Consider the following 54,268-nt stretch of genomic DNA (forward strand, 5'->3'; position numbering starts at 1 on the left):
TCGATGACCAGGCGCAGGTGCCAGTCGTGGCCGTCGAGGGCGGCAGCCAGCCGCTCGCAGAGCGGGCGCAGCGTGCCCGCGTTGCGGTACACGGGCACCACCACCGCGACCCGCACCCCGGCGCTCACGTCTCGGCGCGCCACGTGCGGGCCAGGCCCTCGGCGAGGCCGACCGCGGGCGCCCAGCCGAGCAGGCGCCGGGCCGCGCCGGGGTCGCTGACCCAGTCGGCGCTGTCCCACTCGCGGCCCGGGTGGGCGCCGGGCGCGGTCGCGATCCGCCGTCCGGTGACCCGCTCGGCGGTGGCCACCAGCTCCTCGGTGCTGGTCTGCACGCCGGTGCCGACGTTGAGCACCGCGCCGGCCGGCAGGTCGTCGGTCAGCGCGGCGCGCACGCACGCGTCGACGACGTCGCCGACCCACACCCAGTCGCGCCGGCTGACGCGTGCCGGGAGCGGCACGACCGCGCCCGTGCGGGCGGCGGCGAGCACGACCGGGACCAGCCGGGTGCGGTGGTCGTGCGGGCCGTAGACCTGGAAGGCGCGCAGCACGGCGGCGCGCACCCCGCGCTCGGCCGCGGCGGCCTGCAGCAGCAGGGACCCGGCCGCCTTGCTCGCCCCGAAGAAGCCCCGCGGGCGCAGCGCCGCCGACTCGTCCAGCGGCGCCGGCCCGGCGGCGTACTCGGTCGAGGAGCCGAGCCGGACCACCGCGCGGCACCGGTCGGGCAGCGCGTCGACCAGCCACGGGCTGGTGTTGACCGCGACGGTGGCCGCCCGCTCGGCGGGGGTCGCCTTCGCCCGCGCGGCGGCGAGGGAGAAGACGACGTCGGGGTCCGCGGCGCGCACCGCGGCCGCGCCGGCCACCGGATCGGCGAGGTCGACGTCGGCCCGGGTCAGCCCGACGACGTCCCAGCCGTCGGCGCGCAGGCGCTGCACCAGGTGCCGGCCGACGAACCCGCCGGCCCCGGTGACCAGGGCCCTCACGCCGGGGAGGGGACCGGCTCGGCGACGCCGCGGCCGGTCACCGCCGCCACGAACCGCGCGCGGCGCTCCGCGGTCTCGGCGGGCCCGGCCGCGCGCAGGTCGTCGAGGGCGGCCAGCAGCCGGGGCACCTCGACGAACGGGTCGCGCCCGACCATGTCGGCGGTGAACGACCGGCGCAGGAAGGTGAAGTCGACCCCGAGGCGCACGAGCTCGCCGGCCAGCAGCACGCCGGGCACCGGGCTCCCGCCGCCGGGCAGGGTGAGACCGGCGACGCCGAAGGGCACGTCGACGACGGAGCGGACCTCCTCCACAGTGCCGTCGACGAGCGGTTCGAACAGCGAGTCCGACCGGCGGTCGATGCGCAGGTCGTTGAGCCCGACGTAGATCCGCGACAGGGGCCGCCGGGCGAGCGCGGCGGCCCGGTCGACGGCGTCCTGGGTCTCGATCAGGATGCCGAGCCCGCACCGGCCGGCGACCGCGTCCAGCGTCCGGTCGACCTCGTCGGCGGTGCGGACCATCGGCAGCAGGATCTCGTCGGCGCCCCGCGCGACGGCGACCTCCACCTCGCCCGCCGTCCACGGGCCGAACCCGTTGACCCGGCAGAGGATCCGCCCGTCGACCGCCGTCCGCATGCGGGTGAGGTCGGCCGGGGTGTCGCTGTTGATCTGGGTGTCCTCGCCGGCCTGCCGGCGGGCCTTGCCGCGGCGCTCCCAGTCGACCACGATCCCGGCCGCGCCGGCGGCCAGGACGTCGCGACCTCGTCCTGCATCGACGGTGAAGAGGAAGAGATCCACGGGGTTAGCGTAGGCATTCCTAACCGCGGTTCACATCCGGGGCGCGGCACCGTCCGCCGGGAACGCCAGCGCCGCGCCGCGCACCGAGATCGAGACCTCCTGACCCGCGACCGGCAGGTGCATCCCCTCCAGCCGGGCGGCCACCGACTCCCCCGACGGCAGGTCGAGCCACACCCGGGCGTCATGGCCGAAGAAGTCCACGCTGCGCACCGTCGCCGCCGGCAGCGCCGGGTCGGGCTCGCCGAGCCGCAGCTGCTCGGGGCGCAGCAGCACCCGCACCGGCCCCTCGGCGGGGGCGCCGTCGACGGGCAGCGGCCCCAGCACCGACCGGGCCCGCCCGCCGCTGACCTCCGCCTCCAGCAGCACGGCCTCCCCGACGAACGTGGCGACGTCGAGGTCGCGGGGGCTGCGGTAGAGGGTCCGCGGGTCGGTGAGCTGCACCAGCCGGCCGCCCCGCAGCACCGCCACCTGGTCGGCGGTCGACAGCGCCTCCGCCTGGTCGTGCGTGACCAGGACGGCGGTGGCGCCGGCGGCGCGCAGCGCGGTGGCGACGGCCTGCCGGGTCTCCTCCCGCAGCGAGGCGTCCAGCGAGGAGAACGGCTCGTCGAGCAGCACCAGCGACGGCCGCGGCGCGAGCGCGCGGGCGAGCGCGACCCGCTGCTGCTGACCGCCGGAGAGCTGGTGCGGCGAGCGCCCGGCCAGCTCCGGGTCGAGGCCGACGAGGGCGAGCAGCTCCCGCACGCGGGCGGCGTCGCGGCGCTCGCGGCGCGGCAGGCCGAAGGTCACGTTGCCGGCCACCGACAGGTGCGGGAACAGCCCGCCCTCCTGCGGCACGAACCCGATGCCCCGCCGGCGGGCGGGCACGCTGCGGCCGGCGCCGGCCACCACCGTGTCGCCGACGGTGATCGTGCCCGCGTCGGGGTCGTCGAAGCCGGCGATCAGCCGCAGCAGGGTCGTCTTCCCGCAGCCCGACGGGCCCAGCAGGGCGGTGAAGCTCCCCGTCGGCACGGACAGGTCCACGCCGGTGAGCACGGGCGTGGCGCCGAACGACTTCGTCACCTGCTGGACGGTCAGGGAGCTCATGTGGTCAGACCTCGTCGGGCGTCACGGGAGAGCAGGACGGTGGCCGGCGCCGAGAGCAGCACCATGACCAGGGCGTACGGCGCGGCGGCCCCGTACTCCAGGGCGCTGCTGGCCGACCAGAACGCCGTGGCCAGCGTCGTCGTCCCGGTCGGGGCGAGCAGCAGGGTGGCGGTCAGCTCGGTGACCACCGCGAGGAAGACCAGCGCGGCGCCGGCGCCGATGCCCGGGGCCAGCAGCGGCAGCGTGACCCGGCGCAGCCGGTCCAGCGGCGAGGCGCCCAGCGACGCGGCGACGTCGTCGTAGAGGACCGGCGACTGCTCCGCCGCGGCCCGCACGGTCACCACCGCCCGCGGGAGGAAGAGGATCGCGTAGGCGGCCAGCAGCACGGGCACCGTCTGGTAGAGCCACGGCGTCGCCCGGATGCTGAGCGTCACCAGCGCCAGCGCGATCACGATGGCCGGGACGGCGCTGCCGAGGTAGGTGCTGCGCTCGAGCAGCGTGCTGACGCGGCCGCGCACCCGCACCGCGAGCCAGCCGGTGGGCACCGCGAGCGCCGTCGTGACCACGGCCGCGACCGCGGCCAGCGCGAGGGTGCTGCCGGTGGTGGCGAGCAGCCGCGCCCCGTCGAAGGTGGCGGACGTGCCGCGGACCAGCCAGAGCACGAGCACGCCGAGCGGCACGGCCAGCGCCAGGGCCACCAGCGCGGTCAGGCCGGCGAGCGCCGGGGCGGTCGCCGGCCCCAGCGCCACCGGCCGGCCCGGGCGGGCCGCCCCCCTGCCCGTGCGGGCGAACCCGTGCCGGCCGCGCAGCCGCAGCTCGGCGAGCAGCAGGCCGAGGCACAGCAGCACCAGGACCCCGGCGAGCATCGTCGCGCCGGGGCCGTTGAACGTGGCGCGGTACTGGTCGTAGATCGCCGTCGTGAAGGTCGGGTAGCGCAGCATCGCGAAGGCGCCGAACTCGGCGAGCAGGTGCAGCGCGACCAGCAGGCTGCCGCCCAGCACCGCCACCCGCAGCTGCGGCAGCTGCACCCGCCGGAACACCGACCAGTTCGACAGCCCGAGGCCGCGGGCGGTCTCCTCCAGCGCGGGGTCGAGCCCGCGGAACGCGGCCACGGCGGGCAGGTAGACGAACGGGAAGTAGGACAGCGTCACGACCAGCAGCGCGCCGCCGTAGGTGTCCAGCCCCGGCAGCAGGGAGATCCAGGCGTACCCGTTGACGAACGCCGGCACGGCCAGCGGCGCGACGAGCAGCACGTGCCAGACCCGCCGGCCCGGGACCGAGGACCGCTCGGTGAGCCAGGCCGCGCCGACCCCCAGGACGGCGCAGCAGGCGACCGTGCCGACGACCAGGCGGGCCGTGTTCCACAGCAGCTCGGCCACCCGGGGCCGGAAGACCAGCTCGCGGACGCCGGACCAGCCGACGTCGGCGGTGTAGTAGGCGATGTAGCCCAGCGGCAGCAGGGCCAGCGCCGCGACGGCGGCGGCCAGCAGCAGCGTGACCGGGTGCCGGCGCAGCCGCCCGCGGGCAGGACGGACCCGGCCCGCGGACGCCGCCGTCGGCCCGGGGCCGGTGGTGAGCCCGGCCGCGACGCTCAGAGCAACCCCACCTCCTGCATCAGCTCGGTGACGGTGGGGGCGTCGAGCGACCCGGGGTCGAGCTCGGGGGCCTGGAGGTCGGCCAGCGGCGGCAGCGCCTCGGCCGAGGCGACGTCGACCCCGACGGCGTACTCGAGGGCGTCGCTGTCGGCCAGCCGCTCCTGCGCGGTCCGGCTGGTCAGGTACTCGACGAGCCGCTGGGCGTCCTCCTGCTGGTCGGAGGAGGCGAGCACCCCGGCGCCGGAGACGCTGACGAAGGCGCCCGGGTCCTGGTTGCGGAAGTAGTGCAGGACGACGTCGTCGCCGACGAGGCCGTTCTCTGCCTGGTCGCGGTACCAGTAGTAGTGGTACATCACGCCGAGGTCGACCTCGCCCTCGTCGACGGCCTTCATCACCGCGGTGTTGCTGGCGTAGATCTCGGCGTTGCGCTCGAGGCCCTCCAGCCAGGCCCTGGTCTCCTCCTCGCCGCGCAGGGCGAGCACCGCGCTGACGATGGCCTGGAAGTCGGCGCCGCCGGCCGCGATCCCGACACGGCCCTCCCACTGCGGGTCGGCCAGGCCGAGGATCGAGGGCGGCAGCTCGTCCTCCGAGACCGCGGCCGGCTGGAAGCCGAGCACGGTGGCACGCGCGGCGAAGCCCGTCCAGGTCCCCGACGCCGGCCGGTACTGCGGACCGACCTGGTCGAGGGTCGCCTGGTCGAGCGGTGCCAGCAGGCCGGCCTCGTCGACGACGTGGATGGACGGGCTGTTCTCGGTCAGGAAGACGTCGGCCGGGGACGCCTCCCCCTCCTGGACGATCTGGTTGGCCAGCTCGGAGTCGTTGCCGTCGCGGAACTCCAGCTCGATGCCCGTCTCGGCGGTGAAGTCCTCGAGCATCGCCCGCACCAGGCTCTCGTGCTGGGCGCTGTAGACGGTCAGCGTCTCGGCGTCGGCCCCCTCGGCCGACCCGCAGGCGGCGACGGCGACCACGGTGGCGAGAGCGGTGGCGGGGGCGACGACCCTGCGGAGCCTGAGCACGAGCTGATCCTCCCAGAAGATAGGCGAGGCACACCTAAGCAGAAGGATCCCGCACACCGGGACCTCCGCCCTCGGGGGGCCCCGCCGCCTGCGCTACAACTCGGGGGTGACCGCACCGACCATGCGCCAAGCCCGCTTCGCCGAGCTGACCGGCCGCGAGGTGTACGGCCTGTGCCGGCTCCGGGTCGACGTCTTCGTCGTCGAGCAGGAGTGCCCCTATCCCGAGCTGGACGGCCGCGACACCGAGCCGGACACCGTGCACCTGTGGTTCGAGGCCGGCGGCGAGCCGGTCGCGACCATCCGGGTGCTGCGCGAGGCCGAGGGCCGGGCCATCGGCCGGGTGGCCACGGCCACCGGGTGGCGCGGGCAGGGTCTGGCCGCGCGCCTGCTCGACGCCGGGATCGCCCTGTGCGGCGACGCCCCGATCGCGCTCGGCGCCCAGGCGCACCTCGAGGGCTGGTACGAGCGCTTCGGCTTCCGGCGCAGCGGTCCCGGCTACGTCGAGGACGGCATCCCGCATGTCCCGATGCGCCGGGGGTGAGGGGCCGGGGGCCCGGCGCACCCCCGTGAGCGCCGGGACACCCGGTGTGACCCAGGACGAACCTTATCGGGGACGAACACGTTCCGCTTTGGCGACATCGACGAAGATCCGACCGAGAACTGGCAGTGCTTCGACAGAAGTCGCCCACCGCTCGCGATCACGTACCGTCAAGGGGTGACACCGGAGGAGATCCGCCGCGCCGCCGACCGCGTCGAGGAGGTGGCCCGGCAGGCACCACCGGGCGACTGGCGGGTCGGCGGTCTGCTGGCCAGCCGCCCGGAGGTGGTCGCCCACCGGCCGGACGGCGCCACGGAGCACGTGGCCGAGGCTCGGGCTCGCAGCGCCCGGTGGATCGTGGGCCTCTCCCCCGCCGTCGCCGGCCCGCTGGCGGCCTGGCTGCGCTCCGCCGCGCGGAGCGAACCCGTGGACGAGGCCGCGGCGCGCGTCGCCCGCGTCCTGCTGGAGCGCCTCGGCTGATCGGTCAGCCGCGCCGCCACTGGTTGGTGCGCCGGCCCGTCGCGGCCTCGGCGACTGTCGCCACCCGGGCCGCCCGGGTCTCCTCGCGCTTCGCCGACACCAGCCACTCGAGGATCGCGCGTGCCGATGCGGCCGGGGTCGCTGCGAGGGCGGCTCCACGAGGTCCTCGACTCGTCGAGCGCCGTCCAGGAGCCGTCGGCACGGGCGGCCGCGCGGAGCACGGCACGGGCGTCGTCGAGGCGGCGCGGCCGGCTGTCGACCCAGCCGGCGCAGAGGCACTCCTCGACGATGTCGTCGTCCGCGTTCCCGGCCGGCCACGCGCCACTCCCCCCGGGTGGCGGCCCCGCACGGCGCCGTCCGGCCGGGACCCGGTCGTCACCAGGCCACCCCGGGTTCGTAGGTGCCGAAGCTCCACTCACCGCCCTCGGGGTCGAGCACCCGCGCCCGCCGGGTGTGGAACGGCGTCCGCTCCGGCGGGAACACGGAGCGGCCGCCCGCGGCGACCGCCCGGTCGTGGCAACCGTCGACGTCCTCGACGAGCAGGTAGAGGCCGTCGCCGGTCGAACTGCCGACCAGCGGGGGGCGGACGTGGTCGGCGTCGTTGCTGGAGACCATGAGGACGACGTCGCCGAGGCGGACCTCGCAGTGGACCACCCGGCCCGTCTCGTCGTCCTGGCGCCGGACGGTCTCGAAGCCGACGGCGGTCAGCCAGTCGAGGACGGCCGGGGCGTCCCGGTAGCTGCGGTAGGCGAAGAGCCGCGCCATGGGCGGAGGCTAGTGGCGCACAACCGTGTGGCGGAAGACCGTCCCGGCGGTCAGGCCTGCGTCCGGAACGGCCCGGTGATCGCGAGGACGTAGCCGGGATCCTCCGGCCCGCCGTCACCCTGGATGTTCGCGAACAGGAAGCGGCGGTCGGCCGAGAAGGCCGGGCCGGTGAACTCCGCGGTGCTCGCCTCGTTGCGGGCGAACAGGTAGGTCTGCCCCGACGGCGTGGCCCCCACGAGGTGCTGCCGGCCGGCCCCGTCCTCGGCGACGATCACTCCGCCGTACGGCGAGACGGTGATGTTGTCGGGCCCGTCGACGTCGCCGTCGGCACGCGTGCAGGCGAACCGCAGCCGCAGCGTGATCGTCCGCGCCCGGGGGTCGAGGAACCACACCTGCCCGTCGTGGTCGGTGTCCTGGCCCTCCGAGCGGCGGGCGTAGGACGAGACGACGTAGGCGCCGCCGTCACCCCACCACATCCCCTCGAGCTTGCGGCCGCGGGTGACCGGGCGGGCGTACGCCTGGCGCCGGGTGGCGGTGGAGCGGGCGTCCCGGTCGGGCACCGCCACCCACTCGACGCGGTAGGACGTGCCGACGGCGGTGGCCTCGGACAGGTCGGCCACGTGCCGGGTGCCCGACAGCGCGCGCATGGCCTCCAGCGCGCCCTCCGTCGCGCCGAGGGCCCGCAGCGAGCCCTTGCCGAGCGGGACCCGGTCGCTCGGCGGCGTCCACCGGTAGAGCAGCCCGTTCGGCCCCGACGCGTCCTCGGTGAGGTACATCCGGGAGGTGGCCGGGTCGACCGCCACCGCCTCGTGGGCGAACCGGCCGAGCGCCCGGACCGGCCGCGGGTCCCGGTTGGCCTGCTGGTCGAGCGGGTCCACCTCGAAGACGTAGCCGTGCCGCCGGCGCAGCGCGCCGCCGGCGACGGCCTCGGTCTCCTCGCAGCTGAGCCAGGTGCCCCACGGGGTCACGCCGCCGGCGCAGTTCCGGTAGGTGCCGGCGAGGCTGACGTACTCGCGGACCCGGTCGCCCTGGGCGTCCACCTCGAGGGTCGTCGTCCCGCCGCCGGCACCGCTGTCGTAGGTGTAGCCCGGGATCGCCGGCACCCGGTTGCGCTCGGCGCCCCCGACCTCGTGGTTGACCACCAGCACGCTGCCGCCGCCGGGCCGCGGGAAGCAGGCGGTGCCGTCGGGGGCGGCGGGCGTGGGCTGGCCCGTGGTCAGGCGGGTGACGCCGACCTGCGCCACCACGCGGTAGCCGAAGCCCGCCGGCAGCCCGAGGACCCGGCGCGGGTCGGCGACCAGCGGCCCGTACCCGGCCGCCAGCGCGGGCCGTGCGCCGAAGACGGCGTCGGCGCTGCCGATGAGGAGGACGCCGAGCCCCGTCGCGGCCCCGCGGCCGAGAAAGGACCGCCGGGACAGGTCGGCGGGTGACGCATCGCCGCGCGCCGTCATGCCCCGGAGTGTGCCCAGCCGCGCGAGCCAAGGTGTTAGGCGTCTAATCGTTAGACGCCTAAGGTGCGTTCATGGCCTCCGGAGAACTCCCGATCGGCCTGCTCGTCGGCCGCACCGCCAAGGTGCTGACCCGGGCGTACGACGACGCCCTGGCCGCCGTGGGCGGCTCGGCGGCCACCTGGCACGTGCTTTCGTCACTGAAGAACGCGGCGCCCGGGAGCCATCGCGAGCTGGCCGAGGCCATGGGCATCCGGCAGCCCACGCTCACCCACCACCTCGACGGCATGGAGCGGGCCGGGCTGGTCACGCGCGCCGCCGACCCGGGCAACCGGCGGGTGCAGCGCATCACCCTCACCAACGCCGGGGAGCAGTTGTTCCTCCGGCTGCGCCGGGCCGCGGCGGCCTTCGACGGCCGGCTGAAGGCCGGATTGGACGACGACGAGGTGGCCGAGCTCCGCCGCCTGCTCGCTCACCTGGTGGAGAACTCCCAGCCCGACTGACACCATCGCCGCGTGGGTCGGCGACCGTTCGCGCACGACGCGGTGCTCGCGATGGCACCCGGTGAGGACGAGCGGGCGCCGGGCGGGGCGATCACCGTGGCTCTGTGCGGCAGCTGGGAGCACGAGCCGCCGTGCCCCCTGGCACCGCACCACACCAGCGCGGACCGCAGCGGCGAGGAGGTCGCGCTGCGGATCCTGTTCGCCGCAGAGCCCGACGACGAGCAACGGGTGCGGGCGGGCATCGCCGACGCCCTGGCCCGCGGGACGGGCGGGACGCCGGACGGCGCGGTCGTGCGGTGGCGGCTGGTCAGCTCGTCGGCGTCGGAGGTCCGGCCGGCGGAGCGGGAGCACGCGGACCGGCTGGCCCGGGGCTGAGCGATCCGGCGCAGGCGGCGGCCCGGTCGAGCAGCAGCGCCCGCTCGCGCTCGTTGCGGGTCAGCGACGCCGCCCGCTCGTACTCGGCGCGGGCCTCCCCCAGCCGGCCGAGGCGCTCCAGCAGGTCACCGCGCACGCTGGGCAGCAGGTGGTACCCGCGCAGCGCGGCGACCTCGCGCAGCGCGTCGACCAGCTCCAGGCCCGCGGCGGGGCCGTACGCGCGCGACACCGCCACCGCCCGGTTGAGCTCCACCACCGGCGACGGCGACAGCTCGGCCAGCGCCTCGTAGAGCGCGGCGATCCGCTCCCAGTCGGTCTCCTCGACGGTGCGGGCGCGGGCGTGGCAGGCGGCGATCGCGGCCTGCAGCGCGTACGGGCCGAGCGCCCGGCCGGTCGACCCCGCGCGCTCGAGCGCGGCCAGGCCGCGGCCGATGAGCACGTGGTCCCAGCGGCTGCGGTCCTGGTCGGCGAGCAGCACCGGCGCGCCGTCCCGCCCGACGCGGGCGCCCAGCCGGGAGGCTTGGATCTCCATGAGCGCCACCAGGCCGTGCACCTCGGGCTCGTCGGGGGTCAGCGCGGCCAGGATCCGCCCGAGCCGCATCGCCTCCTGGCAGAGCGTGGGGCGGACCCAGTCCTCGCCGGCGGTGGCGGAGTAGCCCTCGTTGAACACGAGGTAGAGCACCTCGAGCACCGAGGAGAGCCGGGCGGTGAAGTCGGGGCCGGCCGGCACCTCGAAGGGCACGCGGGCAGCGGTGAGCGTGCGCTTGGCGCGGACGATCCGCTGCGCCAGCGTCGACTCCGGCACGAGGAAGGCCCGGGCGATCTCGTCGGTGGTGAGACCGCCGACCAGCCGCAGGGTGAGCGCGACCCTCGCCTCGCGGCTGAGCACCGGGTGGCAGGAGATGAACACCAGCCGCAGCACGTCGTCCTCGACCACCTCGTCCAGCGCCGCCGCCCAGTCGGGCTCCTCGGCCTCCGGCAGCTCCCGGCCGAGCTCGGCGGTCTTCCGGCGCAGCGTCTCGTTGCGGCGGAAGGTGTCGACGGCCCGGTGCTTCGCCGTCGCCATCAGCCACGCACCGGGCCGGTCCGGGACGCCGGACGACGGCCACTGCTCGAGGGCGACCACCAGGGCGTCCTGCGCCAGCTCCTCGGCGAGCCCGACGTCGCCGGTCACGCGGGTGAGCGCGCCGACGAGCCGGGCCGACTCCATGCGCCAGACGGCGTCGACGACGCGGTGCACGTCCACCGCGGTCATCGACGCCGTCCCGCCGGTGCCGGGCGCGTGCTCAGCTGCCCTGCTGCGCCTCGACCGAGGCGCGGACCCGGTCCTCCTGCTCGCGGATGGAGTCGGTGTAGGCCTCGCCGAAGTCGTCGGCCTCGAACACCTGCCGGACCTCGATCTCGGTGCCGCGGAACGGCGCCTTCTTCACCCACTCCAGCACCTCCTCGCGCGAGGAGACCTGCAGGATCCAGTAGCCGGCGACGAGCTCCTTGCTCTCGGCGAACGGACCGTCGATCACGGTCCCCTTCCCGTCGGCGTCGAAGCGGACGCGGGCGCCCTTGGAGCTGGGGTGCAGCCCCTCGCCGGCGAGCATGACGCCGGCCTTGGCCAGCTCCTCGTTGTACGAGCCCATCTCGGCGAGCTCCTGCTCGGTCGGCATGGCGCCGGCCTCGGTCTGCTCGTCGGCCTTGACGATCACCATGAAGCGCATCGGGCTGTCCCTTCGTCGGTGGCGGGGCCGCTCCCCGCTCTGCACGGACGTCGAACGGCCCGCCGCCGGATCGACACGGTCGCGGGAGATTTCTCAGAATCTTTCAGGACGCCGCCGACGGGCTCAGGTCGGCCGCGCCGAAGGAGACGTTGAAGCGGTCGCACCACACCACGACGCTGGTGAAGGAGGCGGCGTCCACCCCCTCGGGGACGACGTAGTTCTGGTCGCCGATGTTGCCCTTGAGCGGGCCGAGGTCGAGGTACTCGTCGTCGAAGGCGTCGTCGGGCCCGGTGGCGGTGTTCTGCGACAGCCAGACGACCAGCACCGGGCCGTTGGACGTCTCGAAGCCCTCGAAGCGGATGATCACCTGGCCGTCGGGCAGCTGCAGGACGCGCGCGGTGCCGACCGTCTCGTGCTCGCGGGAGACGAAGGTGCCGCTGGCGAGCTCGACCGGGCCGGTCGGCGCGGGCGGCTCGGTCGGGTCGGCGGTGCCGGACCCGTCGGCCGGTGGCTCGGTGCCCTCGGTCTCCCCGGCCGCGACGCTGGGCAGCGCCTCGTCGACCCGCTGGTCGTAGAAGAGCTTCTGGGGCTGGAACCACACGAGGGTGACGGCGGCGAGCACCACCAGCACCGCTGCGACCAACCAGATCCACGTACGTCGCCGGAGAGCCATGGCGGCGGAGGGTAGCGGCGGCGGAGCCGGCGGAGCGGGGTTCGGGACGCCGTCCGATCCGCCGCTGGCGCGCAGGGCCCCCGGGGTGGTAAGAGCCACCCCGAGGGCCCGGGTCACCGGCTCAGACCGGAGCGGCGCAGTAGACCTTGCCCTCCTCGCCCTCCGGCCCGTACCACGCGTAGTACAGGGCCTCGGGGAACTCGCTGCAGGTGTTCGGGTCGGCGAAGAACTCCTCGTAGGTCTGCTCGCCGTCCTGCACGCCGATCACCTCGTACTGGGCCGCGTCGTCGTCGCAGTCGACGACCTCGAAGGAGGTGCCGGTGGGCTCGATGCAGTCACCCACCTCGGGCTCGCCGGCGGAGACGAAGACGCCGATCAGCACGGCGACCACGACGAGGGCGAGCACACCACCGACGATCCCGAGGATCTTGCCGGCGCCACCGCTCTTCTTCGGCGGCATCGGGGCCGGGCCGCCCTGGCCGGGGGCCCACTGCTGGTACGGCTGGCCCTGCGGGGGCTGACCGGGCGGGGTCCAGCCGCCCTGCGGGCCGGGCTGGCCGGGCACCGGCTGACCGGGGGCGTGCTGGCCGGGCGGCGGGGGCGGCGGCGCCCAGCCCGACTGGGGCTGGGGGGCGCCCGGCGGCGGGGGCGGCGACGCCTGCTGCGGCCCACCGGCCGGCGGGGGCGGCGGCGGGGTGTGCTGCGGTGCGCCCGGCGGCGGGGGCGGCACCGACGGCAGCTGGACGGCCCGCGTGGGGTCGGCCGGCCGCTGCGGCGGCTGGTTGTCCTGGCCGGGGTGGGTCATCGTTGCTCCTGGGAGTTGCCTGCATGCGGTCGCGGCAGCATCCCCTGGGGCGCTGCGGCCCGGGCATCGTGACACGCCGAGAGCGACACGCCCACGGATTCCCGGCCGGTCACCCCCCGTCGACGTCGAGCGCCTCGTCCGGGGGTCCCTGGCTCACCGCCACCTGCTGCGGGGCGACCCCGGGGCCGGCGACGACCGCCCGGTCGGCCTCCCCCGGGTCGCCGACGACGGCGGCCCCGGCGGTCAGCGCCGCCTCCCGCAGCAGGTCCCCGGACGCGGACAGCAGCTGCACCGAGCCGGCTGCCGGCGGTGCCGACACCAGCACCGAGCGGCGGTCGCCCTCGGAGGTCACCACCTCGCACTCGGCGGCCACCAGCAGGTCGTCGAGCGCGGTGCCGGCCGGGTGCACCGCCGTCCCGCACGGCCGGGCCACCGGACCGTCGGCGGTCGCGTACCCGTAGGCGGTGGAGGTGACGACGGCGCCCGAGGGCACGGTCACGGCGACGACCACCGCCCGCGCGTCCTGGCCGAAGTGCTCCGGGAGCGGCGTGGTCCACAGCTGGGCGGCGTCGACCGCGTCGGCCGGCAGCCCCGTCGGGTCGAGCACCCGGTGCACCGCCGTCACCACGGCCGCGGCCGGCGCCGTGCCGTCGCCGCCGCGCACCGGCGGCCGGGTGAGGACGGCGGAGGGGTCGAACGGCTCCGGGCCGTCGGCGAACGTCTTCGCGGTCGGCCCGGTGCCCACCAGGACGCCGTCCCGCTCGACCCGGAAGCGCAGACCGGTGCCGGTGGTCCCGGCCGGGGCCCGGTGCACCACCGTGCCGTGGTCGATGGGGTCGGCGGACCAGGTGCGCCCGAAGGACCCGTCGGCGTCCACCTCGACGCCGGTCGAGAAGAGGACCGTGTCGCCCGGCTGGCAGAGGACCAGGACGACGGTCCCCTCGGCGGTGGTGCGGGCGTAGCCCAGGGGGCGGCCGGGCCGCAGCCCGCCCTCGCTGCCCCCGGCCTCCAGGTCGGCCGCGGGAGCGCCCGCGGGCCCGGTGAACCACCGCGCGACCGGCCGCCCGTCGACCACGCCGGCCACCAGGGCCCACCGCACGCCGTCCTCGTCGCCGGCGAAGACGACGCGGTGGGTGTCCGCCGGCGCCTCGGCGCCGTCGACGTCGGTCACCCGGCGGTCGAGCAGCTCCTCGAGGAAGGCCGTGTCACCCGCCAGCGAGCCGCGCACCGGTTCGGTCCACTCCGGCCCGCCGGCGGGCGGCGGGGCCCCGGTGGCGGGCGCCCCGCGGTCGGCCGGGGCGTTCCCGCCGAGCACGGGCACGAGCACGGCGAGCGCCGCGACCAGGCACGCCGCGCCCGCGGCCAGCGCGATCCGGCGGCGCCGCCCGGTGCGGAACCGCTCGAGCACGTCGTCGACGGCGCCGTCGTCGTCCGGGCCCCGGACCGGCACCCGGCCGGCGACGTCGACCAGCCGGTCGCGCAGTTCGGTCTCGAAGGTCATCGCCGTCCCGCCTCTCGCCGTCCCGCCTCCGGTCGGCTAGCGCCGGAGGTGAGCAGGGTGCGCAGCCGGGCCACCGCCCGGGAGCTCTGGGTCTTCACCGTGCCGACCGAGCAGCCGAGCAGCTCGGCGGTGTCGGCCTCGGAGCGGTCCTCGTAGAACCGCAGCACGACCACCGCCCGCATCCGCGGGGGCAGCGTGCGCAGCGCCGCGAGCAGCTGCTCGTCGCGGTCGGCCTGCGGGCGCTCGGCCCGGTCGGGCACCGCCTCGATCACCTGCTCGGTGCTCGACAGCCGGCGCCGCCAGCTGGTGTGGGTGGTGACCAGCACGCGCCGCACGTACGCGGTCGGCTCACCGCGCGCGCTGATCCGCCCCCAGTGCCGGTAGGTCTTGAGCAGCGCGGTCTGCACGAGGTCCTCGGCGTGCCCGTGGTCCCCGGTGAGCAGGTACGCCGTGCGCAGCAGCGAGCGGCGCTGCTGCACGACGAACCGCCGGAACGCGTCGTCGTCCTGCGCGCCCATCGCCCACCCCCAGCCGTCCCTCACCCGGGTACACGCCGCGAGCCGCGGGCCGGGTTGACAGCCGCCCGGTCAGAGCCAGGGGGCGAGGGCCGGCAGCGGACCGTCGGCGGTCAGCCCGTCCCCGGTGCTGCGGCCGGTGACCCACGCCGTGACCGCCGGCAGCGACCCGGCGACGGCCAGCGCCCCGGTCCCCCACTCGCGGTCGCCGGCGAAGACGACCACGTCGGGCACCGTGTCGCGGCGGTCCCACATGCGGAACACGTCGTCGACCAGCGCGGCCTGCACGTCCTCGGGGACGTCGGCGAAGGTGACCCCGGTGTCGAGGTCGACCGCGTGCACCCAGACCTCGCGGCAGCGCATCCACGGCACCTCCGCGGCCGGCACGGTCCGCCCCTGGAAGGTGCGCACGTCGGCCGTCCAGGCCTCCTCGGGCATCTCGCGCACGGCGTCGACCAGCCGCTTGGTGGCGAGCAGCACCTCGCCGCGCAGCTCGTCGGACCCCAGCCGGGCGGTCTCGGCGATCCCGGCGTCGCGGGCCTCCTGGGAGGGGTACATCGGCGTCTCGACGCCGGTGCGCGCCCAGGTGAGCAGGTTGACCAGGGCGTCGGCGTTGCGGGCGACGTGCGCGAGCACCGTCCGCCGCGACCAGCCGGGCAGCCGCGACGGGCGGTCGAACTCCTCGTCGACCAGCCGGCCGAGGGCGGTGGCGAGGTGCCGCTCGCCGTCCTCCCACCAGGGGAGCGTCTCCGGGACCATGGCGCGACGCTAGCGATCCGGAGCCGCGGGCACGACCTCGTGGGCGAGCCCGGCGCCGACCTCCCCCAGCAGCGCCCCGGCCTCGGCCATGGCACGGGCCCGGTCGCCGCCGGCGGCGTCCACCACCGTGCGGACGGCGGCGATGGGCCCCCCCCCCCCCCCCCCCCCGCCCCCCCCCCCCGCCCCCCCCCCCCCCCCCCCCCCCCCCCCCCCCCGGCCCCCCGCCCCCCCCCCCCCCCCCCCCCCCCGCCGCTCGGCGGGCACGGTGCAGTCGCCGCACACCGCGACCACGGGCACCCCGGGCGGCACCCGGCGGGCGACGCCCACCGGCGCCTTGCCGCCCAGGCTCTGCTCGTCCAGCCGCCCCTCCCCCACCACGACCAGCGCGGCTCCGGCCAGCACGCGGTCGGCCCCGATCTCGTCGAGGACGACGTCGATGCCCGGCCGGGGCCGCGCGCCGAGCACCGCCAGCGCGGCGAACCCGGTGCCGCCGGCCGCGCCCGCCCCCGCCGCCGGAGCGAGGTCGCGACCGGTGGCCGCGGCCACCGCCTCGGCCCAGCGGGCCAGCCCGGCCTCGAGGACGGCGACGTCGTCGGCGTCGGCGCCCTTCTGCGGGCCGAACACCGCCGCCGCGCCGCGCGGGCCCAGCAGCGGGTTGTCGACGTCGGAGGCCAGGGTGACGGTGCACTCCGCCAGCCGCGGGTCCAGGCCGGAGAGGTCGAGCCCGGCCAGGTCGCGCAGGGCGGCTCCCCCGGGCGGCAGCGGCCGGCCGCCGGCGTCGAGCAGCCGGGCGCCGAGCCCCTCCAGCAGGCCGGCCCCGCCGTCGGTGGTGGCGCTGCCGCCGACGCCGAGCACCAGAGTGCGGCAGCCGCAGTCGAGCGCGGCGCGCAGCAGCTCGCCGGTGCCGCGGGTGGTGGCGGTGCGCGGGCGGGGTCGCGCGAGCCGGTGCAGCCCCGAGGCCTCCGCCAGCTCGACCACCGCGCGGTCCCCGGCGACGGCGAACGCCGCCTCGACCGGCTCGCCGTCCGGGCCGGTCACCGAGCGCACCACGCGGGTGGCGCCGGCGCTGACGACGGCGTCCACCGTCCCCTCGCCGCCGTCGGCCACGGGCAGCGCGACCCCCTCGACGCCGGCACGGGCCAGCCCGTGCACGACCGCGGCGCAGGCCTCGACCGCGGTCAGCGAGCCGCGGAACTTGTCGAGGGCGACGACGACGGGTGCCATGCGGTCATCCTGCCGGTTCGCGGGTAGGGGGCCGGCATGAGCGACGACGCAGCGACCGGCGGGTTCGCCGCCTCCCTCGGGGCCCGCGCCGAGCAGGCCGAGGACGGGCGGGCGACGGTCCGGTTCGAGGCCGCCGAGGAGCACCTGAACCCGGCCGGCACCGTGCACGGCGGCGTCCTGGCCACGCTGGTGGACACCGCGATGGGGCTCGCCGTGCGCAGCACGACCGGCGACGGCGACGTCCCGGCGACCAGCCAGCTGACGGTCACCTACCTGCGGCCGGGGAAGCCGGGGCCGCTGACCGTGACCGCGCAGGTGCGCACCCGCGGGGAGCACCTGACCGTCTGCGACGCCGACGTGGAGCAGGACGGCCGCGAGATCGTGCACGCCGTCGCGACCTTCGCGCTCCTGCACGGCTGACCGCGGCGGTCAGCGGTTCAGGGTGCTGACCAGGTAGATGAACAGCATCACCAGCAGGATCGCGACGACGAACGCCACCGGGATGATCCACCGGGCGCGGCGCCGGCCGGTCTCGCTCGACTGCCGGCCGGCGTCGGAGGGATCGGAGGTCATGGGAAGCAGCTCCTGGGCTGTACCGGTCCGGCTGGGCTCGCGCGGACGCAGGGGACATGCCCAGGAACGTCCCGTCCAGTCGCGGTGGACACCGGACGCCGGCCACCGACAGACTCGCCGCGTCCGGACGACGACGTCCCGCAGGAGGCCCGGCATGCCGTACCCGTTCGACCGCAGCGGCACCGAGGTCGGCCCGGACGGGATCCGGCGCTACACCGGCCTCCCGCAGAACCTGCTCTCCCTGCTGCGGGCCGCGGTCGACGCGCACCCCGACGCCGAGGCGCTGGTCGAACTGGGCGGCGAGCGGGTCACCTACCGGCAGCTGTGGGACCGCGCGACCCGGGTGGCCGGCGGTCTGCGCGCCGCCGGGGTGCAGCCGGGAGACCGGGTCGCCAACCGGCTGGGCAACGGCAACGACTGGGTGCTCGCGTTCTGGGGGACGCTGCTCGCCGGCGCCGTCGTCGTCCCGGTGAACACCCGGTTCGCCGAGCCCGAGGTGCGCTACGTCGTGGAGGACTCCGGCGCCGCCTACGTCGTGGAGCCCGGCGCCGACCTGCCCGACGGCGAGCCGCTCGCGGTCACCGACCAGGGGCACACCGACCTCGCCGGAATCTTCTACACGAGCGGGACGACCGGCTTCCCCAAGGGGGCGCTGACCACCCACGAGAACTTCCTGTCCAACGTCGAGACCTGCCTGCGCTGCCTCTCCCTGGGCCGGGACGAGCCGCTGACCACGCTGATCTCGGTGCCGCTGTTCCACGTCACCGGCTGCAACTCCCAGCTGCTGGTCGTCACCGCGGTGGCCGGGCGGTCGGTGATCATGCCGGTCTTCGAGGTGTCCGCGTTCCTGCGGGCGATCCAGGACGAGCGGGTCGACGTCCTCACTACCGTGCCGGCCATCTACTGGCTGGCCCTGCAGCAGCCCGGGTTCGCCGAGATCGACACCTCCGCGGTGCGGGCGCTGAGCTACGGCGGCGCGCCGATCGCGCCCGACCTGGTGCACCGGATCAAGGAGGCCTTCCCCACCGCCCGGGTCGGCAACGGCTTCGGGCTGACCGAGACCTCGTCGGTGTCGACCTACCTGCCCGACGAGTACGCCGCCGAGCACGCCGACTCCGTCGGCTTCCCGGCGCCCGTGGTCGACCTCCGGCTGGCCGACCCCGACCCGCGGACGGGCGTCGGCGAGCTGCTGATCCGCGGGCCGAACGTGGTCGCCGGCTACTGGCGGAAGGAGCAGCAGACCCGCGAGACCTTCGTCGACGGTTGGCTGCGCAGCGGTGACCTGGCCCGGATCGACGACGAGGGCCTGCTGTACGTCGTCGACCGGAAGAAGGACATGATCAACCGCGGCGGCGAGAACGTGTACTCGGTCGAGGTGGAGAACGCGCTCGCCGCGCACCCCGCCGTCGGCGAGATCGCGGTGGTCGGCGTCCGCGACCCGATGATGGGCGAGAAGGTCGGCGCCGTCGTCGTCCCCCTGCCCGGCGCCGACCTGGACCCGGCGGAGCTGCTGGCCTTCGCCGCCGAGCGGCTGGCCGACTTCAAGGTCCCCCAGTACGTCGCCGTGCGCCGCGAGCCGCTGCCCCGCAACCCCGCGGGCAAGGTGCTCAAACCGGCGCTGCGCGAGCAGACCGACTGGCAGCCGGTCGGCTGACCACCCACCCACCGCAGGAGGAGCAGCGTTGCCCACCGTCGAGACCGTCCGTGGCCCCGTCGACACCGCCGAGCTCGGCGCCACGCTCATGCACGAGCACGTCTTCGTGCTGTCCACCGAGCACGTGCAGAACTACGGCGCCGGCGACTGGTGGGACGAGGAGGAACGGGTCGCCGACGCGGTGCAGAAGCTGGACGAGCTGAAGGCGCTCGGCATCGACACCATCGTCGACCCGACGGTGTGGGGGCTCGGCCGCTACATCCCCCGGGTGCAGCGCGTGGCCGAGCAGACCGACATCAACATCATCGTGGCCACCGGGCTCTACACCTACGACGAGATCCCGCACCAGTACGAGCACCGCGGCCCGGGTCTGCTGCTCGACCTGCCCCGCGACCCCATGGTCGACGACTTCGTCGGCGACATCCGCGACGGCATCGCCGGGACCGGCGTCAAGGCCGCCTTCCTCAAGTGCGTGGTCGAGGCCAAGGGGCTCACCCCCGGGGTCGAGCGGAACGTGCGCGCCTGCGCGGCGGCCCACCGCGAGACCGGTGCCCCGATCACCGTGCACACCTCGTCGCACACCGCGGCCGGCCGCCTCGCGCTGCAGGTCTTCCGCGACGAGGGCGTCGACCTGACCAAGGTGGTCATCGGCCACGCCGGCGACAGCAACGACCTGGACTACCTGTCCGAGCTCGCCGACGCCGGCTGCCTGCTCGGCATGGACCGCTTCGGGCTGGACATCTACAACCCCACGGCGAACCGCGTGGACACGATCGCCACCCTCGCCGGCCGCGGCTACGCCGACCGGATGGTGCTCGCCCACGACGCGAGCTGCTTCATCGACTACTTCCCGGGCGAGGAGGCCCAGGCGGCGATGCGGCAGATCGCCCCGAACTGGAACTACACGCACATCAGCAAGGACGTGCTGCCGATGCTCCGCGAGCGCGGGGTGACCGAGGAGCAGATCACGCAGATGCTGGTCGAGAACCCGCGGCGCTACTTCGGGTGAGCGCGGGGCACCCGGTGCCACCGGCTACGGTGGCACCGGGTGCCACGCCGTGACGGCCGGCACACCAGCACGCGGGGCGCGGCCCCGCGAGGAACGGAGCGGTCGATGGCGAACGCCTGGTTCGAGACGGTGGCCGAGGCGCAGCGGCGGGCCAAGCGGCGCCTGCCCAAGGGCGTCTACGGCGCGCTGGTCGCCGGGTCGGAGAAGGGCCTGACCGCGGCGGACAACCTCGCCGCGTTCGACGAGATCGGGTTCGCCCCGCACACCGCCGGCCTGGCCAACGCCAAGCAGATGGCCACGACGGTGATGGGCCAGGAGATCTCCCTGCCGGTGCTGATCAGCCCCACCGGCGTGCAGGCCGTGCACCCCGACGGCGAGGTCGCCGTCGCCCGTGCCGCCGCCGCCCGCGGCACCGCCATGGGGCTGTCGTCGATGGCCAGCAAGCCCATGGAGGAGGTCATCGCGGCCAACCCGAAGACCTTCTTCCAGCTCTACTGGATCGGCACCCGCGAGGAGATGGCCGCCCGCGTCGACCGCGCCCGCCGGGCCGGCGCGGCCGGGCTGATCGCCACCCTGGACTGGTCGTTCTCCTACGGCCGCGACTGGGGCAGCCCGTTCATCCCCGAGAAGATCGACCTCGAGGCGGTCCGCCGCTACGCGCCGCAGGTCGCGCTCAAGCCGCGCTGGCTGCTCGAGTTCGCCCGCACGATGAAGCTGCCCGACCTGACCGTGCCGAACATGGTCGCCCACCCCGGTGACCCGGCGCCGACGTTCTTCGGCGCCTACGGGCAGTGGATGCAGTCCCCGATGCCCACCTGGGACGACGTCGCCTGGCTGCGGGAGCAGTGGGACGGGCCGTTCATGCTCAAGGGCGTCATGCGGGTGGACGACGCCAGGCGGGCGGTCGACGCCGGCGTCACCGCGATCTCGGTGTCCAACCACGGCGGCAACAACCTCGACGGCACCCCGGCCTCGATCCGGGCGCTGCCGGCGATCGCCGAGGCCGTCGGCGACTCGGTGGAGGTGCTGCTCGACGGCGGCATCCGGCGCGGCGCCGACGTCGCCAAGGCCCTCGCGCTGGGGGCCAGGGCGGTGATGATCGGCCGCGCCTACCTGTGGGGGCTGGCCGCCAACGGGCAGGCGGGCGTGGAGAACGTGCTCGACCTGCTGCGCGACGGCCTGGGCGCGGCGATGGTCGGCCTCGGCCGCGAGTCGGCCGACCGGCTCTCCCGGGACGACCTCGTGCTGCCTCCCGGCTTCGAGCGCCGGCTCGGCGTGGACGGGCCCGACGCGCCGGTCGACGTCCGCGCCGTGCCGGGGACCCGCTCGGCCTAGTCCCCGGCGCGGGCGACCAGCTGGCGGACGATGACGGTGCGCTGGATCTCGTTGGTGCCCTCGCCGACGATCATCAGCGGCGCGTCGCGGAAGTAGCGCTCGACGTCGTACTCGGTCGAGTAGCCGTAGCCGCCGTGCACCCGGACGGCGTCGAGCGCGATCCGCATCGCCGTCTCGGAGGCGAACAGCTTCGCCATGCCGGCCTCCATGTCGACCCGGCGGCCGGCGTCGAACTCGCGCGCGGCGTGCAGCGTGAGCTGGCGGGCGGCCTCCAGGCCGGTGGCCATGTCGGCGAGGTGGTTGCCGACCGCCTGGTGCTGCCAGATCGGCTTGCCGAAGGACTCCCGCTCGCGGGCGTAGGCGAGCGCGTCCTCGAACGCGGCCCGCCCGACGCCGAGCGCGCGGGCCGCGACCTGCAGCCGCCCGGTCTCCAGGCCCTTCATCATCTGGGCGAAGCCGTGGCCGGGGACGCCGCCGAGCACGCTGCCCGGGCCGGCCCGGTAGCCGTCGAAGCGCACCTCGCAGCTCTCCACGCCCTTGTAGCCGAGCTTGGGCAGGTCACGGCTGACCTCCATGCCGGGGCCCGGTTCGACGAGGAGCACGGAGATCCCGCGCGACCGCGGCCGGGCGGCGGGGTCGGTGACGCAGAGCAGCGCGGTGAGCCCGGCCCGGCGGGCGTTGCTGATCCAGGTCTTGGCGCCGTCGACGACGTAGCCGCCGTCGGTCTCGCGGGCCGTGGTGGTGATCGCCTGCAGGTCCGAGCCGCCCTGCGGCTCGGTGAGCGCCATGGTGGCCCGCACCTCGCCGGTGGCCAGCCGGGGCAGCCAGGCCTGCTTCTGCTCGTCGGTGCCGAACAGCGTCAGCAGCGTGCAGACGACGGAGTGCCCGCCCATCGCGCCGGCCAGGCTCATCCACCCGCGGGCGAGCTCCTCGGTCACCAGGACGAAGCACTGCATGCTCACCTGGGTGCCGCCGTGCTCCTCGGGCACCAGCAGCCCGTAGATGCCCAGCGCCTTCATCGTGCCGATCAGCGCCTCCGGGTAGGTGTCGGCGTGCTCGAGCTCCCGCGCGACCGGCCGCACCTCCCGGTCGACGAAGTCGGCGACGGTGCGCACGATCTCCCGCTCGTCCTCGCCGAGCGCGTCCAGGGACCCCATCGGTGCTCCTCCTCGTCGGTGCCGCCACGATCATCGAAGCCCACGACGACGGGAGGCGGCGCATGGACCTCGCCGAGGTGGCGCGCACGTGGCGGCCGGAGCCGACGGCGGACGAGCAGGTGCTCGACCCCGCGGTCGGCGCGGCGGTCGCCGGCACGTGGGACCAGCCCGCGCCCGGCGACCTCGTACCGCTGCTGTGGCACTGGTTCCACTTCCTCGAGTGGACCGTGCAGTCGCGGGTCGGCGCCGACGGGCACGTCGCCGACGGCACCTACCTTCCCCCGCTGGCCGACCGGCGCCGCATGGTCGCCGGCGGCTCGGTGCGGCAGGCGGCGCCGCTGCGCTACGGCGAGCCGGCGGTGCGGCACCGGCGGCTGCTGGCCGCGACGCCGAAGCGCGGCCGCTCGGGCGACCTGCTGTTCGTCACGGTCCGCAGCGAGCTGCGGCAGGGCGGCCGGCTCTGCGTCGTCGAGGACGCCGACGTCGTCTACCGCAGCGGGCCGGGCTCGACCGACGCCCGGGGCACGGTCCTGGCCACCACCGAGCCCGACGTGGACGGCGAGGTGCTGCCGCTGCGCACCGACCCGCCGCTGCTGTTCCGCATGAGCGCGCTCACCGGCAACCAGCACCGCATCCACTACGACGCGCCCTACGCGGTCGAGGTCGAGCACTACGCGGGCCTCGTCGTCCACGGACCGCTGCTGGTGCTGCACATGGCCGAGCTGCTGCGCCGCTCCCCCGCCGGGCCGCCGTCCTCGCTCGAGTACCGCCTGCGGGCGCCCGCCTTCGCCGGGGAACCGCTGGCCGCGGTGGCCGAGCCCGGGGCGGACGGCGCCACGCAGCTACGGGTGGCCAGCGCCCGCGAGCCGGCGCACGCGACCGCGACCGCCCGCTGGGAGGTGCAGCCGCTGTAGCGAGTGGCTGCAGCGGCTGCACCGACGACCTGCGGGAATAGCGGGTGATGCGCAGCACTTGTCGGGGACATGGCCACTGCGACCTGGAACGGCACCGTCATCGCCGAGTCCGACGACATCGTCACCGTCGAGGGCAACGCGTACTTCCCGCGCGAGTCGGTGCGCGAGGACGTCCTGCGCCCCTCCGAGACGCACTCCGTCTGCCCGTGGAAGGGCACCGCCTCGTACTTCAGCCTCGAGGTCGACGGACAGGTGAACCGCGACGCGGCCTGGTACTACCCGCAGCCCAAGGACGCCGCGAAGGAGATCACCGGCCGCGTCGCCTTCTGGAAGGGCGTCCAGGTCTCCTGATCACTTCCGCTTTCGGCGCCGAAAGCGGTGATCATGCTGGGCGGGTGCCGGCGAGCTCGCGGGCGGCCGCGGCGTCGTCGGCGTCGAGCTCGTTCGCGGTCAGCTCCTGGAAGGTGTCCCACGCCTCGGCCGGGCCGACGCCGAGCGCCCCGGCGATCTGCTCCCAGTCCGCGCCGCCCCGCAGCGCCGCCCGCATCCCGGTCAACCGGCTGTCGTGCGCCTTGCGGCTGACCACCTCGCCGAGGGCGAGCAGCTCCAGCGACTCGTGGACGTCGAGCGAGGTCTCCGCGTGCGCGATCGAGCTCCAGTCGTCCTCGTCCACCTGGGCGACGGAGTTGAGCAGCGGGCCGCCGGTGTCGCGGCGGCTGAGGAAGTCCAGGCGGGTCGCGGCGGTGGTCAGGGAGAACTCGTGCTCCAGGGCCTCGGGGGTGATGTGCATGGGCTCCACCCTCCCCTGCCGCCCGGCCTCGCCGCACCCCGGTCCCGGCAGTTCAGCAACGCGAGAGGGCCCGCACCCCGGACGGGGTGCGGGCCCTCGAGCACGTGCGGACGGCGTCAGCTGTCGACGCCGACCGCCTCCTTGGCCAGCGCGGCCAGGCGCGTCTGCGCGACGTCGGCGATCTGCGGGCGGTTCTTGTGCGTCTCCTCGTACCGGATGACGACCTGGAGGTCGTGGGCCGTGGAGAGCTCCCGGATCGCGGCGATGGCGTCGTCGTTGGACAGCTCGTCGAAGCCCTTGATCGGCAGTTCCGAGGCCGAGACGTCGCCGAGCTCCTCGCGGACGGCGTGCACCGCCTCGGCCTGCTCCGGCCGGTCCTCGCGGCGGGCGATCCGCTCGGCCCGGCGCAGCGAGGCCGAGCGCCCGGCGGCGAGGGACTCCCGGACGGCGGAGGTCAGCTGCCCGGCGCGGCCGGCGACCTCGCCCAGGCGCGCCTCGGCCTGCCGGCGGCCCTGGGTCAGGCTGTCGAGGGTCTCGTTGACCTGGTTGGCCACGAAGCGGTACGGCGTGACCGCGGCGTGCGCGACGCTGCCCGCGACCCGCTGGAACGGCGTCGGCTGCAGGGCGGCCGGACCACCGAGCGCCTCCTCGGCCAGCACCACGGTCAGCCACTCGACGGTGGCCTCGTGCGCGGCGACCAGGCGCTCCGCGAGCTGCTCGACCGCCGGCAGCGCGGCCTGCTGGGCCAGCACCTTGAGGTAGGTGGCGCGGTCGAGCAGCTGGTGCTCGAGCTGCAGGTCCTGCAGCAGCGCCTCCTCGAGCGGCTCGGCCTGCTCGAACGTCGCCTTGAGCACCGCGGTCAGGCGGCCGACGGCGGGCGTCACGACGTCCGGCACCCCGCCGAGGGCGCGCAGCTGCTCGGTGATGGCCTGCGTGCGCTCCGCGGCGTGGTCGGCGTTCTGCGTCAGCTCGCGGCGGACGGCGTCGGTGCGCGCCTGGGCGACGCGGGTGCGGGCGATCTGCTCCTCGGTCTGCGTCAGCAGCACGAGGGCGCGCAGCTGGTTGATGATCTTGTTGTTGTCGGTCGTCACGGGGAACTCCAGACCGCTGGGGGGAAGACCTTGCTCCCGGGTTCTGCCCCGTCCCGTGGGGGCGCTAACTCTTGCAAGCGTATTGCTAGCAGTGAGCCGCCTCACGCCCGCCGCAGGGTCGCGTACGCGTCGACGATCCCGAGCATCTCGGCCACCCCGTGCATCTCCGACTCGAAGAAGGCCTCCGCGTCGTCCAGGGCGAACTTGAGGTGGCCGAAGATCTCCATGGCGACCAGCCCGTAGAGGCGGACCCAGCAGGTCAGGAAGATCCGCACCACGCCGAGGGGCAGCTCCACCGGGAACTCGCACATCCAGAGCCGCAGCTGCTCGGCGAGCGCCGGGGGGATCTCGTCGTCGGCGGGCACGGGGAACGGCCGGGCGAGGTACACCTGGGCGACGAGCGTGGCGAACACGGTGCCGAAGCGCTGCGCCGCGGCGTGCGCGGGGCTGTCGGGGTCGGCGTGCAGCTTGTCACCGTCCGGTACGACCCCGTCGCCGGCCGCGCCGAACAGCAGGCCGAACTCCTGCTGGTGGCCGATGGCCCACCGGCGGAACGCGCGGGCGCAGGCCAGCAGCTGGACCGGCGCGGTGGCGGGGTCGGCCGCGTCGCGGGCCGCCTCCAGCTCGGCGACGAGCTCCTCGTAGAGGTCGGCGACGACGTGCTCGACGAGGTCCTCGCGGCTGGCGAAGTACCGGTAGAGCGCGGGCGCGGTCATGCCCATCTCGCGGGCGATCGCCCGCAGCGCGAACCCCTCGCCGCCGTGCTCGACGAGCACGCGCCGGGCGGTCTGCCGGATCTCGCGGAGCGTGTCGGCGCGGAGTCGGTCGCGCCGGCTCAGCGGCTCCGCCGGGACATCTGTCATGACTCCTGCTCACCCTGTTGACAGGCTGTGAACGGTGTATGCAGAGTTAGCGCCGTTCGCTAACACCGTTCACCAACGTGATCGACACTAACACAGGAGACGTGATGTTCGAGGCACTCGGGCGAGTGATGTACCGGTGGCGGCGGTGGGTCGTGGCGGTCGCGCTGGCCCTCGTCGCGTTCGCCGGGGTGTGGGGCACCGGCGTCTTCGGCTCCCTGACCGGCGCCGGCTTCGAGGACCCCGACAGCGAGAGCTCCCGTGCCGCCGAGGTGGCCGCCGCCGAGCTCGGCCGGGACGCCGCCGACGTCGTCGTCCTGTACTCCAGCGACGACCTGACCGTCGACGACCCGGCCTTCCGCGACGCGGTGACCTCGACGCTGGCCGCGCTGCCCGCCGCCGAGGTCGAGCGGGTCACCACCTGGTTCGACACCCAGGCGCCGCCCCTGGTCAGCGACGACCGGCACGCCACCTACGCCGTCCTCACGCTGACCGACGACGCCGACGTGGCCGAGGTGCGCGACGAGCTCGACGCCCCCGGCCTGACCACCCGGGTGGGCGGGAACGCGGTGGTGCAGGAGGACATCAACGAGCGGGTCAGCGCCGACATCGCGCGGGCCGAGTCGATCTCGATGCCGGTCCTGCTGGTGCTGCTCGTCGTCATCTTCGGCAGCCTCGCCGCGGCCAGCCTGCCGCTGGCCATCGGCGGCGCGGCGATCCTCGGCTCGTTCGCGGCGCTGCGCGCCTTCACGAGCTTCACCGACGTCTCGGTTTTCGCGGTCAACGTCGTCACGATCATGGGGCTGGGCCTGGCCATCGACTACGGCCTGTTCATGGTCAGCCGGTTCCGCGAGGAGATCCGCCGCCAGCCGACCACCGAGGAGGCGCTGGCGCGCACGATGGCCACCGCCGGGCGCACGGTCGCGGTCTCGGCGCTCACCGTCGCCATCTCGCTGGCCGGGCTGCTGATCTTCCCGCAGGTGTTCCTGCGCTCGATGGGCTTCGGTGGCATGAGCGCGGTGCTCATCGCGATGCTGGCGGCCCTGACCCTGCTGCCGGCGCTGCTCGGCATGCTCGGCCCGAAGGTCGACGCGCTCTCGGTGCGCCGGCTGTTCCGCCGCGGCCGTCCCGCGCCGGTGGTCGCCGAGGAGCACGGCGCCTGGTACCGGATCGCCCGCGCGGTGATGCGCCGGCCGCTGGCCATCACCGTCGCCGTCACCGCGGTGCTGGTCGGGCTCGCCCTGCCGTTCCTGAACGTCCAGTTCGGCGGCATCGACGAGCGCGTCCTGCCGGCCGGCACGGAGAGCCGCGTGGTCGCCGAGTCGATCGAGCGCGACTTCCCCCAGGCCGCCGACGGCCCGATCGAGATCGTCGTCGGCCTGCCCGAGGCCGTCGACTCGCCCGCCGGCGGGCAGGCGCTGCAGGCCTACGTCGACGACGTCGCCGCCGTCCCGGGGGTGGACGGCGCCACCGTGACCGCCGCCGCAGGCGACACCGCGCGCGTCGCGGTCGCCTACGTCGGCGACCCCGTGGACGCCGACGCGCGGGCGCTGGTCGGCGAGATCCGCGACGTGCCGGCACCGGAGGGCGGGACGGCGCTGGTCGGCGGGGAGAGCGCGGTGCTCACCGACCTGCTCGACAGCCTCGGCTCGCTGCTGCCGTGGATGGCGCTGCTGGTCGTGGCCACCACGTTCGTGCTGCTCTTCCTGGCCTTCGGCTCGGTCGTGCTGCCGCTCAAGGCCGTGGTCATGAACGTGCTGTCCTTGGGCGCCTCCTTCGGCGCGCTGGTCTGGATCTTCCAGGACGGCCACCTGTCCGGGCTGCTCGACTTCGAGCCCACCGGGTTCCTCGAGGCGACCCAGCCGATCCTCGTGCTGGCGATCGTCTTCGGGCTCTCGATGGACTACGAGGTGTTCCTGATGTCGCGGATCCGCGAGCAGTACGACCTGACCGGCGACAACACCAAGGCGGTCGCCACCGGGCTGCAGCGGACCGGCGGCATCATCACCAGCGCGGCGCTGCTGCTGATCGTCGTGATCGCGGCGTTCTCCCTGTCGGGGATCACCTTCATCAAGATGATCGGGGTCGCGATGCTCATCGCGATCGTGGTGGACGCGACGATCGTCCGGACGCTGCTGGTGCCGGCGACGATGCGGTTGCTCGGCGACGCCAACTGGTGGGCCCCCGGCCCGCTGCGCCGGCTCTACTCCCGCTACGGCATCCGGGAGTCCGACGAGCCGGCGCCGCGGCCCGAGCGCGAGGAGCCGGCGCTGGTCTGACCGCCTACCGGAGCCGCTCGAGCGCGGGTTCTGCGCTCGAGCGGCTCCGCTGCAGCCGCAGCAGGGCGGTCGGCGGGAGCCGGCGGCCGCAGCCGACGCAGAAGCGGCTGCGCGCGTCGACGGCGGGCTGTACGTGGGCGTTGCAGTGCGAGCACGACATGCGGGCCTCCTCGGTCCGTGTCCCCCGTCGCGGGGTCCCGGGACCCTGTCAGACCGGCCGCCGCGGCACCGGCAGGCGCCCCGGAGCATCTTCCGGGGAGTTACGGGAGCGTGACCCGGGTCACCTGGTGCGACCCTCGGAGCATGACCGGGCACCGGCGCCTGGCGACGGCGAGCGCCGCCGCGCTGCTCGCGCTGTGCGGCTGCACGGTCGGCGACCCGCCGGTGGCCGCCCCGTCGCCGGCGGCACCGGTCACGACCCGCCCGGCGCAGCCCCCGGCCGAGGGCGGCCCCCGGCTCGTCGTCCGCGCCGCCGTCGACCTCTCCCCCGGCACCGGCGGGCCGTCGGCGCTGGCCGCCACGGGCGCCGTGGCCACCGCCGACGGCGGAGCGCACGTCGTCCTCGCCCCGGCCGGCGGGGAGGGCCCGCTCGCCCTGGTCACCGTCGACGGCGCCGGCGCAGTGGTCCGGTCGGTGCCGGTGCCGCCGCTGGCGCAGGTGTTCGGGGTGCACCTGCTGGCCGGCGGCGAGGTGCTGGTCAGCGGGCAGTTCCCGCGGCCCGGCCGGGAGTACGGGTTCGTCGCCGTCGACCCGGTCAGCGGGGCGGCGCGGACCGTCGTGGCCGTCCCGTACGAGGACGGGACCGTGTTCTCCTTCGGCCGCTCGGCGCTGTCCGCGGACGGGTCCACGCTGTTCCTGTTCGTCGCCCTCGCCGTCGAGGCCCGCACCCTCGACCTGCTGGTCGCGGTCGACCCCCGCAGCGGCGCGTTCCTCGGTGGCCGCGACCTGTTCGAGGAGGTCCGGGAGATCTCCGGGTTCCCGGTCGCCACCCACTCCGGCGGGCTGCTGCCGCGCCCGGACGGCGGCGTGACCCTGGTGTTCGACGCCTGGGTGCCCACCGCGGTGCCCGACGGGCCGGTGCCCGGCCTGCTCCCCTACGACGCCGCACTCGAGCCGCTCGGTGATCCTCGCCGGCTCGACGTCGGCGCCGAGGGCGGCGACGTGCAGGCGGCGGCCGCCGGTCCCGACGGGACGCTGTACCTGACCGTGCAGCCGCGCAGCGGCAACCTGCTCGTCGCCGTCCGGGGCTCGAGCACCCAGGTCGTGGGGATCGGCGGGCACGCGTTCGACGACTCGCTGGCCGTCGACCCGGCCGGCCGGCTGGCGGTGCTGCCCGGGCCGGCGGGTGCCCGCGGCATCGACCTGGCCACCGGCGCGGCCGGGGTGCTCGACGTGGGGTGCACCGCCGTGGAGCCGGTCGCCCGCGTGGTGCCCGGCGCGGGCCCGACGCTGGCGCTGCTGCTCGGCCGCTGCGCCGCGGGCCGCCCCACGCTCTGGCTGGTCGGGACCTGAGCCGTGTTCACCCGGCGGTGCTAGACCTTGTGCGTGACCGCACGACGGGGTGCTCTGGTCGCGCTCGCCGGCGTCGTCCTGGCCGCGCTGACCGGCTGCCCCGCGCCCGTCGAGCGCGCGGCCCCCGAGCCCGTGCCGACGGCCGGCGGCCCCTCGCCGCGCCCGGCGCTGGAGACCGAGGCCACCACCGACCTGCCCGCCTACGGCGGCCCGCCGGCCGGGGTGGCGAGCGCCGGCCCGCTCACCACGCTGCGGGCGGCGGTCGACCTCACCCCCGCCACCGCCACCGTCTTCGCCGAGCCCGGGGACGCGGCCGCTACGGCCGACGGGCGGGTCCTGGTGCTGCTGCGGCCGGCCGACCTGTCGGGCCCGCGGCTGGCCACGGTCGCGCCGGTGCGCGGGGGCTGGGCGGTCACCGGAGCGGTCCGGCTGGCGCAGTTCACCCGGGTCACCGAGCTGCACGTGCTGCCCGACGGCCGTGCCGCGGTGGTGGGCGAGGTGGCGCCGGTCGCCGACGGCCGCGGCGGGTACGGGGTGGCCGTGGTGGACCCCGCGACCGGGCAGGGCCGGTCGACCGTCGTCGTCCCGGCCGACGACGACGTCCCGTCCTTCGCCCGCTCGGCGCTGTCGGCCGACGGCGGCACGCTGTTCGTCTACACCACCCCGTCGGGCCGCGAGGGCTTCCCCGACCAGCTGGTCGCGGTCGACCTCGCCTCCGGCGAGGTGTCCGCCCGGCACGCGCTGACCGACGAGGTGGCGCAGGTGTCGGTCGCCCCCGCCGCGTTCGAGGTCGCCGGCCTGGTCGCGCGCCCGGGCGGCGGGGTCACGCTGGTGTTCGACGCCTCGCCGGACGCGAGCCGGCTCGAGCGCATCCCCACCCTGCTGCCCTTCGACGCCGGCCTGGCGCCGGACGGTCCGCCGGTGCGCCTGACGCACCTCGACGAGGGGGCCGAGACGCAGGCGGTGACCGCCGCCGCCGACGGCACGGTGTTCGTGGTGGTGGAGGTCCGCGACGACGTCTGGGTGCTGGCCGTGCCCGACGGCGGCGGCGCCGGACCGGTGCTCGCCGTGCTGCCCGACCGCACCCACGACTACGCGCTGGTCGTCGAGCCGGCGCAGGAGTGGGCGCTGCTGCCCGCGCTCGAGGGCGCCCGGGCCGTCGACCTGCGCACCGGCGAGGTGCGCGAGCCGCTCGACGTCGGCTGCGCCGCCGGTGTGCACGTGCGCGACCTGGTGGCGACCCCGACGGGCGCGGCGCTGATCGGTGAGTGCGGGCCCCCCGGCCAGCGGACGGCGATGCTCTGGCTGGCCGCGCCGTGACCCGGGCGTGGCAGCCGGGGACGGCGGCGGCCGCGCTGGTGACCGCGCTGGTGACCGCGCTGCTGGCCGGCTGCACCGTCGGCACCGAGCGGACGCCCGAGCCGACGCCGTCCCCGCTGACCTCGACGCAGGCGCTGCCGGCCCGGCCGACCGACGCCACGACCGACCTGCCCGGCTACGCCGGCCCACCGACCGACGCGCCGCCGAGTGCCGGGCCGCTGACCACGGTGCGCGCCGCGGTCGACCTCTCCCCCGCCGCGCCGGGGCCGTTCTGGAAGGCCGAGGCCGCGGTCGCCCGCGCCGACGGCGGCGCGTACGTCGTGCTCACCGAGGAGTCGGAGGAGGAGCAGCGGCTGGTGACGGCCGCGCCGTCCGGGGAGGGGCTCGCCGTCGGTCCCGCCGTCCCGTTCCCGCGGGTCGCCAACGTCGTCGCGCTGCACGTGCTGCCGGACGGCGCCGTGGCGGTGGCGGGGCGGCTGCCGTCGTCCGACGTCGGCTACCAGGTGGTCGACCCGGCGACGGGGGCGGTGCGCACCTGGCCGCTGCTGGTCGGGGCCGGCCTGGAGGCCGACGCCCGCTCGGTCCTGTCGCCCGACGGGCGGGTGCTGCACCTGGTCGTCACGGCGGGGGACGACGCCGGCACCCGCGAGACGCTGTTCGCCGTCGACGCCGCGAGCGGCCGGGTGCTCGCCGAGCGCGACGTCACCGGCGACGTCGGGGCGGTGTCGGCGTTCGGCGTCGGCCGGCAGCTGGCGGCGCTGGTCGCCCGGCCGGGCGGTGGCGCGACGCTGGTCTTCGACGCCTCGCCGACCGACGTCCCGGAGCGGCGCATCCCGACCCTGCTGGCCTACGACGCCGGCCTCGTGCCGGCCGGGGATCCGGTGCGGGTGACCAGCCTGGCCGAGGGCGCCGAGACGCAGGCGGTGGCGGCGACGCCCGACGGGACGGTGTTCCTCACCGTCGACGTGCAGGACGGCGCCTGGGTGCTGGCGGTGCCGGACGGCGGCGGCGCCGGGCCGGTGCTGGTGCAGCTGCCCGACCGCGTCTTCGACTACACGATGACGGTCGAGGCGGCGCAGGTGTGGGCGCTGCTGCCGGACCCGGTCGGCGCCCGCGCGGTCGACCTGCGCACCGGTGAGGAGCAGGGCCCGCTGGACGTCGGCTGCGCCGGCGGGCCGGACGTGCGGGCGATCGTGCCGGCGGTGCAGGGGGCGCTGCTGGTCGGGCAGTGCAACCTGCGCAGCGCCTGGGTGCAGATGCTCTGGCTGGCCACCCCCTGACCCGCTTTCCGCGCCGAAAGCGGTTCCGCTTCCGGCGCGGAAAGCGGTCTACCGGACGGTGTCGAGGAGGCGGTCGAGGAACGGCAGCTGCCCCTTCACCAGCTTCTCCCGGGCGACGTCGACGCTCACCCACGCGGCCCGGTCGATCTCGGGGAACTGCTGCACGCGGCCCGAGCGCGGCGGCCACTCGACGGTGAACGTGTTGCTCACGCAGGCGCTCGCGTCGAGGTCGCCCTCGGCCGCCCAGACGGTGAGCGTCTTGCCGCTCGCCCTGACCTCGCCGAGCGGCGCGAAGTCGGTCGCGGGCACCGGCGAGCCGAGCTCCTCCTCGAACTCCCGCTGCGCGACGGCGAACGGGTCCTCGCCGTCGCCGTACTCGCCCTTCGGGATCGACCAGCCGCCGGCGTCCTTCTTCGCCCAGAACGGGCCGCCCATGTGCCCGATCAGCACCTCGACGCCGTCCCCGGCCCGCCGGTACAGCAGCACGCCCGCGCTCGTCCTCGGCACGGTCCCCACTGTGCCGACCGGCAGAGGACGCCGCTCAGGCGGGGTCCCGCCACATGGGGAACACCGGTGGGGCGGGGGCGGGCAACGGCAGCGGCTCCTGCTCGACGAACCCGAGGCGGGCGTACAGGCCGCGGCTGCGCTCGCAGGTGGCCTCCAGGTACGCCGGCACGCCCGTGCGGTCGCACTCCTCCAGGACCGGCCGCAGCAGCGCGGTCCCCAGCCCCTCCCCCTGGCGCTCCGGGACGACGCCGACGTAGAGCAGGTACCAGTGGTCGGGGAGCTCTCGGTGGTGCGTGTCCATGACGGTGCGGATCCCCACGCCCAGCGGCGCCTGGCGGGCGAAGGCGGCCACCGCGCCCGGTCCCTGCGCGATGTCCTCCCACCGCGTGCTCGCCCATCGGCCGGGCGGGAACCACACCGCGCCGGCGGCGTGGTCGGCGGTGATCCAGGTGCCGCCGCGGCGCTCGCTGCGGGCGGCCTCGAGCCGGAACAGCAGCCGCATCCTGGCGTCCCGGGCCCGGCCACCCGGGGGGAACGCGGCGGTGAAGACGGGGTCGTCGGAGAAGGCCGCCGCGAGCAGCCGGGCGAGCGCGCGGCGGTCGGCCCGGGTGGCGCGTCGGACCGCCGAGCGGGTGTCCTCGGTCATGGCGGGCAGGCTGCTCGCCGGGGGCCGCCGGCACCAGGTGCGGAGGTCCCGCGCCTCAGAAGTGCGTGAGCGCCTCCGCCAGCGCGATGACGTCGGCGTACTTGGCGTCGACGTCGGCGAGGTTGTTCTCGTGCAGCGCCGGCGACCGGTCGGCGCACGCCTCGCGCACCACCAGCGGCCGGAAGCCGGAGTTCAGCGCGTCCATCGCGGTGGCCCGCACGCAGCCCGACGTCGAGACGCCGGCCAGCACCAGCGTGTCGACGCCGAGGGTGCGCAGCGTCGAGGCCAGGGGGGTGCCGAAGAAGGCCGAGGCGTACTGCTTGACCACCACCGGCTCCCACGGCTCGGGCTTCAGCGTCAGCTCGCCCCAGCCGCCGGGTGCCCCCTCGGCGAAGCAGGCCAGCGCCGGCACCTTCTGCACGAACAGCCCACCGTCGGCCAGCCCGGTGGCGTAGCGGACGGCCGACCAGAGCACCGGGTGCCCGCCGGTCCGGGCGGCGTCGACCAGCGCCGACGCCGCGGCCACCGCGGGCGCCGGGTCGGGCAGCTCGAACGGCCCGCCCGGCTCGGTGTAGGCGCGGCACAGGTCGATGACCAGCACCGCCGGCCGCGCCCCCCAGCCGACCCGGCCGGAGAACGCGGCGCCGTGCGGACCGAGCGTCATGCGCCCACCTTCCCGTGATCATGGCGCCGGGACCACTCCGGAGCGCCGGGACGTGGTCGCGGCGCCATGATCACGGCGAGCACGGCCTCAGACCCACACCGGGCGCTTCGGCGCGGGCAGCCCGGTCTCCTCCTCGCAGCGGGCCAGCAGCTCGTCGATCGGCGGCCCCATGTCGAACACCGGCAGGTCGGCCGGCCGGTCGGCGCGCAGCTGCTCGCGCAGCGCCGTCGTCGCCCCGTCGTCCACCGTGCCGTCGGCGGTGACGACGACGCCGTACCGGCGGGCGCCCTCGGCGGTGACCAGCCCGCGGCGCACCTCCTGCGCCACCAGCGCGGGGTCGCGCGCCAGCGGGTCGCCCCACCCGCCGCCGCCCCAGGTGACGAAGTGCAGGACGTCGCCCGGGAAGACCCGCACGCCGTGGATCTTGCTCGGCAGCACCTCGCGGGTGCCGTCGGCGCGGTCGATCCACTTGGTGCCGCGGGCGCCGGGGTGCCCGCCGTTGACGCCCCACGGGTAGGTCAGCCAGCGGTCGTCGTGGATGGCGATCTCGCCGGGCTCCTCGAAGACGTAGGCGACGTCGACGCCGTTGCCGCCGCGGTGCAGACCGGGGCCGCCGGTGTCGGCGACGGTCTCCCACTTCTCGATGCGGAGCGGGTAGTAGGACTCGAGGTACTCGCAGGGGATGTTCACGAACGACGGCCACAGCGAGTGGCCGTCGGGGCCGTCGCCGAGCGGCCGGCCGGGGATGCCGCCGAAGCCGATCGAGTACAGCTGGAACCACTCCCCCTTCCGCTCGCCCTGCGAGTAGTGACCGGAGTACATGAAGTGCGGCGAGGAGGAGAACCCGGCGGCGTTGAGCAGCGCCGGGTTGGTCTGCCCGAGCAGCCCGCCGAAGAGGTCGAACACCCGCCCGATGCCGTGGTTGCGGCCGTTGAGCGCGGCCGGGAACTTCGGCTTCCAGTACGAGCCGTCGGGGATCGTGACGTCGACCAGCGGGTAGAAGCCGTCGTTCCAGAGGATCTGCGGATCGGCCACGGTGATCATGTAGATCCCGAAGAACATCCGCGTCAGGTTCTCGTTGATGTAGTAGTTGATCGGGCCGGCGGCCTGCGGCGAGGACCCGGTGAAGTCCAGGTGCACCTTGTCGCCGGTGCGGGTCAGCGACAGCTTGAGCTCGTACGGGCCGTTGCCCACGCCGTCGTCGCAGATGTAGTCGGTGAACGAGAGGGTGCGGCCCTCCTCGAACACCATCTGCAGCAGCACCTTCATCGCGTCGTAGTTGCGCTGCAGCAGCGCGTCGAGCGCCGAGAGGTAGGTGGCCGTGCCGAACCGCTCGCACATCTCGACCACCCGCCGCGAGGCGGTCCGGCAGGCGGCGACCAGGCCGTTGAGGTCGGCGCGGTTCCAGTCGGGCTTGCGGACCTGGTTGAGGATGATCCGCAGCGCGTCGTCGTTGAGCTGCCCCTTGCGGTAGAGCTTGAAGGGCGGGATGACCACGCCCTCCTCGTAGATCGTCTGCGCGTCGGTGGGCATGGACGACGGCGTCTTGCCGCCGACGTCGCTCATGTGCCCGAACATCGACGCCCAGCCGACCACCCGGCCCTCGTGGAAGATCGGCAGCACCAGCAGCCAGTCGTTGGCGTGGCTGATCGCCGCGCCGCACGAGTACGGGTCCGACGTCAGCAGGACGTCGCCCTCCTCGATGGTGTCGTCGAAGCCCTCGAGGAAGTCGGGGATGGACAGCCCGAACTGGCCGACCACCATCTTCCCGCTGGGGTCGCCGATCAGCGGGAACTCGTCGTGCTGCTCGCGGATGCCGGGCGAGAGCGCGGTGCGGAACAGCACCTCGTCCATCTCGTAGCGGGCGTTGCGCAGCCCGTTCTCGATGAGGTCGAGGGTGACCGGATCGACGCCGACCTTCGCCACGTCGCCGGTCGCGGTCTCGATGATGCGGGCCATGCCTCACGCCTCCGGGTTGATGAGGAGCGAGCCCGAGGCGTGCACGGTGGCCGCGTGCCCGGGCAGGACGAGGGTGGTCGAGTCCATCTCGGTGACGATCGCCGGGCCGCGGACGACGTCGCCGGCCCGCAGCTTCGCCCGGTCGTAGACGTCGGCGGAGACCTGCTCGCCGCCGACGTGGACGGGGTGGCTGGTCACCAGCGCGGCCGACGGGTCGCCGTCGCCCTGCTCGAGGTGGACGGGCGCGACGTCGGGCCGAGGGCCGGTGATGGTCGCGCGGGCGTTGACCAGCTCGTGGTCGACCTCGAGCAGGAAGCCGAACAGCCGGTCGTGCTCGGCGTCGAAGGTGCTCGCCAGCCGTTCCATGGCGGCGTCGGGTTCGTCGAGCCACGCCGGGTCGACGTCGACCGGGATCTCGAAGCCCTGCCCGTGGTAGCGGACGTCGACGGAGTACCGGACCGTCTGCTCGGCCGGGTCCAGGCCCTGCTGCGTCAGCCGCTGCCCGGCGTCGTCGGCGAGCTCGCGCAGGACCTGCGCGAACTCCGCGCCCGACAGCTCGGCGAAGCGGCGCAGCACGGTGCGCGCCGTCTCGTCGCGCAGGCTGGTGGTGGCGTCGCCGAGGGCGCACAGCACGCCCGGGGACGGCGGCACGATCACCGGCCAGGCGCCGGTGAGCCGGCCCAGCGCGTTGGCGTGCAGCGGCCCGGCGCCGCCGAAGGCGACGAGCGCGAAGTCGCGCGGGTCGAAGCCCTGCTGGACCGAGACCAGGCGCAGCCCGCCGAGCATGTTCTCGTTGACGATGTCGACGATCCCGGCGGCCGCGGCCTCCGGTGACTCCAGCCCCATCGCCTCGGCGATCTTGCCCACCGCGGCCCGGGCCGCCTCGACGTCCAGGGTGATCTCGCCACCGGCCAGGGACGACGGCAGGTAGCCGAGGACGACGTCGGCGTCGGTGACCGTCGGCTCGACCCCGCCCTTGCCGTAGGCCGCCGGGCCGGGGTCGGCGCCGGCCGACTGGGGGCCGACCCGCAGTGCCTTGGTCAGCTCGGGTACGTGCGCGATCGACCCGCCGCCGGCGCCGACCGTGCGGACGTCGACGCTGGAGGCCCGCACCGTCAGGTCGCCGACCTTGGTCTCGCGGCCGATGCGGGGCTTGAGGCCCTGCACCAGCGCGACGTCGGTCGAGGTGCCGCCCATGTCGAAGGTGATCAGGTCGGAGTAGCCGCACTGCTCGGCCACCCAGACCGCGCCGGTGACCCCGCCGGCCGGGCCGGACAGCAGCATCGTCACCGGGGCGGCGACGGCCGCGCCGGCCGACTGCAGCCCGCCGTCGCTGCGCAGGATCGCCAGCTCGCCGCCGACGCCGCCCTCGGTGAGCCGGTCGGAGAGGTTCTGCACGTACTTCTTCACCTGCGGCTGGACGTAGCCGTTGGCGACGGTGGTGAGGGTGCGCTCGTACTCGCGCAGCTCGGGGAGCACGTCGGAGGACAGCGACACCGGGACGCCGGGGAGCAGCTCCGCGGCGAGCTCGGCGATCCGCCGCTCGTGCGCCGGGTCGGCGAAGGAGTTGATCAGGCTGACCGCGAGCGCCTGGACGCCCCGCCCCTGCAGCGCGGTCAGCCGGGCGCGGACGTCGTCCTCGTCGAGCGGTCGGACGACGCTGCCGTCGCTGGCGATGCGCTCGTCGACCTCCACGGTGTTCTCCAGGTCGGCCAGCGGCTCGGGCTTGGGCCAGATGATCCAGCCGGCCAGCCCGCCGGGGACGAACGAGCGGGCGATCTGCAGCACCTGCCGGAAGCCCTTGGTCGTCACCAGGCCGACGGTGGCGCCCTTGCCCTCGAGGATCGCGTTGGTGGCGACCGTGGTGCCGTGCAGCACCTGGCCGACCTCGGAGAGCTCGATCCCGGCCTCGGCGCAGACCTTGCCGATGCCGGTCAGGACGCCGACGGCCTGGTCGGCCGGGGTCGAGGCGGTCTTCGCCCGCCAGGTGGCGCCGCTGCCCTCCTCGACCAGCAGCACGTCGGTGAAGGTGCCGCCGACGTCGACACCGAGCCGGTAGCTCATGAGGCCTCCTCTTCTCGGGCTTGCTCACGGGCCGCGCGGACCATGACGGCCCGGGCGTTGGAGATGTGCGCGGTCATGACCGCCCGGGCCCACTCGGCGTCCTCGGCGCGGACCGCGGCCACGATCTCGGCGTGGTGGGCGAGGCTGCGGCGCAGCGACGCCTCGTCGTAGGTGTGGAAGTTGCGCAGCACGATCGGCGGGTGGATGGCCGCGGCCAGCGCGGTGGCCAGCGCCGGGTGGTCGGCGAGCGCGACCAGGCGGTCGTGGAAGGCCCGGTTGAGCGGGACGAGGGCGTCGAGGTCCTGCCCGGGGCCGGGGAGACCGACGACGAGCATCCGCTGCGCCAGCTCGTCGAGGTCGTCGACGTCCTGCGGGGTGGCCCGGGCGACGGCGAAGCCGGTGAGCCGCGGCTCCAGCGAGGCGCGCAGGTCGAACACGCCCTCGAGCTCGGCGACGGTCCAGGTGGCCACGCGGGCGCCGCGGTTGGGGGCGAGGTCGACCAGGCCCTCGGCGGCGAGGCGGGTGAGCGCCTCGCGGACGGGGGTGCGGCTGACGCCGAGGCGCTCGGCGAGCTCGACCTCGCCGAGCCGCGTGCCGGGGCGCAGGTCGCCGTCCAGGATGAGCTCGCGCAGCGTCGCGAGCGTCCGCTCGGCAGACGTCAACGACCGTGTCACCCGTCACACCTCTCGGCAGATTGTGTGCAAACCTAGGGCTGACAGGTCACGGGAAGCAATGGCACTGTGTGAATTCCGCGTGACTGCATACAAGGAGGCGGCTGTGGGGAACCTGCTGAGCACGGGCCGCAACCCCCGGGCCCGGCTGCGGGAGCTGCTGTCCCGCCCGGAACCGCTCATGGCGCCGGGCGCCTACGACGCCCTGTCGGCCCGGCTGGTGGAGCAGGCGGGCTTCGACGTCGTCTACATGACCGGCTTCGGGACGACGGCGTCGCTGATCGGCCGCCCCGACGTCGGGCTGCTCTCGGGCAGCGAGATGGTGGACAACGCCCGGCGGATCGTGGCCGCCGTCGACGTGCCGGTGATCGCCGACGCCGACACCGGCTACGGCAACGCGCTCAACGTGCTGCGCACCGTCCAGCTGTACGAGCAGGCCGGGGTGGCCGGCGTCCAGCTCGAGGACCAGGTGATGCCCAAGAAGTGCGGGCACATGAGCGGCAAGGCGCTGATCGGGCTCGACGAGATGGTCGGGAAGATCCGCGCGGCCGTCGAGGCGCGGCACGACCCCGACCTGGTGGTCATCGCCCGCACCGACGCCGTCGCGGTCGCGGGCCTGGACGAGGCGATCGGCCGGGCGGAGGCGTTCGCCGACGCCGGCGCCGACCTGCTGTTCGTCGAGGCGCCGACCTCGGAGGACGACATCGCCCGGGTGGCGGCGGAGCTGCGCGGCGTGGCGCCGCTGGTGTTCAACTGGGCCGAGGGCGGGCGCACCCCCCCGCTGCCGCTGTCCCGCATCGCCGAACTGGGCTTCGGGCTGGTCATCTACCCGATCGGCACGCTGCTGGCCGCGACCGCCGGGATCCGCGCGCTGCTGGCCTCGCTCAAGGCCGACGGCGTGCCCCCGCTCGACGGGCTGCCCTCGTTCGGCGAGTTCACCGACCTGATCGGCCTGCCCGAGGTGCAGGAGCTGGAGCAGCGCTACACCGGCGCGTGACCTCTCAGCCGGCGCGGGTCATGGTGGAGGCGTAGCCGCCGCCGGGCCACTGCCAGGCGCCGGCGTTGGTCGTGCCGTCGGCGCTGAAGCGGCCCTCGAAGCGGGCCGGGGAGTCCGTCCCGCCGAACCAGATGCGCAGCAGGTCGCCCTCGAGCCGGTAGGTGTACTCGAGGATCTCGCCGCCGGTGCCGAAGAAGTGCGAGCGCAGCTCGCCGTCGGCCTGGTCGTAGCCGATGTACTCGACGCCGCGGGTGTCGCCGTCGGCCGAGTGCAGGTCCACGTGCTGGACGAGGAAGCCGCCGCCGTCGGTCCACTCGTAGCGGACCTCGCCGGTCAGGCCGTCGGGACCGGTGACCGCCCAGGTGCCGACGAGGCGGTCGAGCGTGCGCAGTGCCGCGTCCCGGGCGCTGGTGCTCTCGAGGGAGATCGTGTCGGTGCTCATGGTGGCCTCCTGCGCGGACGGGGCCGGCGCCGTCGCGGGCCTCACCGGTAGGACGGCCCAGCGCCCGCGCCCTCATCGGCGTGTGCGGCGCAGAGCCACTCGCCGCCCCGCGTGCTAGTGCTCTGCCCAGCATGGTGGGCAGAGCACTAGCGTCCGCACCTCGGGGGTAGGGCGGCGGCATGAGCGAGCGACTGGCGGCCTGGGTCGACGAGCTGGGCGCGATCGGCGGGCGGCCCTCCGGCGGCGTCACGCGGGTCTCGTGGTCTCCGGAGCTCGCCGAGGCGAACGCCTGGCTGGTCGCGCGGACCACCGACCTCGGCCTGGAGGCGGCGGTCGACCCGGCGGGCAACGTCGTCTGCCGGTGGGCGGGCACCGAGCCGGACGCGCCGGCGGTGGTCGTCGGCTCGCACCTCGACACCGTGCCCGACGGCGGCCGCTACGACGGCGCGTTCGGCGTCCTCGCGGGCCTGGAGGCGCTGCACCGGTTGCGCGAGCGCGGCTTCGCGCCGCGCCGTCCGGTCTGGCTGGTCGCCTTCAACGACGAGGAGGGCACCCGGTACGACGCGTCGATGTTCGGCAGCCACGCGTTCTGCGGCGAGGACGTGACGCACTTCCTCGACCGCGCGGACGCCGACGGCGTCGTGCTGCGCGACGCGATGCGGGCGGCCGGCAGCGACCCGGCCGACCTGCCCCGCGCCGCCGCCGTCGACCGGGTCGGCTCCTACCTGGAGCTGCACATCGAGCAGGGCCCGCGGATGGAGCGGGCCGGCCAGCGGGTCGCCGTCGTCTCGGCGATCGTCGGCATGGCCGGCTACGTCGTCAGCCTGCGCGGCACCGCCAACCACGCCGGGACGACGCCGATGGACGCCCGCGCCGACGCGCTGGCCGGCGCCGCCCGCACGCTGCTCACCCTGCGCGACGCCATCCGCGCCGAGGAGGGCATGACCGTCAACGTCGGCCGGATCGAGGTGGAGCCCGGCGGGGCCAACGTCATCCCCGGCGTCGCCCGGTTCACCGTCGACGTCCGCGGCCCGTCGGCGGTGGCGATGGAGCGGGCCGACGAGCTGGTCCGGCGCTGCGTCGAGGACGCCGCGGAGACCGAGGGGCTCTCCGCCGACGTCGTCCCCACCTTCGAGCACCCCGCCGCCGACCTGGACGCCGGACTCCGTGACCTGCTGGCCCGGCAGGTGGCCGCCGCCGGTGCCGAGGTGGTCGAGCTGGTCAGCGGCGCCGGGCACGACGCGATGGTGCTGGCGGCGCACGTGCCGGCGGCGATGCTGTTCGTCCCGAGCCGCGCCGGCGTGAGCCACGCGCCCGACGAGTACACCGCTCCGGAGGACTACGAGCCGGCGCTCACCGTGCTCACCGAGGCCGTCGCGGAGCTCGCGGGCCGCTAGTCCCCGCCCGATCCGGACCCGCGTCGGGGGTGGTGGACCATGGCCGATCTCCACCTCGACCCGGTCGTCGTCGACGGCGAGGCCGACCGCATCGGGGACGGCGGGTGGGTGCGCGGCGGCTCCGGCACGGTGCAGCTCCGGCCGAGAGGCGTCGCGCACGCGATCCGCGTCCCGAGGGCACGGCCCGGCTGGTCCGGGTGTCCACGGGCGCCCTACGACGGCTTCGCGCGCGAGACGGCGCGGCTGCCCACCGCCGCGGCGCCCCTGTCCGAGGTCGTGGCCGTGGCGGAGCGGTTCGGCGTCCGCCTCGGCTGATCTAGCCTCCGCGCATGACGACGAGGTCCTGGCGCACCCTGTTCACCGGCGGCTCGTACTTCGAGGGCCCGCGCTGGCACGAGGGCGCCTGGTTCGTGTCGGACTTCTACACGCACCGGGTCACGCGGGTCGCGCCGGACGGCACCGGCACGGTCGTGGCCGAGGTCGAGCAGCAGCCCTCGGGCCTCGGCTGGCTGCCCGACGGCTCGATGGTCGTCGTCTCGATGAAGGACCGCCTGCTGCTGCGCCTGGCCGGTGGCGAGCTGTCCACGCTGGCCGACCTGAGCGAGCACTGCGGCGGCCCGCTCAACGACTGCGTGGTCGACGACGCGGGCCACGTGTTCGTCGGCGACTTCGGCTTCGACCTCATGGGCGGCGGCGCGATCGTCCCGACCACGCTCAAGCGGGTCGACCCCGACGGCCGGGTCACCGTCGTCGCCGAGGACCTGCACTTCCCGAACGGCGCGGTCGTCACGCCCGACGGGACGTTGATCGTGGGCGAGACGTGGGGCAACCGGTTCACCGCGTTCGACGTCGCGGCCGACGGGTCGCTGACGAACCGGCGGGTCTGGGCGCAGTTCGGGCCGCTGCCCACCGGCTCGAGCATCGAGGAGCTGGCGCCGCAGATCGTCCTCGGCCCGGACGGCTGCACCCTCGACGCCGAGGGGCACGTCTGGGTCGCCGACGGCTTCCACGGCCGGGTCTGCCGCGTGGCACCCGGCGGCGCGGTCGTCGACGAGATCCCCGGCCCCGACGGCATGGGCGTGTTCGCCTGCATGCTCGGCGGGGAGGACGGCCGCACGCTGCTCGCCGCCGCCGCGCCCGACTTCTTCGAGCACACCCGGGCGCCGGTCCGCGAGGCGGTCCTGGTGACGACGGAGGTCGAGGTCCCGCACGCCGGCCGCCCCTGAGCACGGGGTTCAGGCCCGGCGGCGGTGCACCAGCCCGCGCAGGCGGCCGAGCGGCGACGCCGGCGACCCGGGCTCGTCGGGCCCCAGCCACATGTCCGGCAGCGGGATCTCCAGCGCGGCCCCGCGCCGGGCGAGCGGGTTGCGCAGCGGCTGGGCGAAGTCGACGCCGCCGTGCACCTCGACGGTCATCCCGGGCAGCCGGGTGCGGTCGGCGAGCTGGGCGACCACCCAGTCCGCCCACGCCGTCCGGTAGCCGACGGACTGGTCGCCGAAGAGGACGGCGAACGGGCCGACGACGTCGTCGGGGTCGAGCAGCCCGTGCTTGGCGCTGAGCACGAACCAGGGGTGGCCGGACCGCTCCGCGTAGGCACGCGCCCGCGCGAAGCCGGCGCTCTCGAACAGCCGCGCCGCCGGCTGGACGCCGGTCGCGATCGCGCCGGAGGAGCCGATGAGCACGACCCGGCCGGCCTCGGCGGCCGGGTGCGGGGGCAGGCCCGGCGGGGCGTACCGCGCCGGCGCCGGCGGCCGGTGGCGGCGGTACGTGCCGCGCTCGACCCGGTGCAGCAGCGGCGTCCGGCCGGCGAACGGCGTCGTCCCGGCGTGCGTGGCGTTGTCGGTGGCCAAGGAGATGTGCGAGGCGATGGAGGCCACGCCGACGTCGGGCCGCCGCGCGCTCACCCAGTTGATCAGGGCGGCCCGGGTGAACGGCTCGGGCAGCGTCGCCGCCGCCTCGGCCAGCAGGTCCCAGATCGTGGGCAGGCCGCCGGTGCTCACGGCCGGACCGTAACGCCGGTCACAGCGGATGCGGACCGGCGGAGGACGAAGTGGACACCATCGGCGTACACAGCGCGTCCGCGCACCCCTCCGCAGCGTGTGCACGCTGTGATCCCCCGCATCCCGTGGGCACACTGGTCACATCCGTCACGCACATCCGACCCGAGAGCGGACTGGTCCGTCCTGACCCGGTAGACAGATCGCATGGACACTGCCGACCTCCGGCCGGGCGACGTCATCGCCCCGGCGACGTCGGTGTCCATCGACCTCACCGGCACGCCGGTGCTCAGCTACGCGCTGGCGCACAACCGCGTCCCCGTCGTCAGCCGGCTGGTGCTCAGCTCCACCGCCGCGGTGGGCGGCGCCACGGTGCGGCTCTCCGTCCGCGACCCGGAAGGCCCGATCGGCAGCGCGGTCGAGCTGACCGCCGACCTCGACGAGGGCCGGACGACGGTCCTGCAGGACGTCGCGCTCACCCTCGACCCCGCCGCGATGCTGCAGGTCGACAGCCAGCGCCCCGGCGTGATCGACGTCGAGGTGCTCGCCGGCGAGCAGGTGCTCGGGCACGCCAGCACCCCGGTGCAGGTGCTCGCCGCCCAGCAGTGGCTGGCCACCCCGCTGCCGCTGGCGCTGGAGATGCTCGCGGCGCACGTGCAGCCCAACCACCCGGCGGTCCAGGGCCTGGTCGAGGAGGCCGCCGCCATCCTCGACCGCGACACCGGCAGCGACCTGGTCGACGGCTACGACGGCGGGCCCGAGCGGGTCGACGCGATCGTCGCCGCCCTCGGCGAGGCGGTGCGCGACCACGGCGTCCGGCACAGCGAGCCGCCGGCCAGCTGGGTGGAGGTCGGCCAGCAGGTGCGCTCCCCCGGGGACGTCCTCACCTGGCGGGTCGCCACCCCGCTGGACACGGTCGTGCTGCTCGCCGCGGCGCTGGAGCAGGCGGGGATCCGGCCGATGCTGTGGCTGGCGGAGGGTGCCGGCGGGCGGGAGGGGGGCAGTGGAGCGTTCCTGGGGTACTGGCGGGAGGAGCGCAGCGCCGAGAGCGCCGCGACCACCGACGTCGCCCCGCTGGTCAACCTGGTCGACCTCGGCCTGATCGGCCTGGTCGACGCGCGGCTGCTGACCAACCTGGGCGAGCCGGGCACCGACCTGCACCGCCCGGCGTACACGACCTGGCTGACCGGCGACCTCGACCGCGTCCTGGGCGTCACCGACGTCCACCGGGCCCGGCGCGACGGCATCCTGCCGCTGCCGGCCCGCGCCCGCGACGCCGACGGCGTCCTGCAGATCGTCGAGTACCGCCCCGCCGAGCACCGGCACGCCGCCCCGGCGGCCGGGCCGCACGCCGGCGCCGCGCGCCCCGACGCCCCGCCGCGGGTGCAGCAGTGGAAGAACGCGCTGCTCGACCTCTCCCTGCGCAACCGGCTGATCAACTACTCCGAGCGCTCCGGCCTGCCGCTGGTCGTGCCCGACGCCTCGCTCGGCATCCTCGAGAACTTCGTCCACGACGGGACGCCGATCACCCTCCTCCCGTCCGACCAGCTCGCCGCGGTGGCGAAGGAGCGCGGCGCCGCCACCGCCCGCGACCTGCCGGACGGGCAGCTCGCCGAGGCGCTGGTCGAGCGCCGGCAGGTGCACGCCGACGTGACCGAGGCCGGCTACCTCTCCAAGCTGCGCAACCTCGCCTACAAGGCGAAGACGGTGGTCGAGGAGACCGGCGCCAACAACCTCTACCTGGCGCTGGGCAGCCTGGTCTGGGAGCTCGACGGCCGCCCGCTGCGCTCGCCGCTGGTGCTGGTGCCCGTCGTCCTCACCCCGACCAGCCGCACCGGCGCCTACCGGATCACCCTCGACGAGGCCGGTTCCAGCACCCCCAACTACTGCCTGCTGGAGAAGCTGCGCCAGCTGCACGGCGTCGTCGTCCCCCAGCTCGGCGAGCTGGTCTCCGACGGCGCCGGCATCGACCTCGACGCCGCCCTGGAGGCGATGCGGACGGCGCTGGTCGGCTACCGGCTGCCCTACCGGGTCGAGCCGACCGCCGACCTGGCGATCCTGCAGTTCGCCAAGTACCGGCTGTGGAAGGACCTCGACGAGCACTGGGCGGACTTCGCGCACAACGCGCTGGTCCAGCACCTCGTGCACGAGCCGAACGAGCCGTTCGACGACCCGGTCCGCGGCGGCGCCGAGTTCGCCGACCTCGACGAGCTGGCCGCGTCGCTGCCGGTCCCCGCCGACGGCAGCCAGCTGCGCGCGATCGCCGAGGCCGCCGCGGGCCGCACGTTCGTGCTCGAGGGACCGCCCGGCACCGGCAAGTCGCAGACGATCACCAACCTGCTCACCCGGGCCGTCGCCGACGGCAAGCGGGTGCTCTTCGTCGCCGAGAAGCGGGCGGCCCTCGACGTGGTCGCCCGCCGGCTCGACGCGGTCGGCATGGGCCCGTTCGCCCTCGACCTGCACGACAAGGGCAGCAAGGCCGCCGCTGTCCGGGCCCAGGTCCGCGAGGCGCTGGAGCACGCGGTCGCGGTCGACGCCCAGGGGCTGGCCACCGACGGCGAGGACCTGCGCAGCGCCCGCCGGCTGCTCGCCCGCTACGCCGACCGGCTGCACGCCCCCAACGCCGCCGGCCTGTCGCTCTACACGGCGCGGACGGCGCAGCTGTCGGCCGGCGCCGGTGTCGAGCCGCTGCCGGTCCCGCTCCCCTTCGTGGCGGGCGCCTCCGACGAGACCTTCGCCGCGGTCCGCCGGGCGCTGGTGCTGCTGCCCGACATCGCCGACCTCACCCGACCGTCGCCGCGGCACCCCTGGGCCTTCGTCGACTCGCCGCTGGTCGACCTGCCGGCCGCGCACGCCGCCGCCAAGGAGGTCGACGCCGCCGTCCGCGACCTGCCGGTGGGCACCGGCCTGGCCAACGTGCTGCGGCACGCGCGCACCCCCGAGGACCTCGACGCCGTCGCCCACCTGCTCACCGGCCCGGGCGTCGGCCTCGACGTCCTCGACGAGACGTTCACCGAGTGGTGGACGGCGGCGACGTCGGCGGTGCAGGGCGAGGTCGCCGCGTTCACCGCGTTCCGCCACCCCGGCATGGACGTGGCCACGCCGGAGGCGCTCACCCTGCCGCTGGCCGAGATCTACGTGCAGGCGCAGACCGCCGCGGCGTCGGGCTGGTTCGGCCGGCGGCGCCGGCTGACCGCCGTCCGCGACCGGCTGGCGCCCGTGCTCAAGCCGGGTGCGCCCGTCCGCCCCAAGGACGTGCCGGCCCTGGTCGAGGGGCTGTGGCGGGTGCAGAACGGGGTCGCGGCGATCGCGCAGCGCGCGGCGTCCATCCCCGGGCTGCGCATCCCCGAGGGCTGGAACCCGTTCCTCGACCCCGGCCTGATCGACCGGCAGGTGGCCTGGCTGCGCCGGGCCGCGGTGGCCGTCGACGGGTCGGGCGCCTTCCACGTCGCGCTGCGCAAGCTGATCGTCTCCGGCGCGACCGACGACCCGGCCGGCACGGCCCGGGTGTCCCGGCTGCGCGACGCCGTCGTCCGGCTGCTGGAGGTCTGCCGCAGCACCTCCCCCGCCCTGTCGCAGTGGACCGGCGACGACGGCATCGTGCTGCGCTGGACGATGACCCGCCCCGAGCGCGGCGTGGAGCACCCCGGCCTGATGTCCCTGCGCCGCTGGGTCACCTTCCTCGACACCCTCGAGCCGCTGCGCACCGCCGGGCTGATCGAGGCCCGCCGGCTGCTGGTCACCGGCACGGTGCTCGCCGACGACGCCGTCCGCGCGTTCGACCGCGGCGTCGCGGAGGCCTCGGTCGAGGAGCGCCGCGACGCGACCGGCCTGGACACCTTCGACCCCGACCTCCACGAGACGGCGATCCGGCGGTTCACCGCGGCCTCGCAGGCGGTCCGCCGGCACCTGACCTCTGCGCTGCCGGCCGCGGTCATCGAGGCACGGCCGTTCGACGCCGCGCTGGGCGCCGGCCGGGTCGGCGCGCTGCAGCGCGAGCTGGCCCGGCAGCGCCGCGGGCTGGGCGTGCGGCAGCTGCTGGCCGAGTACGGCGACCTGATCACCGCGGTCATGCCGTGCGTGCTGGTCAGCCCCGACTCGGTCGCCCGGTTCTTCCCGGCGCAGACCCGGCTGTTCGACATCGTGGTGTTCGACGAGGCCTCGCAGATCCGGGTGGCCGACGCCATCGGCGCGCTCGGCCGGGCCCGCTCGGCGGTCGTCGTCGGCGACTCGCGGCAGATGCCGCCGACGTCGTTCGCCGAGCCGACCACCGGCGCGGAGGACGAGGCGGGCGACTTCGGCGGCACCGCGGTGGAGGACGAGGAGTCGATCCTCTCCGAGTGCGTGCAGGCGCGGGTGCCGCGGCAGTGGCTGTCCTGGCACTACCGCAGCCAGGACGAGTCGCTCATCGCCTTCTCCAACGCCCAGTACTACGAGAACCGGCTGTCCTCCTTCCCGGCCCCGACGCACGGGCGCCCGTCGGCCGAGCCCGACGGCCGCGGCGTCTCGCTGGTGCGGGTCGGCGGCACCTTCCACCGCTCCGGCGGCGGCCGGCTGCTGCGCACCAACCCGGTGGAGGCCGAGGCGATCGTCGCCGAGATCCGCCGGCGCTTCGCGCTCTCGCCCGACCTCCCGCCGTCGATCGGCGTGGTCACCTTCAACGCCCAGCAGCGCGCGCTCATCGAGACGCTGCTCCGCGACGCCGACGACGACCGGCTGACCGAGGCGCTCGACCGCACCGACGGCGAGGGCCTGTTCGTGAAGAACCTGGAGAACGTGCAGGGCGACGAGCGCGACGTCGTCTTCTTCTCCACCGCGTTCTCGGTGAACGAGAGGGGCCAGCTGCCGCTGAACTTCGGCCCGCTCAACCGGGTCGGCGGCGAGCGGCGGCTCAACGTCGCGGTCACCCGCGCCCGGCGGCAGGTCGTCGTCTTCTCGTCCTTCGAGCCCGGGCAGCTGCGGGCCGAGGAGACCTCGTCGGTCGGCATCAAGCACCTCCGCGCCTACCTCGACCTGGCCGCGATGGGCACCGACGTGCTGCCCCGGGACGCCCGCTCGACCGCGGTGGTCGACCGGCACCGCGAGGAGATCGCCGCGGCGCTGCGCGCGCGTGGGTTGGCGGTGCGCACCGACGTCGGGCTCTCGGAGTTCCGCATCGACCTGTCGGTGGCGCGCTCCAGCGACCCCGGCACCCCGGCGATGGCCGTGCTGCTCGACGGCCCCGCGTGGGCGCGGCGGCGCACCGTCGGCGATCGCGACGGGCTGCCGGTCGAGGTGCTCGGCGGCATGCTGCGCTGGCCGGTGGTGGAGCGGGTGTGGCTGCCGGCCTGGCTGGCCGACCGGGAGGCGGTGCTCGACCGGCTGGTCGACGCCGTCGAGAACGCGCCGGCCGACGTGCCCGCCGACCCACCGCCGCCGATCCCGCTGCCCGCCGCGCCGGTGGAGCCGGCGAAGGGCGAGCCGGCCAAGCAGGTGGCCGCGCTGCGGGCGTCGGTGACCGCGTCGGTCGCCGTCCCCCCGCCCGCCGCCGCGCCGAAGCCCAAGCCGGCCCCCGCGAAGCCGGCCGCGCCCGCGGCCCTGGACGGCGAGACGGCGTTCGTGCCGTGGACGCCGCGGACCGCCGGCGAGAGGGCCGTGCTCGACGAGCTGCCCGCGGCGAAGTCGGCCCGGGTGGTGCGCCGCGTGCTCACCGCCGGCATCAAGGCCGAGGGGCCGATCCACGTCGACCGGCTGGTGCGGCTCACCGCCGCGGCGTTCGGGCTGACCCGGGTCACCGAGGCCCGCAAGAACGCGATCCTGTCGGTGCTGCCGCCCTCGGCGCCGGCCGACGGGTGGATGTGGCCCGACGGCGTCGAGCGGTCGGCGTACGCGGTGTTCCGCCGGCAGGCGGCGAGCTCGGAGCGGCCGCTGGAGCACGTGCCCCCGGAGGAGATCGGCAACGCGATGCTGGCCCTGTGCCGCGCGGCCGCGGGCATGGAGCGCGACGAGCTGCTCACCCAGGCCGCGGCGGTGTTCGGCTGCAAGCGGCGCACGCCCACGGTCACGCCGGTGCTCGAGGCCGCCCTCGAGGCGGCGCTCGCCGCGGGCCGCCTCACCCCGGACGAGGCAGGCCTGCTCACCTGCTCGGAGCCCTGACCCCGACAAGACACCTGCGGGGTCGTCCCACCCGCCCCATGCGTCCCGACCTGAGCGGTCGGGGGGCGCGGCAGCCAGGACTCTGTGATACCGCGTGCTTACCGTCAGTGCATGCGCTGGACCGAGCACCTCACCCCCGTCGAGGCCGTGCGGCCCGGCCGGTGGACGGCCGGCCTCGTGGCCGCCGCCGGGCTCGGGGTCGCGCTCGTCGGCGGCCTGACCGCGGCCACGCCGGCCGGCACCGAGCGCGACGTGCCCGCGCCGCCGGGGATGGCCACCGACGCCCCGGCCGAGCCGACCGGCCGCGGCGGCCTGCCGGTCGCCGTCCCCACGCCGTCCCCGACGACGAGCCCGGCCCCTGCCGCGCCGCCCGCACCGGTCGGGGCCCCGCAGACCGGCGCGCAGCAGCCCGCCGCGGTCGCGGTGGCCGACGTGGTGCCGGTCGGCGAGCCGGGCCGGCCGTGCGCGACCGAGGGCGCCGCCGCGGTCACCGCCGCGGGCCGCGCGCTGGTCTGCACCGCGCGCGGCAGCGGCCAGCTGCGCTGGCGGCAGGTGTAGGTCAGGCCCTCGTCAGCCGCTCGCTCAGCGTCCGGCCCAGCTCCGCTCCCCACCGCAGCGCCCGTGCCTCCTCGCCCTCGGCGAGCGGCCCGCGGGCGTCGGTGACCCGGAAGTGCTCGGCGTCGGCGAGCAGCACGGCCCCGCGCTGCTCGAGCAGCTTCTCCTCCTGCCGGGAGGCGTGGTCCATCGTCACCAGCAGCTTGGGGTGGTCCATGCGGGTGTCGAAGGCGACCGCGGCGATGCCCGCGGGCAGCCGGACCGACGCCAGCCACTCCCGCAGCCCGGTCGAGGGGTCGTCGACATGCACCCCGTACTGCTTCTCGGCGCCCTCGCGGGTGGCCTGCTTCGGCATGCCGAACCCGTGCGTCGGGCCACCGACGACGAGCAGGGCCACCTCGGGCCCCACCTCCGCCGGGGCGGCGTCGGCGGCGACCACGCCGGCCGGGATCGTCTCCGACAGGCCCTGCGCGACCGCCGTCGCGATCGCGCGGGCGTCGCCGAACAGGGACTCGTAGACCACCAGTGCGCTGCGCATGCCGCGACGCTACGAACGAAGGCAGCCCGGCGGCGCCGGCCCAAGGGCGACCCCGCCGGGGCCGAAGGACCTACGTCGAGCGGAGGGCGACCACGCAGAGGTCGTCGGCCAGGTGCCCGCCGGCGAAGGCGGTGACCGAGTCGACCAGCGCCGACACCACCGTCTGCGGCGACGCCCCGGGGTGGTCGCGGACGACCTGCCGCGCCCGCTCCTCGCCGAACAGCCCGGCCCCGCGGGAGCCGGCGGCCCGCCCCTCGACCAGTCCGTCGGTGAACAGCAGGACGCCGGCGCCCGGCGCGAGCGCGGCGGTCGCGGTCGCCACGCCGAGCTCGCCGGTGCGGATGCCCAGCGGCACCCCCGGCGCGCCGTCGGGCAGCGGGGCGCCGGTGTCCAGCACCCACGGCACCGGGTGGCCGGCGGCCGCCCACCGCAGCCGGTGCCCGGGCCCGCCGTCGAGGACGGCGCACACGGCCGTCACGAAGGTCGGCTCGGGGTCGCCGCGCTCGGCGAGCGCCGTGTCGGCCAGCTGCAGCAGCTGGGCGGGATCGGCGGTGAAGTGCGCCAGGGTGGCCAGGGTCGCGCGCACGAAGGCGGCCACCCGGGCGGCCTCCAGCCCGTGCCCGACGACGTCCCCCACCACCACGGTGGTGCAGCCGCCGGGCCCGTCGGTCACCAGGTAGAAGTCCCCGGCCACCGGCCCGTCGGCCGGGGCGAAGGCGGTGGCGACGTCGAGGTGCGGGCGGGGCGGCACCGCGGCGGGCACCAGGACCGCGCGCAGCGCGGCCAGCTCGGCGAGCTCGGCCTCCTGCGCCTGCAGCCGCGCGGCCATGCCGCGCTCCCGCTCGAGCAGCACCGCCACGAGCACGGCCACGCCGGAGAAGACCAGCGCCCGGTTGACCGTCGCCAGGACGACGTCGGCGGTGGAGAAGGACGGCGTCGGCGACATCGACTCGTCGACGAGGAAGCAGCCCAGCGCGATCGCGGCGGTCAGCAGCCCGCCGGTCAGCGCGAACCAGTAGACGCCCAGCACGATGGGCACCAGGCCGTAGAGCGCGACGGCCAGCCCCGGCTGGTCGGTGACGCGCAGGATCCCGAAGACCGCGGCGAGCAGCGCCACCAGCACGGCCACGCGCAGCGCCGGGTGCGGCAGCCCGTGCCGGATCCACAGCGTGCGCCCCGTCGGTCTGCCGGCGGGACCTCCCGGTCGTCGCGGCACGCCGGCGACGGTAACAGCGGGTCCGGCGTCGATCGCTCAGAGCGGCTGCTCGTCGCCGATCCCGATCTCCCGGCTGCAGGTGCGGCCCTCGTCGATCTCCTGCGGCGTGAAGTAGACCGTCGACGTCGTCACGTCGTCGCCGAAGGTCTGCGCGGCCCCGGCGGCGGAGGCCGAGTCGATGGAGAACCGCACGACGCGGGTGAACTGGCAGTCGGGGGCGACCGACTCGATGCTGAACTCGATCGGCGGGCGCTCGTCGCCGCGCACGATGTCGTTGAGCCCGCCGGCCCCGGTCGAGCCCTCCACCAGGTCGATGACGGTGTCCTGCTGGATCTCGCCGGGCTCGTTCTGCCGGTGCACGTGCCCGGCGTTGGTCTGCCGCACCCCGTCGGGCAGCAGCTCGCGCACCTCGTCGGCCTGGACCGGCTCGTGGACGGCGACGATGTCGAAGAACGGTTCCTCCGCGGCACCGTCCGGGGAGGAGGAGGTCGTCGTCCCGCCCTCGTCGCCGTCCTCCTCGGACCCGACGACGTCGACGAGCGCGCCGGCGACCGCCTCCCGCTCGAGCGGCTCGGTGACGTCGGGGTCGTCGGAGCCGTAGGCGCCGGGGCCGCCGTAGACGCGCGGGTCGGGGATGCCGGCGATGGTCAGCCCGAACGCCTCGACCACGCTGCCCCGCACCTCGTAGCCCTCGGCGGTGGCGACCTTGCTGCCCAGCACGGTCACCCCCGGGATGCTGCGCATCGTCTGCTCGACCTCGGGCGAGTCGTGGTTGCCGGCGATCCAGAGCATCGGGGTCTGGGCGGCCAGCGCGCGCACCGAGTCGAGGTAGCCGGGGGTGAGCTCCACGCCGGTGCCGAACAGCGACTCGTCGCCGGTGTTGACGATCAGCGAGACGTCGTAGCTGCTGGCGTAGGCCTGCACCAGCGGGTAGTTGGCCGACAGGTGCATGTCGGAGATGAACATGATCCGCAGCGCCGTCTCGGGCGCCTGCTCGTCCTCGATCTGCTGCTGCAGCTCGGTCTGGATGCCGAGCACCGAGCCGAGGACGTCGAAGGCCTTGTTCGAGCCCTCGTAGTACTGGGCGAGCTGGTCGGGGAACAGCTGGGCGGCGGCGAGGGTGCCGGTCAGCCGCGACTGCTGGACCCACTGCGGGTTGTAGGTGAGGACGCCGTACGCGGCGACCAGGACGACGACGCCGAGCCCGCCGCCGAGCTGCAGCGCCAGCCGCCGCAGCTCGCGCTCCCGCCGCGGCCGCCCGCGCAGGTACCGCAGCGACATGTGCACGGTGGCGGCGACCAGCAGGCCGAGCAGGACGCCGACGAGCACCTCGGTGACGAGCCAGGCGGCGATCCGCGGGACCTGCGCGGTGAAGTCCTCCTGCAGCCGGGCGACGAACCCGGCCCGGTCGGCGCCGGCGGCACGGGTGAGCTCGAGCAGGTCGACGTCCCGCGGGGTGATCGTCACCCCCACCGGGACGCCGGTGAGGTCGGGGAACTCCCAGCTGCCGAGCGTGGTGTCGGCGGAGAGGCCCGGCCGGGCGAACAGGTTGCCCTCGACGCTGAAGGGCACGCCCTGCACGGTCGCCTGGTAGGGGAAGGCGTGCAGCAGCGCCGCCGCCCCGGCCAGCGGGAGGAGCAGCCGCAGCACCCACAGGGCCAGGCCGCGGCCGACGGCGCCGAGGACGGGCAGCACGCGGCGGCGGACCGGGAGGCGCTCCTCGTCGGGCGGGTCGGTCCGCTCGTCGGGGGCGCCGGGGGTCTGCGGCTCCATCACGTCATCGTCCACGGTCGGGGGTTCCGTACGGTTCGGACATGCGGCAGCCGCTCACCACCGACGACGTCGAGCGCCTGGAGGTGGTGGCGCGGACGCCGAAGGCCCACCGGGAGGCCGCGGAGACCCTCGCCGGCTGGGCCGCGGCCCCGCACCCGGACGACGACG

At 75.6% G+C, this 54,268-nt stretch carries 54 protein-coding genes (2 of these 54 running past the window's edge); 21 read left to right on the plus strand and 33 right to left on the minus strand.

Annotation, left to right across the window (positions count from 1 at the left end):
• From ACI8AF_RS05700 to ACI8AF_RS05725, 6 genes are all read right to left on the minus strand, one after another.
• On the minus strand, positions 1-128 hold the 5' portion of the coding sequence (locus ACI8AF_RS05700) for a glycosyltransferase (RefSeq protein WP_456538707.1). Its footprint begins 553 nt before the window's first position; 128 of the gene's 681 nt are visible here — the first part of the coding sequence; its start codon is at positions 126-128; the stop codon falls past the left edge of the window.
• The gene (locus tag ACI8AF_RS05705) at positions 125-979 is read right to left on the minus strand and encodes an NAD-dependent epimerase/dehydratase family protein (RefSeq protein ID WP_456538708.1); all 855 of its coding nucleotides are present in this window, start codon (positions 977-979) and stop codon (positions 125-127) included. The genes ACI8AF_RS05700 and ACI8AF_RS05705 overlap by 4 nt, the downstream gene beginning before the upstream one ends.
• A complete protein-coding gene (locus tag ACI8AF_RS05710) occupies positions 976-1,773 on the minus strand; it encodes an aldolase/citrate lyase family protein (RefSeq protein ID WP_456538709.1) in 798 nt (265 codons plus the stop codon). Before ACI8AF_RS05710 ends, ACI8AF_RS05705 begins: the two co-directional genes overlap by 4 nt.
• Positions 1,774-1,803: 30 nt before the next feature.
• Positions 1,804-2,856: an ABC transporter ATP-binding protein gene (locus ACI8AF_RS05715; RefSeq protein ID WP_456538710.1), complete on the minus strand. Its 1,053-nt coding sequence runs from the start codon at positions 2,854-2,856 to the stop codon at positions 1,804-1,806.
• Positions 2,853-4,235, minus strand: coding sequence for an ABC transporter permease (locus tag ACI8AF_RS05720; protein WP_456538711.1), 1,383 nt, complete (start codon positions 4,233-4,235; stop codon positions 2,853-2,855). Before ACI8AF_RS05720 ends, ACI8AF_RS05715 begins: the two co-directional genes overlap by 4 nt.
• A 212-nt stretch (positions 4,236-4,447) precedes the next feature.
• On the minus strand, positions 4,448-5,467 hold the full coding sequence (locus ACI8AF_RS05725) for an iron ABC transporter substrate-binding protein (protein ID WP_456538712.1): 1,020 nt from the start codon (positions 5,465-5,467) through the stop codon (positions 4,448-4,450).
• Between the two features lie 106 nt (positions 5,468-5,573).
• Between ACI8AF_RS05725 and ACI8AF_RS05730 the strand changes: the two genes are divergently transcribed.
• Both ACI8AF_RS05730 and ACI8AF_RS05735 read left to right on the plus strand, forming a co-directional pair.
• Positions 5,574-6,008, plus strand: a complete 435-nt coding sequence (locus ACI8AF_RS05730) for a GNAT family N-acetyltransferase (RefSeq protein WP_456538713.1) — start codon at positions 5,574-5,576, stop codon at positions 6,006-6,008.
• A 174-nt stretch (positions 6,009-6,182) separates the two neighbouring features.
• A complete protein-coding gene (locus ACI8AF_RS05735) occupies positions 6,183-6,485 on the plus strand; it encodes a hypothetical protein (protein WP_456538714.1) in 303 nt (100 codons plus the stop codon).
• A gap of 375 nt (positions 6,486-6,860) precedes the next feature.
• Here the strand turns inward: ACI8AF_RS05735 and ACI8AF_RS05740 are convergent, their stop codons facing one another.
• A complete protein-coding gene (locus tag ACI8AF_RS05740) occupies positions 6,861-7,250 on the minus strand; it encodes a VOC family protein (RefSeq protein ID WP_456538715.1) in 390 nt (129 codons plus the stop codon).
• Between the two features lie 50 nt (positions 7,251-7,300).
• On the minus strand, positions 7,301-8,701 hold the full coding sequence (locus ACI8AF_RS05745; RefSeq protein WP_456538716.1) for an alkaline phosphatase PhoX: 1,401 nt from the start codon (positions 8,699-8,701) through the stop codon (positions 7,301-7,303).
• Positions 8,702-8,772: 71 nt separating this feature from the next.
• On the opposite strand from ACI8AF_RS05745, the gene ACI8AF_RS05750 reads away from it, so the two are divergent.
• Together ACI8AF_RS05750 and ACI8AF_RS05755 are read left to right on the plus strand one after the other, a co-directional pair.
• Positions 8,773-9,201 carry a MarR family winged helix-turn-helix transcriptional regulator gene (locus ACI8AF_RS05750; RefSeq protein ID WP_456538717.1) on the plus strand — a complete coding sequence of 143 codons (429 nt, stop codon included), beginning with the start codon at positions 8,773-8,775 and terminating at the stop codon, positions 9,199-9,201.
• A gap of 12 nt (positions 9,202-9,213) precedes the next feature.
• Entirely contained in the window at positions 9,214-9,576 is a 363-nt protein-coding gene (locus ACI8AF_RS05755; protein WP_456538718.1) for a hypothetical protein, read from the plus strand.
• Here the strand turns inward: ACI8AF_RS05755 and ACI8AF_RS05760 are convergent.
• The 8 genes from ACI8AF_RS05760 to ACI8AF_RS05795 all read right to left on the minus strand — a co-directional run bounded on the left by ACI8AF_RS05760 (position 9,509) and on the right by ACI8AF_RS05795 (position 16,765).
• Positions 9,509-10,831: an RNA polymerase sigma factor gene (locus tag ACI8AF_RS05760; RefSeq protein ID WP_456538719.1), complete on the minus strand. Its 1,323-nt coding sequence runs from the start codon at positions 10,829-10,831 to the stop codon at positions 9,509-9,511. The two genes, ACI8AF_RS05755 and ACI8AF_RS05760, sit on opposite strands and share 68 nt — an antisense overlap.
• Before the next feature lie 31 nt (positions 10,832-10,862).
• Positions 10,863-11,288, minus strand: a complete 426-nt coding sequence (locus tag ACI8AF_RS05765) for a YciI family protein (protein ID WP_456538720.1) — start codon at positions 11,286-11,288, stop codon at positions 10,863-10,865.
• A gap of 103 nt (positions 11,289-11,391) precedes the next feature.
• Complete coding sequence (locus tag ACI8AF_RS05770; RefSeq protein WP_456538721.1) at positions 11,392-11,961, minus strand: DM13 domain-containing protein; 570 nt, start codon at positions 11,959-11,961, stop codon at positions 11,392-11,394.
• Between the two features lie 121 nt (positions 11,962-12,082).
• A complete protein-coding gene (locus tag ACI8AF_RS05775; protein ID WP_456538722.1) occupies positions 12,083-12,766 on the minus strand; it encodes an LppU/SCO3897 family protein in 684 nt (227 codons plus the stop codon).
• A gap of 109 nt (positions 12,767-12,875) precedes the next feature.
• Positions 12,876-14,267, minus strand: a complete 1,392-nt coding sequence (locus ACI8AF_RS05780) for a hypothetical protein (protein ID WP_456538723.1) — start codon at positions 14,265-14,267, stop codon at positions 12,876-12,878.
• Positions 14,264-14,785: a SigE family RNA polymerase sigma factor gene (locus ACI8AF_RS05785; RefSeq protein WP_456538724.1), complete on the minus strand. Its 522-nt coding sequence runs from the start codon at positions 14,783-14,785 to the stop codon at positions 14,264-14,266. The genes ACI8AF_RS05780 and ACI8AF_RS05785 overlap by 4 nt, the downstream gene beginning before the upstream one ends.
• Positions 14,786-14,854: 69 nt before the next feature.
• Entirely contained in the window at positions 14,855-15,541 is a 687-nt protein-coding gene (locus tag ACI8AF_RS05790; protein WP_456538725.1) for a maleylpyruvate isomerase N-terminal domain-containing protein, read from the minus strand.
• A 9-nt stretch (positions 15,542-15,550) separates the two neighbouring features.
• Positions 15,551-16,765, minus strand: coding sequence for a glycerate kinase (locus ACI8AF_RS05795; RefSeq protein WP_456538726.1), 1,215 nt, complete (start codon positions 16,763-16,765; stop codon positions 15,551-15,553).
• Between the two features lie 36 nt (positions 16,766-16,801).
• Here ACI8AF_RS05795 and ACI8AF_RS05800 point away from each other — a divergent pair, with 36 nt between their 5' ends.
• Positions 16,802-17,185: a PaaI family thioesterase gene (locus ACI8AF_RS05800; RefSeq protein ID WP_456538727.1), complete on the plus strand. Its 384-nt coding sequence runs from the start codon at positions 16,802-16,804 to the stop codon at positions 17,183-17,185.
• 9 nt (positions 17,186-17,194) lie between these two features.
• Here the strand turns inward: ACI8AF_RS05800 and ACI8AF_RS05805 are convergent, their stop codons facing one another.
• Positions 17,195-17,338, minus strand: coding sequence for a hypothetical protein (locus ACI8AF_RS05805; protein ID WP_456538728.1), 144 nt, complete (start codon positions 17,336-17,338; stop codon positions 17,195-17,197).
• A gap of 154 nt (positions 17,339-17,492) precedes the next feature.
• Between ACI8AF_RS05805 and ACI8AF_RS05810 the strand changes: the two genes are divergently transcribed.
• The 3 genes from ACI8AF_RS05810 to mftD all read left to right on the plus strand — a co-directional run bounded on the left by ACI8AF_RS05810 (position 17,493) and on the right by mftD (position 21,336).
• Positions 17,493-18,992 carry a class I adenylate-forming enzyme family protein gene (locus ACI8AF_RS05810; protein ID WP_456538729.1) on the plus strand — a complete coding sequence of 500 codons (1,500 nt, stop codon included), beginning with the start codon at positions 17,493-17,495 and terminating at the stop codon, positions 18,990-18,992.
• 28 nt (positions 18,993-19,020) lie between these two features.
• Positions 19,021-20,001: a phosphotriesterase family protein gene (locus tag ACI8AF_RS05815; RefSeq protein WP_456538730.1), complete on the plus strand. Its 981-nt coding sequence runs from the start codon at positions 19,021-19,023 to the stop codon at positions 19,999-20,001.
• Between the two features lie 105 nt (positions 20,002-20,106).
• A complete protein-coding gene (gene mftD, locus ACI8AF_RS05820) occupies positions 20,107-21,336 on the plus strand; it encodes a pre-mycofactocin synthase MftD (RefSeq protein WP_456538731.1) in 1,230 nt (409 codons plus the stop codon).
• On the opposite strand, the gene ACI8AF_RS05825 is transcribed toward mftD, so the two are convergent.
• Complete coding sequence (locus tag ACI8AF_RS05825) at positions 21,333-22,493, minus strand: acyl-CoA dehydrogenase family protein (protein ID WP_456538732.1); 1,161 nt, start codon at positions 22,491-22,493, stop codon at positions 21,333-21,335. The genes mftD and ACI8AF_RS05825 overlap by 4 nt on opposite strands.
• 2 nt (positions 22,494-22,495) lie before the next feature.
• On the opposite strand from ACI8AF_RS05825, the gene ACI8AF_RS05830 reads away from it, so the two are divergent.
• Together ACI8AF_RS05830 and ACI8AF_RS05835 are read left to right on the plus strand one after the other, a co-directional pair.
• Positions 22,496-23,407, plus strand: a complete 912-nt coding sequence (locus tag ACI8AF_RS05830) for a hypothetical protein (protein WP_456538733.1) — start codon at positions 22,496-22,498, stop codon at positions 23,405-23,407.
• A gap of 69 nt (positions 23,408-23,476) precedes the next feature.
• On the plus strand, positions 23,477-23,758 hold the full coding sequence (locus tag ACI8AF_RS05835; protein ID WP_456538734.1) for a DUF427 domain-containing protein: 282 nt from the start codon (positions 23,477-23,479) through the stop codon (positions 23,756-23,758).
• Positions 23,759-23,789: 31 nt separating this feature from the next.
• On the opposite strand, the gene ACI8AF_RS05840 is transcribed toward ACI8AF_RS05835, so the two are convergent.
• The 3 genes from ACI8AF_RS05840 to ACI8AF_RS05850 all read right to left on the minus strand — a co-directional run bounded on the left by ACI8AF_RS05840 (position 23,790) and on the right by ACI8AF_RS05850 (position 26,151).
• On the minus strand, positions 23,790-24,197 hold the full coding sequence (locus ACI8AF_RS05840) for a hypothetical protein (protein ID WP_456538735.1): 408 nt from the start codon (positions 24,195-24,197) through the stop codon (positions 23,790-23,792).
• 116 nt (positions 24,198-24,313) lie between these two features.
• On the minus strand, positions 24,314-25,288 hold the full coding sequence (locus tag ACI8AF_RS05845) for a ferritin-like domain-containing protein (RefSeq protein ID WP_456538736.1): 975 nt from the start codon (positions 25,286-25,288) through the stop codon (positions 24,314-24,316).
• A gap of 101 nt (positions 25,289-25,389) precedes the next feature.
• Positions 25,390-26,151, minus strand: a complete 762-nt coding sequence (locus ACI8AF_RS05850; protein WP_456538737.1) for a TetR/AcrR family transcriptional regulator — start codon at positions 26,149-26,151, stop codon at positions 25,390-25,392.
• Positions 26,152-26,255: 104 nt separating this feature from the next.
• Here ACI8AF_RS05850 and ACI8AF_RS05855 point away from each other — a divergent pair, with 104 nt between their 5' ends.
• Positions 26,256-28,427 carry an MMPL family transporter gene (locus tag ACI8AF_RS05855; RefSeq protein ID WP_456538738.1) on the plus strand — a complete coding sequence of 724 codons (2,172 nt, stop codon included), beginning with the start codon at positions 26,256-26,258 and terminating at the stop codon, positions 28,425-28,427.
• A gap of 4 nt (positions 28,428-28,431) precedes the next feature.
• On the opposite strand, the gene ACI8AF_RS05860 is transcribed toward ACI8AF_RS05855, so the two are convergent.
• Positions 28,432-28,587, minus strand: coding sequence for a hypothetical protein (locus ACI8AF_RS05860; RefSeq protein WP_456538739.1), 156 nt, complete (start codon positions 28,585-28,587; stop codon positions 28,432-28,434).
• A gap of 143 nt (positions 28,588-28,730) precedes the next feature.
• Here ACI8AF_RS05860 and ACI8AF_RS05865 point away from each other — a divergent pair, with 143 nt between their 5' ends.
• The 3 genes from ACI8AF_RS05865 to ACI8AF_RS05875 are packed head-to-tail and all read left to right on the plus strand — an operon-like array spanning position 28,731 to position 32,539.
• Positions 28,731-29,939: a hypothetical protein gene (locus tag ACI8AF_RS05865; protein WP_456538740.1), complete on the plus strand. Its 1,209-nt coding sequence runs from the start codon at positions 28,731-28,733 to the stop codon at positions 29,937-29,939.
• 33 nt (positions 29,940-29,972) lie between these two features.
• Positions 29,973-31,259 (plus strand): hypothetical protein, encoded by a 1,287-nt coding sequence (locus ACI8AF_RS05870; protein WP_456538741.1) that lies wholly within the window; start codon positions 29,973-29,975, stop codon positions 31,257-31,259.
• Entirely contained in the window at positions 31,256-32,539 is a 1,284-nt protein-coding gene (locus ACI8AF_RS05875) for a hypothetical protein (RefSeq protein WP_456538742.1), read from the plus strand. Before ACI8AF_RS05870 ends, ACI8AF_RS05875 begins: the two co-directional genes overlap by 4 nt.
• Positions 32,540-32,587: 48 nt before the next feature.
• On the opposite strand, the gene ACI8AF_RS05880 is transcribed toward ACI8AF_RS05875, so the two are convergent.
• The 6 genes from ACI8AF_RS05880 to ACI8AF_RS05905 all read right to left on the minus strand — a co-directional run bounded on the left by ACI8AF_RS05880 (position 32,588) and on the right by ACI8AF_RS05905 (position 39,053).
• A complete protein-coding gene (locus ACI8AF_RS05880) occupies positions 32,588-33,046 on the minus strand; it encodes an NUDIX domain-containing protein (protein WP_456538743.1) in 459 nt (152 codons plus the stop codon).
• Between the two features lie 34 nt (positions 33,047-33,080).
• A complete protein-coding gene (locus ACI8AF_RS05885; RefSeq protein ID WP_456538744.1) occupies positions 33,081-33,692 on the minus strand; it encodes a GNAT family N-acetyltransferase in 612 nt (203 codons plus the stop codon).
• 55 nt (positions 33,693-33,747) lie between these two features.
• Positions 33,748-34,356, minus strand: coding sequence for an isochorismatase family protein (locus ACI8AF_RS05890; protein WP_456538745.1), 609 nt, complete (start codon positions 34,354-34,356; stop codon positions 33,748-33,750).
• 87 nt (positions 34,357-34,443) lie between these two features.
• Positions 34,444-36,315, minus strand: coding sequence for a hydantoinase B/oxoprolinase family protein (locus tag ACI8AF_RS05895; RefSeq protein WP_456538746.1), 1,872 nt, complete (start codon positions 36,313-36,315; stop codon positions 34,444-34,446).
• Positions 36,316-36,318: 3 nt separating this feature from the next.
• Entirely contained in the window at positions 36,319-38,379 is a 2,061-nt protein-coding gene (locus tag ACI8AF_RS05900) for a hydantoinase/oxoprolinase family protein (RefSeq protein ID WP_456538747.1), read from the minus strand.
• Positions 38,376-39,053, minus strand: a complete 678-nt coding sequence (locus tag ACI8AF_RS05905) for a GntR family transcriptional regulator (RefSeq protein WP_456538748.1) — start codon at positions 39,051-39,053, stop codon at positions 38,376-38,378. Before ACI8AF_RS05905 ends, ACI8AF_RS05900 begins: the two co-directional genes overlap by 4 nt.
• A 103-nt stretch (positions 39,054-39,156) precedes the next feature.
• Here ACI8AF_RS05905 and ACI8AF_RS05910 point away from each other — a divergent pair, with 103 nt between their 5' ends.
• Positions 39,157-40,047 (plus strand): isocitrate lyase/PEP mutase family protein, encoded by an 891-nt coding sequence (locus tag ACI8AF_RS05910; RefSeq protein ID WP_456538749.1) that lies wholly within the window; start codon positions 39,157-39,159, stop codon positions 40,045-40,047.
• A gap of 4 nt (positions 40,048-40,051) precedes the next feature.
• Here the strand turns inward: ACI8AF_RS05910 and ACI8AF_RS05915 are convergent, their stop codons facing one another.
• The gene (locus ACI8AF_RS05915; protein WP_456538750.1) at positions 40,052-40,489 is read right to left on the minus strand and encodes a hypothetical protein; all 438 of its coding nucleotides are present in this window, start codon (positions 40,487-40,489) and stop codon (positions 40,052-40,054) included.
• A gap of 179 nt (positions 40,490-40,668) precedes the next feature.
• On the opposite strand from ACI8AF_RS05915, the gene ACI8AF_RS05920 reads away from it, so the two are divergent.
• Genes ACI8AF_RS05920 through ACI8AF_RS05930 form a run of 3 tightly spaced genes read left to right on the plus strand, consistent with a single transcriptional unit; the run spans position 40,669 to position 43,112 of the window.
• Positions 40,669-41,886, plus strand: a complete 1,218-nt coding sequence (locus tag ACI8AF_RS05920; protein ID WP_456538751.1) for an allantoate amidohydrolase — start codon at positions 40,669-40,671, stop codon at positions 41,884-41,886.
• A gap of 39 nt (positions 41,887-41,925) precedes the next feature.
• The gene (locus tag ACI8AF_RS05925; RefSeq protein ID WP_456538752.1) at positions 41,926-42,201 is read left to right on the plus strand and encodes a hypothetical protein; all 276 of its coding nucleotides are present in this window, start codon (positions 41,926-41,928) and stop codon (positions 42,199-42,201) included.
• A gap of 14 nt (positions 42,202-42,215) precedes the next feature.
• The gene (locus ACI8AF_RS05930; RefSeq protein WP_456538753.1) at positions 42,216-43,112 is read left to right on the plus strand and encodes an SMP-30/gluconolactonase/LRE family protein; all 897 of its coding nucleotides are present in this window, start codon (positions 42,216-42,218) and stop codon (positions 43,110-43,112) included.
• 9 nt (positions 43,113-43,121) lie between these two features.
• On the opposite strand, the gene ACI8AF_RS05935 is transcribed toward ACI8AF_RS05930, so the two are convergent.
• Positions 43,122-43,886, minus strand: coding sequence for a DUF6884 domain-containing protein (locus tag ACI8AF_RS05935; RefSeq protein ID WP_456538754.1), 765 nt, complete (start codon positions 43,884-43,886; stop codon positions 43,122-43,124).
• Positions 43,887-44,090: 204 nt separating this feature from the next.
• On the opposite strand from ACI8AF_RS05935, the gene ACI8AF_RS05940 reads away from it, so the two are divergent.
• Positions 44,091-50,018 (plus strand): DUF4011 domain-containing protein, encoded by a 5,928-nt coding sequence (locus tag ACI8AF_RS05940; protein ID WP_456538755.1) that lies wholly within the window; start codon positions 44,091-44,093, stop codon positions 50,016-50,018.
• Between the two features lie 111 nt (positions 50,019-50,129).
• On the plus strand, positions 50,130-50,576 hold the full coding sequence (locus tag ACI8AF_RS05945) for a hypothetical protein (RefSeq protein ID WP_456538756.1): 447 nt from the start codon (positions 50,130-50,132) through the stop codon (positions 50,574-50,576).
• A 1-nt stretch (position 50,577) separates the two neighbouring features.
• Here the strand turns inward: ACI8AF_RS05945 and ACI8AF_RS05950 are convergent, their stop codons facing one another.
• From ACI8AF_RS05950 to ACI8AF_RS05960, 3 genes are all read right to left on the minus strand, one after another.
• Positions 50,578-51,111, minus strand: coding sequence for a hypothetical protein (locus ACI8AF_RS05950; RefSeq protein WP_456538757.1), 534 nt, complete (start codon positions 51,109-51,111; stop codon positions 50,578-50,580).
• Between the two features lie 70 nt (positions 51,112-51,181).
• Positions 51,182-52,327, minus strand: a complete 1,146-nt coding sequence (locus tag ACI8AF_RS05955) for a PP2C family protein-serine/threonine phosphatase (protein ID WP_456538758.1) — start codon at positions 52,325-52,327, stop codon at positions 51,182-51,184.
• A 36-nt stretch (positions 52,328-52,363) separates the two neighbouring features.
• Positions 52,364-54,100, minus strand: coding sequence for a metallophosphoesterase family protein (locus ACI8AF_RS05960; RefSeq protein ID WP_456538759.1), 1,737 nt, complete (start codon positions 54,098-54,100; stop codon positions 52,364-52,366).
• Between the two features lie 41 nt (positions 54,101-54,141).
• Here ACI8AF_RS05960 and ACI8AF_RS05965 point away from each other — a divergent pair, with 41 nt between their 5' ends.
• Positions 54,142-54,268: the beginning of a tetratricopeptide repeat protein gene (locus tag ACI8AF_RS05965; RefSeq protein WP_456538760.1), read on the plus strand. The gene runs 464 nt beyond the window's last position; 127 of the gene's 591 nt are visible here — the first part of the coding sequence; its start codon is at positions 54,142-54,144; its stop codon lies off the right edge, out of view.

It is taken from the genome of Blastococcus sp. SYSU D00669, from assembly GCF_054050715.1.

What these genes read in the sequence shown, in the direction of transcription:
- ACI8AF_RS05895 (WP_456538746.1), bottom strand. Translation starts at nt 36,315, where the DNA reads ATGGCCCGCATCATCGAGACCGCGACCGGCGACGTGGCGAAGGTCGGC.
- ACI8AF_RS05855 (WP_456538738.1), top strand. Translation starts at nt 26,256, where the DNA reads ATGTTCGAGGCACTCGGGCGAGTGATGTACCGGTGGCGGCGGTGGGTC.
- ACI8AF_RS05770 (WP_456538721.1), bottom strand. Translation starts at nt 11,961, where the DNA reads ATGGCTCTCCGGCGACGTACGTGGATCTGGTTGGTCGCAGCGGTGCTG.
- ACI8AF_RS05765 (WP_456538720.1), bottom strand. Translation starts at nt 11,288, where the DNA reads ATGCGCTTCATGGTGATCGTCAAGGCCGACGAGCAGACCGAGGCCGGC.
- ACI8AF_RS05950 (WP_456538757.1), bottom strand. Translation starts at nt 51,111, where the DNA reads ATGCGCAGCGCACTGGTGGTCTACGAGTCCCTGTTCGGCGACGCCCGC.
- ACI8AF_RS05800 (WP_456538727.1), top strand. Translation starts at nt 16,802, where the DNA reads ATGAGCGACGACGCAGCGACCGGCGGGTTCGCCGCCTCCCTCGGGGCC.
- ACI8AF_RS05840 (WP_456538735.1), bottom strand. Translation starts at nt 24,197, where the DNA reads ATGCACATCACCCCCGAGGCCCTGGAGCACGAGTTCTCCCTGACCACC.
- ACI8AF_RS05900 (WP_456538747.1), bottom strand. Translation starts at nt 38,379, where the DNA reads ATGAGCTACCGGCTCGGTGTCGACGTCGGCGGCACCTTCACCGACGTG.
- ACI8AF_RS05745 (WP_456538716.1), bottom strand. Translation starts at nt 8,701, where the DNA reads ATGACGGCGCGCGGCGATGCGTCACCCGCCGACCTGTCCCGGCGGTCC.
- ACI8AF_RS05775 (WP_456538722.1), bottom strand. Translation starts at nt 12,766, where the DNA reads ATGACCCACCCCGGCCAGGACAACCAGCCGCCGCAGCGGCCGGCCGAC.
- ACI8AF_RS05750 (WP_456538717.1), top strand. Translation starts at nt 8,773, where the DNA reads ATGGCCTCCGGAGAACTCCCGATCGGCCTGCTCGTCGGCCGCACCGCC.
- ACI8AF_RS05805 (WP_456538728.1), bottom strand. Translation starts at nt 17,338, where the DNA reads ATGACCTCCGATCCCTCCGACGCCGGCCGGCAGTCGAGCGAGACCGGC.
- ACI8AF_RS05940 (WP_456538755.1), top strand. Translation starts at nt 44,091, where the DNA reads ATGGACACTGCCGACCTCCGGCCGGGCGACGTCATCGCCCCGGCGACG.
- ACI8AF_RS05920 (WP_456538751.1), top strand. Translation starts at nt 40,669, where the DNA reads ATGAGCGAGCGACTGGCGGCCTGGGTCGACGAGCTGGGCGCGATCGGC.
- mftD (WP_456538731.1), top strand. Translation starts at nt 20,107, where the DNA reads ATGGCGAACGCCTGGTTCGAGACGGTGGCCGAGGCGCAGCGGCGGGCC.
- ACI8AF_RS05915 (WP_456538750.1), bottom strand. Translation starts at nt 40,489, where the DNA reads ATGAGCACCGACACGATCTCCCTCGAGAGCACCAGCGCCCGGGACGCG.
- ACI8AF_RS05790 (WP_456538725.1), bottom strand. Translation starts at nt 15,541, where the DNA reads ATGGTCCCGGAGACGCTCCCCTGGTGGGAGGACGGCGAGCGGCACCTC.
- ACI8AF_RS05785 (WP_456538724.1), bottom strand. Translation starts at nt 14,785, where the DNA reads ATGGGCGCGCAGGACGACGACGCGTTCCGGCGGTTCGTCGTGCAGCAG.
- ACI8AF_RS05885 (WP_456538744.1), bottom strand. Translation starts at nt 33,692, where the DNA reads ATGACCGAGGACACCCGCTCGGCGGTCCGACGCGCCACCCGGGCCGAC.
- ACI8AF_RS05740 (WP_456538715.1), bottom strand. Translation starts at nt 7,250, where the DNA reads ATGGCGCGGCTCTTCGCCTACCGCAGCTACCGGGACGCCCCGGCCGTC.
- ACI8AF_RS05760 (WP_456538719.1), bottom strand. Translation starts at nt 10,831, where the DNA reads ATGACCGCGGTGGACGTGCACCGCGTCGTCGACGCCGTCTGGCGCATG.
- ACI8AF_RS05835 (WP_456538734.1), top strand. Translation starts at nt 23,477, where the DNA reads ATGGCCACTGCGACCTGGAACGGCACCGTCATCGCCGAGTCCGACGAC.
- ACI8AF_RS05860 (WP_456538739.1), bottom strand. Translation starts at nt 28,587, where the DNA reads ATGTCGTGCTCGCACTGCAACGCCCACGTACAGCCCGCCGTCGACGCG.
- ACI8AF_RS05825 (WP_456538732.1), bottom strand. Translation starts at nt 22,493, where the DNA reads ATGGGGTCCCTGGACGCGCTCGGCGAGGACGAGCGGGAGATCGTGCGC.
- ACI8AF_RS05780 (WP_456538723.1), bottom strand. Translation starts at nt 14,267, where the DNA reads ATGACCTTCGAGACCGAACTGCGCGACCGGCTGGTCGACGTCGCCGGC.
- ACI8AF_RS05960 (WP_456538759.1), bottom strand. Translation starts at nt 54,100, where the DNA reads ATGGAGCCGCAGACCCCCGGCGCCCCCGACGAGCGGACCGACCCGCCC.
- ACI8AF_RS05795 (WP_456538726.1), bottom strand. Translation starts at nt 16,765, where the DNA reads ATGGCACCCGTCGTCGTCGCCCTCGACAAGTTCCGCGGCTCGCTGACC.
- ACI8AF_RS05715 (WP_456538710.1), bottom strand. Translation starts at nt 2,856, where the DNA reads ATGAGCTCCCTGACCGTCCAGCAGGTGACGAAGTCGTTCGGCGCCACG.
- ACI8AF_RS05865 (WP_456538740.1), top strand. Translation starts at nt 28,731, where the DNA reads ATGACCGGGCACCGGCGCCTGGCGACGGCGAGCGCCGCCGCGCTGCTC.
- ACI8AF_RS05890 (WP_456538745.1), bottom strand. Translation starts at nt 34,356, where the DNA reads ATGACGCTCGGTCCGCACGGCGCCGCGTTCTCCGGCCGGGTCGGCTGG.
- ACI8AF_RS05925 (WP_456538752.1), top strand. Translation starts at nt 41,926, where the DNA reads ATGGCCGATCTCCACCTCGACCCGGTCGTCGTCGACGGCGAGGCCGAC.
- ACI8AF_RS05810 (WP_456538729.1), top strand. Translation starts at nt 17,493, where the DNA reads ATGCCGTACCCGTTCGACCGCAGCGGCACCGAGGTCGGCCCGGACGGG.
- ACI8AF_RS05850 (WP_456538737.1), bottom strand. Translation starts at nt 26,151, where the DNA reads ATGACAGATGTCCCGGCGGAGCCGCTGAGCCGGCGCGACCGACTCCGC.
- ACI8AF_RS05945 (WP_456538756.1), top strand. Translation starts at nt 50,130, where the DNA reads ATGCGCTGGACCGAGCACCTCACCCCCGTCGAGGCCGTGCGGCCCGGC.
- ACI8AF_RS05930 (WP_456538753.1), top strand. Translation starts at nt 42,216, where the DNA reads ATGACGACGAGGTCCTGGCGCACCCTGTTCACCGGCGGCTCGTACTTC.